General features: G+C 47.3%; 56 protein-coding genes. 46 read left to right on the forward strand and 10 right to left on the reverse strand.

The features are described 5' to 3' along the window. Window positions 1-78 precede the first annotated feature (78 nt). The 9 genes from B3K91_RS09120 to B3K91_RS09160 all read right to left on the reverse strand — a co-directional run bounded on the left by B3K91_RS09120 (window position 79) and on the right by B3K91_RS09160 (window position 9934). Window positions 79-1542: a recombinase family protein gene (locus tag B3K91_RS09120; protein WP_292594787.1), complete on the reverse strand. Its 1464-nt coding sequence runs from the start codon at window positions 1540-1542 to the stop codon at window positions 79-81. Window positions 1543-1890: 348 nt separating this feature from the next. Continuing rightward, window positions 1891-3795, reverse strand: a complete 1905-nt coding sequence (locus B3K91_RS09125) for a hypothetical protein (protein ID WP_292594789.1) — start codon at window positions 3793-3795, stop codon at window positions 1891-1893. 18 nt (window positions 3796-3813) lie between these two features. Continuing rightward, window positions 3814-4080: a hypothetical protein gene (locus B3K91_RS09130; RefSeq protein WP_292594791.1), complete on the reverse strand. Its 267-nt coding sequence runs from the start codon at window positions 4078-4080 to the stop codon at window positions 3814-3816. A 274-nt stretch (window positions 4081-4354) separates the two neighbouring features. Next, window positions 4355-5332 (reverse strand): hypothetical protein, encoded by a 978-nt coding sequence (locus B3K91_RS09135; RefSeq protein WP_292594793.1) that lies wholly within the window; start codon window positions 5330-5332, stop codon window positions 4355-4357. 486 nt (window positions 5333-5818) lie between these two features. Continuing rightward, the gene (locus B3K91_RS09140) at window positions 5819-6469 is read right to left on the reverse strand and encodes a hypothetical protein (RefSeq protein WP_292594795.1); all 651 of its coding nucleotides are present in this window, start codon (window positions 6467-6469) and stop codon (window positions 5819-5821) included. A gap of 423 nt (window positions 6470-6892) precedes the next feature. Further along, window positions 6893-7660: a hypothetical protein gene (locus tag B3K91_RS09145; protein ID WP_292594797.1), complete on the reverse strand. Its 768-nt coding sequence runs from the start codon at window positions 7658-7660 to the stop codon at window positions 6893-6895. Between the two features lie 8 nt (window positions 7661-7668). Continuing rightward, the gene (locus B3K91_RS09150; RefSeq protein ID WP_292594799.1) at window positions 7669-8160 is read right to left on the reverse strand and encodes a hypothetical protein; all 492 of its coding nucleotides are present in this window, start codon (window positions 8158-8160) and stop codon (window positions 7669-7671) included. A 271-nt stretch (window positions 8161-8431) separates the two neighbouring features. Beyond that, window positions 8432-8992, reverse strand: coding sequence for an AbiV family abortive infection protein (locus B3K91_RS09155; RefSeq protein WP_292594801.1), 561 nt, complete (start codon window positions 8990-8992; stop codon window positions 8432-8434). A 273-nt stretch (window positions 8993-9265) separates the two neighbouring features. Then, entirely contained in the window at window positions 9266-9934 is a 669-nt protein-coding gene (locus B3K91_RS09160) for a LexA family protein (protein WP_292594803.1), read from the reverse strand. A gap of 140 nt (window positions 9935-10074) precedes the next feature. Between B3K91_RS09160 and B3K91_RS09165 the strand changes: the two genes are divergently transcribed. After that, window positions 10075-10305: a helix-turn-helix transcriptional regulator gene (locus B3K91_RS09165; RefSeq protein ID WP_292594805.1), complete on the forward strand. Its 231-nt coding sequence runs from the start codon at window positions 10075-10077 to the stop codon at window positions 10303-10305. Between the two features lie 288 nt (window positions 10306-10593). Here the strand turns inward: B3K91_RS09165 and B3K91_RS09170 are convergent, their stop codons facing one another. Next, complete coding sequence (locus B3K91_RS09170; RefSeq protein ID WP_292594807.1) at window positions 10594-11019, reverse strand: hypothetical protein; 426 nt, start codon at window positions 11017-11019, stop codon at window positions 10594-10596. Window positions 11020-11382: 363 nt separating this feature from the next. Between B3K91_RS09170 and B3K91_RS09175 the strand changes: the two genes are divergently transcribed. The 45 genes from B3K91_RS09175 (at window position 11383) to B3K91_RS09390 (ending at window position 44951) form a co-directional block, all read left to right on the forward strand. Continuing rightward, window positions 11383-11553: a hypothetical protein gene (locus B3K91_RS09175; RefSeq protein ID WP_292594809.1), complete on the forward strand. Its 171-nt coding sequence runs from the start codon at window positions 11383-11385 to the stop codon at window positions 11551-11553. Continuing rightward, window positions 11507-11995 carry a hypothetical protein gene (locus B3K91_RS09180; protein ID WP_292594811.1) on the forward strand — a complete coding sequence of 163 codons (489 nt, stop codon included), beginning with the start codon at window positions 11507-11509 and terminating at the stop codon, window positions 11993-11995. Before B3K91_RS09175 ends, B3K91_RS09180 begins: the two co-directional genes overlap by 47 nt. A 4-nt stretch (window positions 11996-11999) precedes the next feature. Then, complete coding sequence (locus tag B3K91_RS09185; RefSeq protein ID WP_292594813.1) at window positions 12000-12197, forward strand: hypothetical protein; 198 nt, start codon at window positions 12000-12002, stop codon at window positions 12195-12197. A 78-nt stretch (window positions 12198-12275) separates the two neighbouring features. Further along, window positions 12276-13226 carry a YqaJ viral recombinase family protein gene (locus tag B3K91_RS09190; protein ID WP_292594815.1) on the forward strand — a complete coding sequence of 317 codons (951 nt, stop codon included), beginning with the start codon at window positions 12276-12278 and terminating at the stop codon, window positions 13224-13226. Between the two features lie 13 nt (window positions 13227-13239). Continuing rightward, window positions 13240-14154, forward strand: a complete 915-nt coding sequence (locus B3K91_RS09195; protein WP_292594817.1) for a recombinase RecT — start codon at window positions 13240-13242, stop codon at window positions 14152-14154. 49 nt (window positions 14155-14203) lie between these two features. Beyond that, window positions 14204-15034: a hypothetical protein gene (locus B3K91_RS09200; RefSeq protein WP_292594819.1), complete on the forward strand. Its 831-nt coding sequence runs from the start codon at window positions 14204-14206 to the stop codon at window positions 15032-15034. A gap of 121 nt (window positions 15035-15155) precedes the next feature. Continuing rightward, window positions 15156-15743 carry an ATP-binding protein gene (locus tag B3K91_RS09205; RefSeq protein WP_292594821.1) on the forward strand — a complete coding sequence of 196 codons (588 nt, stop codon included), beginning with the start codon at window positions 15156-15158 and terminating at the stop codon, window positions 15741-15743. 2 nt (window positions 15744-15745) lie between these two features. Then, complete coding sequence (locus tag B3K91_RS09210; RefSeq protein ID WP_292594823.1) at window positions 15746-15937, forward strand: hypothetical protein; 192 nt, start codon at window positions 15746-15748, stop codon at window positions 15935-15937. After that, window positions 15938-16105, forward strand: coding sequence for a hypothetical protein (locus B3K91_RS09215; RefSeq protein ID WP_292594824.1), 168 nt, complete (start codon window positions 15938-15940; stop codon window positions 16103-16105). Between the two features lie 77 nt (window positions 16106-16182). Next, window positions 16183-16455 carry a hypothetical protein gene (locus tag B3K91_RS09220; RefSeq protein ID WP_292594826.1) on the forward strand — a complete coding sequence of 91 codons (273 nt, stop codon included), beginning with the start codon at window positions 16183-16185 and terminating at the stop codon, window positions 16453-16455. After that, window positions 16455-16658, forward strand: a complete 204-nt coding sequence (locus B3K91_RS09225; RefSeq protein WP_292594828.1) for a hypothetical protein — start codon at window positions 16455-16457, stop codon at window positions 16656-16658. The genes B3K91_RS09220 and B3K91_RS09225 overlap by 1 nt, the downstream gene beginning before the upstream one ends. Next, complete coding sequence (locus B3K91_RS13695) at window positions 16636-16791, forward strand: hypothetical protein (RefSeq protein WP_414674585.1); 156 nt, start codon at window positions 16636-16638, stop codon at window positions 16789-16791. The genes B3K91_RS09225 and B3K91_RS13695 overlap by 23 nt, the downstream gene beginning before the upstream one ends. Beyond that, window positions 16757-16996, forward strand: a complete 240-nt coding sequence (locus B3K91_RS09230) for a hypothetical protein (protein WP_292594829.1) — start codon at window positions 16757-16759, stop codon at window positions 16994-16996. The genes B3K91_RS13695 and B3K91_RS09230 overlap by 35 nt, the downstream gene beginning before the upstream one ends. An 11-nt stretch (window positions 16997-17007) precedes the next feature. Continuing rightward, entirely contained in the window at window positions 17008-17178 is a 171-nt protein-coding gene (locus tag B3K91_RS09235; protein ID WP_292594831.1) for a hypothetical protein, read from the forward strand. Then, entirely contained in the window at window positions 17162-17407 is a 246-nt protein-coding gene (locus B3K91_RS09240) for a hypothetical protein (RefSeq protein WP_292594833.1), read from the forward strand. The genes B3K91_RS09235 and B3K91_RS09240 overlap by 17 nt, the downstream gene beginning before the upstream one ends. 84 nt (window positions 17408-17491) lie before the next feature. Continuing rightward, entirely contained in the window at window positions 17492-17737 is a 246-nt protein-coding gene (locus tag B3K91_RS09245) for a hypothetical protein (RefSeq protein ID WP_292594835.1), read from the forward strand. 34 nt (window positions 17738-17771) lie between these two features. Continuing rightward, the gene (locus B3K91_RS09250; RefSeq protein WP_292594837.1) at window positions 17772-18269 is read left to right on the forward strand and encodes a hypothetical protein; all 498 of its coding nucleotides are present in this window, start codon (window positions 17772-17774) and stop codon (window positions 18267-18269) included. 320 nt (window positions 18270-18589) lie between these two features. Next, window positions 18590-19009 carry a hypothetical protein gene (locus tag B3K91_RS09255; protein WP_292594840.1) on the forward strand — a complete coding sequence of 140 codons (420 nt, stop codon included), beginning with the start codon at window positions 18590-18592 and terminating at the stop codon, window positions 19007-19009. After that, window positions 19006-20253, forward strand: coding sequence for a phage terminase large subunit (locus tag B3K91_RS09260; protein ID WP_292594842.1), 1248 nt, complete (start codon window positions 19006-19008; stop codon window positions 20251-20253). Before B3K91_RS09255 ends, B3K91_RS09260 begins: the two co-directional genes overlap by 4 nt. A 7-nt stretch (window positions 20254-20260) precedes the next feature. Then, a complete protein-coding gene (locus B3K91_RS09265) occupies window positions 20261-21424 on the forward strand; it encodes a phage portal protein family protein (protein WP_292594844.1) in 1164 nt (387 codons plus the stop codon). 2 nt (window positions 21425-21426) lie between these two features. After that, on the forward strand, window positions 21427-23013 hold the full coding sequence (locus B3K91_RS09270; RefSeq protein WP_292594846.1) for a minor capsid protein: 1587 nt from the start codon (window positions 21427-21429) through the stop codon (window positions 23011-23013). Beyond that, window positions 23013-23186 carry a hypothetical protein gene (locus B3K91_RS09275; protein WP_292594848.1) on the forward strand — a complete coding sequence of 58 codons (174 nt, stop codon included), beginning with the start codon at window positions 23013-23015 and terminating at the stop codon, window positions 23184-23186. Before B3K91_RS09270 ends, B3K91_RS09275 begins: the two co-directional genes overlap by 1 nt. 58 nt (window positions 23187-23244) lie before the next feature. After that, window positions 23245-23400, forward strand: coding sequence for a hypothetical protein (locus tag B3K91_RS09280; RefSeq protein ID WP_292594851.1), 156 nt, complete (start codon window positions 23245-23247; stop codon window positions 23398-23400). Window positions 23401-23410: 10 nt separating this feature from the next. Then, a complete protein-coding gene (locus B3K91_RS09285) occupies window positions 23411-24268 on the forward strand; it encodes a phage protease (protein ID WP_292594853.1) in 858 nt (285 codons plus the stop codon). A gap of 16 nt (window positions 24269-24284) precedes the next feature. Then, complete coding sequence (locus B3K91_RS09290) at window positions 24285-24860, forward strand: hypothetical protein (protein WP_292594855.1); 576 nt, start codon at window positions 24285-24287, stop codon at window positions 24858-24860. Window positions 24861-24875: 15 nt separating this feature from the next. After that, window positions 24876-25892: a major capsid protein gene (locus B3K91_RS09295; RefSeq protein ID WP_292594857.1), complete on the forward strand. Its 1017-nt coding sequence runs from the start codon at window positions 24876-24878 to the stop codon at window positions 25890-25892. A gap of 13 nt (window positions 25893-25905) precedes the next feature. Then, complete coding sequence (locus tag B3K91_RS09300; protein ID WP_292594859.1) at window positions 25906-26268, forward strand: hypothetical protein; 363 nt, start codon at window positions 25906-25908, stop codon at window positions 26266-26268. A 3-nt stretch (window positions 26269-26271) separates the two neighbouring features. Next, complete coding sequence (locus B3K91_RS09305; RefSeq protein WP_292594861.1) at window positions 26272-26724, forward strand: phage virion morphogenesis protein; 453 nt, start codon at window positions 26272-26274, stop codon at window positions 26722-26724. Continuing rightward, entirely contained in the window at window positions 26721-27185 is a 465-nt protein-coding gene (locus B3K91_RS09310) for a hypothetical protein (RefSeq protein ID WP_292594863.1), read from the forward strand. Before B3K91_RS09305 ends, B3K91_RS09310 begins: the two co-directional genes overlap by 4 nt. A gap of 14 nt (window positions 27186-27199) precedes the next feature. After that, entirely contained in the window at window positions 27200-28006 is an 807-nt protein-coding gene (locus B3K91_RS09315) for a phage tail tube protein (protein ID WP_292594866.1), read from the forward strand. Window positions 28007-28017: 11 nt separating this feature from the next. Next, a complete protein-coding gene (locus B3K91_RS09320; RefSeq protein ID WP_292594869.1) occupies window positions 28018-28416 on the forward strand; it encodes a hypothetical protein in 399 nt (132 codons plus the stop codon). A gap of 111 nt (window positions 28417-28527) precedes the next feature. Next, complete coding sequence (locus B3K91_RS09325; RefSeq protein ID WP_292594872.1) at window positions 28528-32595, forward strand: phage tail tape measure protein; 4068 nt, start codon at window positions 28528-28530, stop codon at window positions 32593-32595. Further along, window positions 32595-33983 (forward strand): hypothetical protein, encoded by a 1389-nt coding sequence (locus B3K91_RS09330; protein ID WP_292594875.1) that lies wholly within the window; start codon window positions 32595-32597, stop codon window positions 33981-33983. The genes B3K91_RS09325 and B3K91_RS09330 overlap by 1 nt, the downstream gene beginning before the upstream one ends. Beyond that, window positions 33983-37048 (forward strand): hypothetical protein, encoded by a 3066-nt coding sequence (locus B3K91_RS09335; protein WP_292594878.1) that lies wholly within the window; start codon window positions 33983-33985, stop codon window positions 37046-37048. The genes B3K91_RS09330 and B3K91_RS09335 overlap by 1 nt, the downstream gene beginning before the upstream one ends. A gap of 2 nt (window positions 37049-37050) precedes the next feature. Next, window positions 37051-38451, forward strand: coding sequence for a hypothetical protein (locus B3K91_RS09340; RefSeq protein WP_292594881.1), 1401 nt, complete (start codon window positions 37051-37053; stop codon window positions 38449-38451). 1 nt (window position 38452) lies between these two features. Further along, window positions 38453-38806 carry a hypothetical protein gene (locus B3K91_RS09345; RefSeq protein ID WP_292594883.1) on the forward strand — a complete coding sequence of 118 codons (354 nt, stop codon included), beginning with the start codon at window positions 38453-38455 and terminating at the stop codon, window positions 38804-38806. A 35-nt stretch (window positions 38807-38841) separates the two neighbouring features. Continuing rightward, window positions 38842-40056 carry a hypothetical protein gene (locus tag B3K91_RS09350; RefSeq protein WP_292594886.1) on the forward strand — a complete coding sequence of 405 codons (1215 nt, stop codon included), beginning with the start codon at window positions 38842-38844 and terminating at the stop codon, window positions 40054-40056. Then, window positions 40053-40481 carry a hypothetical protein gene (locus B3K91_RS09355; RefSeq protein ID WP_292594889.1) on the forward strand — a complete coding sequence of 143 codons (429 nt, stop codon included), beginning with the start codon at window positions 40053-40055 and terminating at the stop codon, window positions 40479-40481. Before B3K91_RS09350 ends, B3K91_RS09355 begins: the two co-directional genes overlap by 4 nt. Next, window positions 40468-41721 (forward strand): hypothetical protein, encoded by a 1254-nt coding sequence (locus tag B3K91_RS09360; protein ID WP_292594892.1) that lies wholly within the window; start codon window positions 40468-40470, stop codon window positions 41719-41721. The genes B3K91_RS09355 and B3K91_RS09360 overlap by 14 nt, the downstream gene beginning before the upstream one ends. Window positions 41722-41755: 34 nt before the next feature. Beyond that, complete coding sequence (gene avd, locus B3K91_RS09365) at window positions 41756-42091, forward strand: diversity-generating retroelement protein Avd (protein WP_292594896.1); 336 nt, start codon at window positions 41756-41758, stop codon at window positions 42089-42091. A gap of 1 nt (window position 42092) precedes the next feature. Then, window positions 42093-43400, forward strand: coding sequence for a reverse transcriptase/maturase family protein (locus B3K91_RS09370; RefSeq protein WP_292594898.1), 1308 nt, complete (start codon window positions 42093-42095; stop codon window positions 43398-43400). Next, window positions 43397-43627 carry a hypothetical protein gene (locus B3K91_RS09375; RefSeq protein WP_292594900.1) on the forward strand — a complete coding sequence of 77 codons (231 nt, stop codon included), beginning with the start codon at window positions 43397-43399 and terminating at the stop codon, window positions 43625-43627. The genes B3K91_RS09370 and B3K91_RS09375 overlap by 4 nt, the downstream gene beginning before the upstream one ends. Window positions 43628-43643: 16 nt before the next feature. Next, on the forward strand, window positions 43644-44012 hold the full coding sequence (locus B3K91_RS09380; protein ID WP_292594903.1) for a hypothetical protein: 369 nt from the start codon (window positions 43644-43646) through the stop codon (window positions 44010-44012). 4 nt (window positions 44013-44016) lie between these two features. Next, a complete protein-coding gene (locus B3K91_RS09385; RefSeq protein ID WP_292594905.1) occupies window positions 44017-44442 on the forward strand; it encodes a lytic transglycosylase domain-containing protein in 426 nt (141 codons plus the stop codon). A gap of 2 nt (window positions 44443-44444) precedes the next feature. Beyond that, entirely contained in the window at window positions 44445-44951 is a 507-nt protein-coding gene (locus B3K91_RS09390) for a hypothetical protein (RefSeq protein WP_292594907.1), read from the forward strand. The last annotated feature ends 376 nt before the right edge of the window (window positions 44952-45327 follow it).

Consider the following 45327-nt stretch of genomic DNA (forward strand, 5'->3'; position numbering starts at 1 on the left):
CTTAGGGTGGCAGCCCCACGGGTAAGACAACCTCTCCGTGAAAGGACGGATATGACGGACTGTTTGTCCATGCGCATTTCAAGAGTTGCTTTCGGTGACTCTTATGTAGCCATCCGGGAACACGTCTACTCTCTCAATTAGATTGTGAATCGTCTCGTCCAATCTATAGCAGTCTCCGGAATCCAGATTGTTCTTTATGGTATCCCATTTATCTTTCAGTTCCTGAGCGGTCACAAAGTGTTGCTTGTCTGGGTTCTCCAGATAATTGAGTTCATTCTGAATTGATTCTCTCTTTTCCTTTATTCTGGCGGACTCTTCCTTCAACAGAAGCATTTCCACACCGTTCTTGATTGCCTCAACGAGGTTTGCCTCCTGAGACTGGACTTCAAAGAGCTTCTTTTTCAAGTACTCGATTCTCTTTCCCCTGATCTTATCTTCTCTGGCAGCTCTCTTGTTCATCTCCCTGGCTATCTCTTCATAGTCAGCGTTGTCCATGTCGCCGAACATTTCATGGCGAATATAGTCAATAACGAACTTCTCGACTTTGCTCTTGGCAATGCCCACATATCTCACGGGTTTGTGGTTTTTCCATGCACTGCATACGTAACTGGTCTTCTTCGAACCGTTACCTACGAGTGAAGCGCCGCAATCGCCGCATTTGATGATCCCTGTAAGAAGGTAGAAATGTACTCTAGGCGACCAGGAGCGTTTAGAGAATCGCTCATGAACTTTATCCCACAGTTCTCTGGAGATGATCGCATCGATCGCATTTTCAAGGACTAGGGCATCCTTCCTATTGATGTGATGATATCTCTTTGATCCCTTTCCGTAGACAATTGAACCTATGTACTTCTCGTTGTGCAAGATGTCCCAAATTGCAGTCTTAGACCATGGCTTTCCTTTGCGGTTGACGATTTTCCTGTCAGTGAAGAATTCGCAGATGAAATTTATGCTCTTTCCCTGGGCGTAGAGGGCAAATATCTCGTGTACTACGGGAGCTTCTTTTTCATCTACACCCAGCACCTTCCTAGTCTTTCCTTCTTTGTCTTTGACCTCGATTGTCTTCAACCCATATGGAGGATTACCGCCCATCCAGTAACCCATGCTGGCGTAGTTCTTCATCCTGACTTTCGTCTTCTCGACTATTCTGTCTCTTTCCGCACCTGAGAGAATGAGTTTCATTCCCCTGTAGACCTTGCCCATATATGTGGAAGTATCGACAAGATCTCTCACGGCTATTACCCTGACTCCAGTCTTCTCTTCAAGGTCCTGTATGAAGACTTCTCCTCTGGCGCCAGCCCTGGAGAACCTGTCGAAGTCGTCGACGAGTATATACTCGAACTCTCTTCTATTAGCATGATCGATCAGTTCATCGAGTTGTTCTCTTCTGTTGACTTTTCCTGTTTCCTTATCTGCGAAGTACGCCACAATCTCAATTTCGTTGCTCTCGGCGTATCTGTCGCATTCTTCGAATTGACCTACAAGGCTGAGATCAGATTGATGAAGTGTTGATACTCTTGCGTAAGCAGCGGCCTTTCTCAATGCAAACACCTCCTAGCTATATCATAGGATTAATCGAGATGTTCGATGGAATGCTTGGAAGTAGACTATGTCCTACCTATTATGGCGAAGCAGAACTATCTCACTTTCGGTCTGGGTAGGCTTCGAGCTTTATCAAAAGCGTCAAAGAAGATAGAAGCAGCACTAGATTTAACCTCTTTTGATGAGGTCCGTGTTCCTTTAGGAGTAGTTGTGGAACTCTTCCTAACTGAATGAGCTTTCTTCATGAAGAAGTACCCCCTTTCTTGCCTTCTCGTGTGTAATAATAGCATAAATTAGCCGAAAACCGAACCCATTACTAAGGTGCAACAAAGGGTCATAATCCTTGACTCATTGGAAATACATTGTCATCGCTATAGTGATAAGGATTACCAAATTTACGATTAATATCGTCCACTTCCAGCCCCTGAGGAGCGTATGCGCAAGGCTCCAGTGGTCAAGGAAGAGCAAAGGGATAATTGTTCCTAGAAGAGGGATTATTGTTGCTGAAAGAAAGGAAATCGTTGTTGCTGAAGAACCTGGGGAGACTTTAGGAATAATCTTCATAAAGAGATCATTGGATATGATCTCTCTTAGATAATTAAATAATCCAAGCTGAGAGAGCATGGAAATTAGAACTAATATGCTCGAAGATAAAAGAATCGCGAAGTAGCAAACAATTGTCCCCGATAGCTTGTATTTCATTGATATGGTTTTTGTGCTTGTTACAGAGACTAGATTCAGGTAGAAACCTTTCGGACTGCAAATGGCAGGTGCTGTAGTAGAGTATTTCCTTGTGTTTCTATGGATTACTTTGTTTGAGCTAATACGACGTCCAAAGAATCCCTCATCAGAGTGCTTGTCTTTCATGGAGTAAGCCGAGTCAACAGTGGCTATGTGCACATGGACGCTCTGGGCAGAAGCAAGACTTATTGTATGTGTTACAACATTACTTCTAGACATTGCCATTCTTGACGTGAAATGGGTTTTTACGAGCGCCCGAAAGACGTTTGTTGGAACAGCACCAAGAACCAGAAAACTCCTATTGACATTCTCCGATAGAGAGACCAGTTCTAGGTATCTGGGTTTGCAACTTTCAATTCCTGATAGTTTTGAAGAGTCGTCTGTTGAACTCTCAGAACTACTAGGCAAAACATTACTAATTGTATCGAGTATGCTAGTGAGTTCTCCTGAAATCAGTGATTCATATTCTGCGCACATTTCTAGGAATTTCAACACATTGTCACTAGATAGAACCTCAGCAGAATCTCTACCGTAATTGCTTTTCAAGTAGAGATAGTCTCTTAATGAGTGGACAGGAAAGGAAAACGCCGAGTAAGACTTCTCAATGAACTCCTCATGAATGGTACCAGCACATGCCCCAAGGTACTCAATCAGCTCATGACCGCACTGATTGACAAGCGAAGAATTGGATTCCCAACATGCTTCAGATGAAGAGGATCCTTCACGCAAAGTCTCGAACTTCTCCTTGATACTGTTTCTGTTTGTCCTGATCAACTTTAGATAATCTCTAAGAGAAGCATCGGTGCTCTTCTCAATGGCTTGTGTCAGTTTGAAGAGCTCGGTTTGATTTAGATAAGGCCTTACCTCATCAAAGAAGTCATTGTAGAGTATTTTTTCGCGAGGAAGTTCCATTCTCTTTCCACCATCAGATGCCATCAGAGCTGCCAAAAAAAGCTCAATGTCATCTGTGCCAAATTTGTTATGCAATCTGGCAATCAAACGTGATTCCTCAAGGAATATCTTGCTCATTGCTCTGGCCTCAGTGAACCGTTGTAGAATGAATTGCTGGTCTCCAAATGATTGAGAAATGTTGAGAGAGAACATCAGCGGTTTCGCAAATGTGAACAAGGGTATATACACGCTCTTTGGTTCATCCTTGATACAATCACAATCTAAAAAGTCGAACTTGTAACATGGATTTCTGTATTGGACAGAAAGAGTAATCTTTTCAACACTCTCGGTGTAGGGCTCAAATTTATATACTGCTCTCTCTCTCCAAGAGAGATCATCAAGTGAAATCTTGAGACACTTCAAGCAGACCACTCTCTCTCTATCTCCCCCGTTCAGGTCGTCACAAAATGAGCGGTATATGCACTTCTGCTTGACAGAGTCTGCGCTTATTCTGTTTCGGTCAGATTGTCCACCTTGAATGCCACCCTTGAGTGTCTCGCCAGAGGTTCCACTAAATCTGCAGGGCTCATTCTGTTCAAGTGTGTTTTCTTCTCCATTCATTATGTAAGTCCCCTTTCATCAGATGTCCACATAACACCCCTTCCCCTTCATACATCCCCCAAACGCATACGCCACTGACTTCGGATCCATCCCCGGCAAATAGAAGACGGTCGTGAGTTCTTCAACGTCCTGTCCATGTTCTTTCCAGATGATTTCGGTGATCTTCATGAGTTGATCTCTGGATGGAGAATAATCTAGCAGTTGGACCTTAACATTTCTCCTCCGCATACCTATTCCAAAATCCCTGACGCTCAGGATCTCGTAGGCTATCTCCCCGCTTTTCAATGCTATCCCCCTGAATGTTATTACTACACGTCTGTCATTTTACATCAGTTAACATTCAGAACAATACCCACTAATTAACTCGACTTATTAGTACTGGAGAGTTGTCAAGTCCTCAAGATGGCTACAGTTATTATCACTATGTTTGTATCGAAAGATTAAGTGATATGATTAAACAAAACCTGTGAAGTTCAGCAAAGCAATGGGAGGTGGAACATGAAAGGATTTGACGAACTTAGGTATATCCGCCCAACTCTAGTCATATTCGTTTTTGTTGTTACCGTTCTTCTAATGCTGCTTCCATTAACCTCTGAATGTTGAGTCTTTGTAGTAGATTCACAGTAATTGGTCGCATTTCATCCCAGAAGATTTGTGACTCAAGAAAATCCGCGGCCTTTTTACTTGTCAAAGCAGCAAATACCCTTTTAGCTTCATCTTCAGAGGCGAATGGGAGATAATAGACCGTATCATCAAAGAAAACAGGTTTGCTCAACAATGGACCTACAAGCCTGAAATACAGGCTCTTATAGAGACTGGAAATTGCGATTTTCCAAGGCGCAAATGCATAGTCTCCAACACCAAATACGGAGAAACGGGGTTTAGATAGGTAAACTCTGCTCTTTCTTTTGTCAAGAATTTGTGAATGAGAGACTAGGTATTCCCATGTTTTGGGTGCTCTATCATGTATCGTTGATGTATCCTCACCTATTCTTTTTTGAGTTACAATAACTCTTCGGTCTCTATTTTCAGTCTTTCCTCTTGCCAAATCAGAACCCTTCTTAAGAGGATAGATATATTCATCCTCGATCTCAACAATCTCATCAAATCCGTTATACATAACACCGTTTCGAACTGTCAACTCCAGAACTTTCGCAGCATCATGCTTTATGCCTGATCGCCATTTGAATGGGGAGGCCAATATTGAATTGTTGAGATATTCGGTCGATCTATATCTTTCTACATCCTTAATTATTCGTTGATCTTCGTATTTTGAAGTAGATGCGGGGAGATTATTCTCTAGCTTATCGAAGACATCGAGCAAATTGGAACTTTGGTCTTTGCCGAATTCAACCAAAAAAAGACAAGCGCTTACGTTAGCATTGAAATGTTTCTTAGCATCAATGCTGTAAATGGCTGCATACTTAACATCAAGATTGTTCCTCCATGCGTGCAACATTGCTTTTCTTGCAGTAGATGTCTTGCACAACATTGCTAGAGTTCCTTCTGATGAGTTCAAAGCATCCAGCAGTTTCATGATCATCCAAAGTGAAATATCGAAATTGCTCTTTCCAAGAAGAGAATCGAAACCTCGCGTATTACCATATTCTCCTTTGGACGGGAGATTGGAACCATTAATTGACCCAATTTTTGAGTTCGTTACCCAAGGAGGATTGCCGACCACCAGAACGGGTGTCTCCAATTCCGTGATAACCTCTTTCCAATCAGTAGAAAAAAAGTCGCCTTTCTTAATGTCTACTCTATCTTGATAGACAGTGTTGATGGTTCTTCTTGCGTGTTTCACATAGTCTTCATTAATGTCATAACCTAATACTGATCTGCAATTTGGAAAGCAATTGACCGCCGCCTCCAAGAATGAACCCAATCCGCAGTTTGGTTCTAAAATACTGCCAAAGTCTTCACGGCGTGATTTAATCTTTTCACAAATAGTATTTGCAAGCTTAGAGGATGTCTGAAAATCTCCAAATTCAATCTTTCTTTGACTAGTTGCCACCTGACCACCTCACAAGATTCTATGAATTCCTTGCACATTTCCTGCCTCACTTATAACTCTAGCGTACTGCAGTCTCCATTGAAGGGCGTTTGATATTGTTAGATATCCAATCTCTGGAGGATTCGTAAGGATCCTTTCCCCAAGTTTCTTAGCTTGTATATCATCAACTGGGAGATTGACGTTGAACATTAACGACATTAGGTCCTCCAGGTTCCCATTGTTCTCTAGAATAGATGTTATCTGCTTTGTAAGCTGAAAATCGGCAGTTCTTTGCTTCTCCACATATATCACATGCAATATGTCAAGCTTTCCGACTTTTCTAACACCGATATCTTCTTTTCGATAGACGAAAACCAGAAGATCATATCCAAGGCCGTAAATCTTCTGCTCGGCATTATCAAAAGGACAAGACGATTGAGGTTGAACAACACTAGTCACTTTGATGTCCACCTCAAGCTCGGGTAGATCAATCCCTTTTGCTGAGTTCCCGATTTTCACTTGATAATTGGCTTTTAGATGATCTTTGAAACGCTTTTCAAAGAAAGTTCCGACTGCCTTTCCATCAGTTTTTCCGTACAAGAGAACTTCTTCACGGCCCGTCTGAATCTTTGCATATTCCTTTGCCTCAGAAAAGAGATCATGTCTTGTAAGCTCTTTCATAATAATACCTCCTAAAATGAGTTATGAGAATAAGACTTTGATTGCAACGAATTTGACGGTTCATTGTAAAAACAAACACTGAATTGTACTAGTTTGCAGACCAGGCGATCCATATCAGACTATCTCACATTATCACTCCGTCACTCTTTTTCGTGGGACGATGTAGGCAATCAACAGTAAACAAGATATTCTCAGGAGGAACTTCAAACTTGATTAGCTAGTAAGTCATCTTTGTCGTTGCTACGTCCTTCACTCTTAGTCTCTCAATCCAACTGTGGTTCGCAAAACGGAAAGTCTAAAGCACGCTTTTTGAAAACCATTAAGAGAATACTAACAAAACCACGCAAAAAAGCATCCTTGTTATCCACTTAACTGCACTGTGCTAGTAAACAGTCATAAATCACCAAATACCTTGCAGTATTGCTAGTTTTCCTGAAAAGAAACACATGTACCAAGATGAAAAACACAGTGTAGTTCAGCTTCCTGTTTTTCAATGGAAAATGTCTGAAATGGGGATATGTGTTGCTTGGTGAATGCAATTAGCAAAGCGAATTTCTCCTTTTCTGTTCGCTTATCATTACTCATCACTAGCACACATCGTTTATCTAATGGGTGCTCAACCAGTGCTACTGCTTCTGACTCGACTTCTGTTATGATCTCTTGTGCAATTTCACCCCAGTAAAGGTTTCCTTTAATATGTGGACAATCATTACTGCTAAAGGCGTTGCCACAAATACTACATTCTGATTTAAGGATGACCATTTCTACACTACCGAAAAACCTGTATGGGTACAAACCCTCGTATCCAGTTAACAGGTCTACAATCTGAGGCACCTCACATCTGTTCTCAATAGCTGTATGTTGACCCACAAGAAAAGCGGAGTCTAAACAGCTCTGTAGGACATTCCATGTTTTTTCGTATTCCTCACTGAAAAGCAATTTGAAGTACTCCGATAGCTGGCAGAACATCCTAAAATAAGTTCTTGCGATCAATTGAGCATTTGCTAGTTCCTCTATCTTGTGTTCAACTGCATATTCCTTGATTCGATCAAGAAGAGCTTCAGCTTCCTGGAACCCTTCGTAAGGTCTACTGAAGTTGTATGATTGAAGCTCAAGCTTCTTGTCATGCAATGCACTAGCAATTTGCTTAACTTCCGCAAGATATGAATACTCAAAAAAGCGTTTCAGCATACTCAGCCTTATAGGTTATCCAGGTCAATATTGTCAAACTTTTCTCTGAATGTTTTTGCATCACCGTTATACCTCAGCTCCTTTGATTCTTCACCGTTTTTTACAATGATGGAAAGATTTACCTTGCATTCTTCTTTTTCTCGTCCCCTAATCCTTCTAAGAATATAACTGGTAACAAGCCCCACAACAATCGGAAGTAGGACTTTCTCCGCAATCCAAATTGTCGGCATCCATATGTCAAATGAACGACGTTCAAAAACTATTATCCTGTTACTATCTGCTAGAATGTCCAGATTAACCCCATCATCTAGTGACTTACAAAATTTTAGGAAATCTAAGGATTCCTGCGCGAAATAGTATTTCGAATGTTCATGGGGTTCAGGCAGTATTAGAATATCCTTTGTGATCAACTTATTTCTTGTTTCTTCAGAAACAGAGTAATCTGCGAAGTATTCTTCGAAAGGATACTTTGACGCTTCAAGAGAAACATCAGATTTCATCGTGATACTCCCTCCTTGATAGTTTATTAATGTCGACGTACAGATACTTCTCACAGCAAGAAAGCTATATGCTCGGTTTGCTATCGCTTCTTCACTATAGTCGAGTATCAGAGCATCTTCCCTCAGATCTCGTAATTCTCTCGTGAAAGTCGCTTCGCTTCAACGCTAAGTTAAGAGATGATCTATCACCAAATCTTCTCCTCAACGACGATTTCATAACCTCCGACAGCAATATAGAAGGTACCTTCATTGATTTAGTTCTCATGTGTACCTAGACTGGTATTTCCTTGAGAGCTTCCTTGAAAGTAGCCGCGTTCTCTCCTATAAACCTGTCAATTTCTTGTATGATTTCCTTGAATTCTTCTGGACCAGTGCCTAGAATATCACCCTGAATTTCACCGAAAATCTCTCCCGCAAAGCACACCATTATGAATGCAGTAGTTTTCGAGACTCTTTCATCAGGAGTATGAAATCCTCTCTTTCCCTTTTCAATATAGAGACCCGCATTTCGTATTTTGAAAATCCTTCCTTTCTTGAACCACTTCCCAAATCGTTTCTCTATATTTCCATATATTCTCGTAACTCTAAGGTTGACAAATAGAGCCCACGAGACTGCTTCCAAATACTTCGCCTGATGATCTCTGAAGGTTTTCTTGGGAACTCCGCCAGTGACTTCTTGAGCCTCGTGTTCCTTTATCATCACTGCCTTACCAGTTTCTTCTATTAGTGTAGCAGCAAAAAACGCTGCCAAAGGATAGTCTTGATCACTATAGAATTTCAGGCACAATCTCCAGTACTTATGCAGAGTATAGTATATTTTGCTTTTTGGCACTCTTTGAGCCCCCTTTATCACTAAAGACTTTCAGAATTGGATTAAGGAATAGATCGCGAGTTTTCCGGCTTCAGTCAAAACAGATTGAATTACACAAGAGAGAAAGCGAGTATCCCTTAGATTATTTTCTGCATCTCCCTATAAATGAGTAGAAAAACTTTTGACGCGAAGACAACAAGAGAGAGCAGCAAAAGCAGAAGCACAAAGACTTCCTTCACACTAACACCATTCCAATCGTATTTACTGCTTCGTTGGCCCTAGAAGGAAAGTAAATCAAGAATCAGAAAACTTTCTCTTCAAACCAACAACTACTCCGATAATAGCACATTCGGCGTCCCATCTATCTTTATCTATTCTAATAGGCTTGTACTCAGGATTTTCAGAGGTAAGAATTACCATGTCAGATCTCTTCTGGAAGTATTTTATGACGCCTTCCTGGCCGTTTATTCTCACAACTACCATCTGGCCATTCCTGGCGACCGGCTGCTTTCGAACGAAAACGACATCACCGTCAAGCAGTTTCGGGAACATGCTGAAGCCTGTCACAGTGAGAGCGAAATCTGCCGCGTCCGCCTGATCAACTGAAGCGTATCCGACAATGTCTTCTTCCGCAGGCACTCCAGAGCCTGCAGCGACTTTCCCCAGGATCGGGATCTCTTTCTGAGGCTTCAGGCTAGAGGTGGATACTTCACCTGTAAGGTTGGCATTTGGAATATCAACAAGGCCAAGGAGATAATCTGCTGTAACACCCAGAACTGTAGCAAGTTTAGCAACCTGATCGCTTCTGGGAGCAGCTCTTCTTTTGCCGGATTCATATTCCGAGATAGTAGCTTGAGCTACACCGCTTAGCGCAGCAAGATCATCCTGGTTCAGATTTCTTTCTGTTCTGATCTTTCTGAGTCTCTCACCAAAGAGATCTACATCCATTATAAGCAGCTCCATATACATATCCCCCCGAAAGTATATCACAATTTCGATATTCTCTGTACCAATATCGTAATATCGATTTTACTTATCAGAAAACACTCCCAATATCGGAATTATGATAATATCGTAATACCGATATATGATGAGGTGACCAAATGACCAAACTTAAGAAACTCAGACTAGAAAAGAGAATGACTGTGACCCATCTGGCTAAGCTTACCGGCATTGCTCAGAGTTCAATCACTGAAATCGAAAACGGTAAGCACGAGCCAACCCTTTCAAAGGCCATTCTGCTTGCACGAGCATTCGAGATGCCCGTCGAGGACTTATTCGATCACATTTGTCGGTCATCTCAGAAGAAGAGTACATCGAAGGCAACTGTTTGAACGAAAAGGTCATTGATAATTGAATAACTAACCTTGTCGCAGGTGGGATCATCCGGCCGTAAAGCGGGAGGGGAAAGAGCGAGGAAACTGACTACACTTCAGGGGACATTAAACGATTCTCTTAACCACAAGTAATTAGGAGGATTTCTGGATAAAGCGCTTCATCGAGTCACAAAATCTGGATAGTATCCACGCTTTGAAAAGGCTAGTGCAATCATACCGTATGTCAGTCGAGGAATTAAGATTGAAGTATAAATTTTACTCAAGATCAAGCTTGATGAGTTTGTATTAGTCATCAATAAGTGAGTACTTAATTACCTTGGTTCTGATGCCGATTCTTGACTGAACTAGGCTGCCCAGAAACTCTGGTTCGAAAAAAATAACTTGTGCAGTGTATATACTTTCAGGAGGAATAATGAATTCTCGCTCTTTATACCATTCTTTGTCATAGTCCAAAAAGATACCAACGAGTAGTCTCATAGCACGATTGTTTTTGTTCTTAATATCAAAGCTTACTTCAATTCCATAGTCAAGCGCAACAGAAATCGATGTATATCTTACAGCAACAATCTCTGGCATTGCAACCCCAACGGCACCAAATATGTCTCCTATTGATATTCCAAACAATTGCCACACAAGCAGCAGAATGACGACTACAGTGATAATCACGATAATGATCTGAGTAATCGTAGAGGGTTTCTTCTCTTCTTCCATAGCGTACCTCCACAAGAAAAGCGACAAATAAAACCTCTTCGTACTACAGAACGCTTAGATTATATACCATGAACGATATGTTTCACCAATAGCAACAAACTATTGCAGATTTGTTCCCATACTCAGGCAGACTCGAAACCCTCTTTCATCTAGAACCTCCTTGACAGAACAGACCAGATGAAACAAAAAACTTCGCCGGTGGAGTGACGACCCATCGGCCTTTCTGAGTATGCGAACGAGTTAAAGAGTTCTTTGCAACTGCACCACTCACATGGCGTTGCCCTGGCGCCTATACGCCGGGGCTTTTTTTGCAAAGCGTATCGAAAACCCAAACTACACGAAAGGTAAATGAAGGAGGCAACTATGAACGAAGCGAGAGCTAGAAGGTTAGGAAAAGCATTGTATCCGATAGTCAAGGAAATGAAAGAAAAGGGTCTATGGGTCTCTGCAACGAAAGAGAAGACAGAAGAAGAGGGGAGGGATGCAGGTGCCAAAGAAGTTGTCGGTGCCTCTAAAGGAATTCCCGATAACTGACCAGGTCAACGAGAACTGGAACTCACAGGCGACTTCATATGACGGCATTCTCACGATCAACGAATTCAACGGACTCAAAGGCGAACACAGCGAGAAAGAACTCATGGAGTACATACAGAGAGAACGAATGAGGGCTAGCCAACGCAAGGACTATTACATGGCCGATGTGCTCTGCAGGGTCCTGGACTGGATGAAGACGATAGACGAATACCAGGATTCGAAGATCGAAAGGATTCACAAAGCCTTCAGGCGGATCAAGTTCGAGAACTGGCAGATGAACTCGAAGCTCCTCGCTCTGGACCCGCTGAGGTCGGAGAGGTACTACAAGAAGATCGACAGGCAGATCCCGCTGGGCCTTGAAGTCGATCGAGGAGTAAAGGTCTTCAGAGACGACTCAGGATGGACCCTGGGGAATCAATTTCAAACGAAGAAGGGAGGTTAGGAGAGTGGGAAGAAAGATCGAACCGCACGAGGTCGTATCACACGGACTCTATCTCTACAGAGGCAGCAACGCGCAGGTCGCCGAAGATATCTACCGCAAGGTCATCGAAGGAAAGATGAAAGCCGAATGGTACATGAACGGGGTCCTCTATCGCTGGAGCGGCCCGGGCAAGGAGAAAGTGATCAAGCTTGTTACCGCATGAGAAAGGCCGCTCTCGCAGGCGGCCCTCAGGAACTGAGAAAGAAATCTACAGAAATTATAGCACAAGGAGGTATCTGAAATGGAAGCAGTTCGCTTGGCGAGCACGAAGCGTATCAGCATTGAAGAGTGGAAGCGTGAAAGGATGAAAGGGATTGGAGGTTCTGACGTTGCCGCTGTCCTTGGAATAAGCAGATGGAAGAGCGCGATAAGAGTCTATCTCGAAAAGATCGGGGAAGCTCCTGAAGAGGAAGTCAATGAAGCGATGGAGATAGGAAAGAGAATCGAAGACTTCATCGCGGACCTATTCAAGGAAAAGACCGGTCTTCATGTAGTCAGATGCAACGCGATTCTTCAAAGCAGTGAATACCCATGGATGATTGCCAATGTAGACCGTGAAGTATATGACCCGGAAACCGACTCCTGGGGAATTCTCGAACTCAAAAACGTCTCTCAGTACATGCAGAAGGATTGGGAGGGAGAAGAGATCCCGACTGAGGCATACGTCCAGCTCCAGCACTATCTCATTGTGACTGGAAGGACCTGGGGCTACATCGCCGGCCTGATTGGCGGGAAGAGGTTCGAGTACAAGAGATTCGAATTGGATGAGGAGCTAGCGGACGAAATCATCCGTAGGGAAGAGACCTTCTGGAAGGAGAACGTGCTCAAGGGAATCCCGCCGTCTGCAGACGCTACCGAGGACTGCACAGAAGTCCTGAAAGTCCTCTTCCCTGAGTCAATGCGAAAGTCAATAGACCTTCCCCCGGAAGACGACCTGATCGTTGAAGAGCTAGAGACTCTCAAGGCCCAGAAGGAAGAGCTGGAGAAAGAGATCACGCTGCGTGAGAACAGACTTAAGGAACACCTTGGAGACGCAGAGGCGGGTTTCACAGGAAGGTTCTGGGTCTTCTGGAAGAGCTACTACTCAAAGAGGTTTGCTCAGTCGAGATTCAAAGAAGAAAGGCCAAACGACTATGAAGCTTATCTGGAAGATACGCATTCCAGAAGGTTCAGGTTCAAGAGAGCTGCGTGAAGGAGGTCTGCTGATGCCTAAAGCAAGTGAAATCACTTCTATGGTAAAGAAGGAAGATGAAAGAAGGAACCACAAGCCCGATCCCCTAGCGGGAATAGTCAAGAACCTCACTTCAATCAAAGGGGAAATTGCCAACGCCCTTCCGGATGCGGGAATAACTCCCGAAAGAATGATAAGAATAGTAGTCACTCTTCTCAGACAGAACAAGAGCCTCGCCGAAGCGGCCATGCAGAATCCCGCTTCTCTGTTGGGAGCAGTCATGATGGCGGCCCAGCTTGGCCTCGATCCCACAAATGGACTAGATCAGTGCGCCCTGGTCCCAAGGAAAGGGAAAGTTTGCTTTGACATCATGTACGAGGGCTTAGTAGAGCTCGGTTACAGGTCAGACAGGATGGAATCCATTGTAGCGCGAACCGTCTATGAGAAAGACACCTTCAGTCTGAAGTACGGACTCAACGAAGAGCTTGTCCATATCCCATACCTAGATGGAGATCCCGGCGAGTCGAAGGGCTACTACATGGTCGGCAAACTCAAGGGCGGCGGAAACATCATAGTCTACATGACCAAGGACCAGGTAAGGAAGATTAGAGACCGATATTCTGTAGCCTACAAAGCCGGCCTAAGTGGCAGCAGGAAAGACAGCCCCTGGTTCACAAACGAAGACCGGATGGGAGAGAAGACAGTCGTCAAGGCAGGCTTCAGGTGGATCCCTAAATCTCCTATTATCAGGACGGCTCTAGCACTGGATGAAACCGCTAGAGAGTGGAAACCAAGTGAGCAGGAAGAACCTGACATGTCCCTGGTAGAGGCCGAGAACATCTGGGACGTCGAGGGCGAAGAAGTGACCGAAGTAGTAGACGCTGAAGTCGTTAAGACAGGCAATGGCGACGGCAAAGCCCTGACCGGAAAGAAACCCTTAGAGGTTTGATCTCACAGCCCACCCTTTTTTGGGTGGGCCTTCCATTGAGGTGAATCACATGTCATACATAGATCTCGTTAATCGCTTCTGGACAATAGATTCTGAATTTAGTTTCTCCCATCTTGAAGTCCATTTATACTTCAAACTTTTGGAGATAAACAACAGACTCGGATGGAAGGAAAAATTCTCTGTTTCCAATGGGCGGTTGTGTGCTTTGATAGGTACTACTCAAAAGAACCTCATTAAGGCGCGACAGAGATTAATTGACAAGGAAGTCATCGGATACAAAAAAGGTACCACTCGGGAGGCAGGAGTCTATTACTTTCCTTATCATATGAAAAAGGAAACTAATTTGGAAAGTAATGTGAAAAAAGAAAGTAATTTGGAAAGTAATCTGGAAAGTAATCTGGGAAGTAATCCGGGGAATAATCTGGGGAACATTAATAAGACTAGACTAGATAAAGACAAAGATATTATATATATACCCGCGCCCGCGATAGAAAAAGTTATTCTCCTATGGAACCAATTCCAGATCTCCAAAATTCCTGACAACCGAGAGAAAACTGAAAACTCGATTCTAGATGCCTTGAGACGACACGGTGAAGAAAACCTGCTGAGGGCTATAAGGAACTACGCCGAGATAGTCGGAGGAAGAGAATACATTCTCAGCACTCGTTGGCAGCTTTCGACCTTCATGGAATCTCATGTCGAGAAGTTCCTGGATGAGGAAAGCGCGAAGGCTATGTACCGTATGAAAGGAGGGCCGGATGGAAGAAGTGAGAAAGACTCAAGGGACAGCTGGAAGGAACGCTTCAAGAACCCAGCAGGAACTCATACCGATGAGCGAGATCTTGAAGAGCTGCTCATTAAGTCAGAAACAGGCTCTTGAAGAGTGCCGCTCGAAATGCCCTGGTCCTCAGAAGTGTGGGACCGGCGGACTGATCGAATACGTTGAGAACGGTATTATGACCAGGGTCTTCTGTCCTGTCATGGAAAGGTACCTTAGTCAGGTGAAGATCCAGCAGAAGATCATGAACGCCCTTCCGAAGAACTTCTGGGACCGCACGTTCGCGACATTTCTTCCCAGGACTCCGGATCTCAAGGCCGCTCTCTTAGCCGCGAGAAAATACACAGGAAAGAAGGCCTGGAAGATAGGAGCAAATCTGGTCTTCCTTGGCGGCTACGGTACCGGAAAGACTCATCTGGCGGCCGCGATTGTGAGCGATGCAATATCCGAGGGAAGCACGGCCGCTTTCGTTACTTCAACGAGTCTCACGGGGAGCATCCAGGAGATCAGCAAGAAGTTCGAAGAGCTGAAGACTATCGAGCTGGTGGCCATAGACGATGTCGCTGTAGAACAGGAGAACAAGATAGTCATGCAGAAGATGTTCGAGCTTATAAACTACAGGTACGAAGCCGAGTTCGGCACGGTCATGACATCGAACCTGAACCCGAAGGAGTTCAAAGATCTCATGGGCGAGAGGATCTGGGACCGTCTTGCCGAGAGAGTCTTCATAGCCTACATACAAGACGCCGAGAGCTTCAGAAAGCAGAGGAGAGACGAGTACGTCGACTGGCTGAATGAGGAGGGGGAATGAACATGGTTCTAGTCTGGATCTACGTCGTGGGAGTCCTCATGACCGGCTTCCTGATTATGGTCACCGAGGAGCAGGAGAGGATATTTATCCCTCCTGAAGAGAAACTGCTTTCTTACATAGTCGGTTCGCTTCTCTGGCCGTATGTGATCATTCGGTGCCTGATCATGTGGATTAGAGGAAGGGGGCTCAAGTGAATGAAGAGCATCGATAGATACCTTAGGAGACAGAAAGAAAAGATAACTTCTCAAGAGAGGCAAGATAAGAAACTCCAGAAAAAGCAGGAAACAGACGCGAGAAGGGCCGACGAACTCTTCGGGCCAGAAGAAGAACGGGAGAAGGCGCAACAAGATGACTCGGTATGAACGCGCAGTGGTTCTGAAGAGAATAGACGGCCTCTGGAGAGAGGTATATGCGAAGAGGCTTATAAGGGAGGTAAAGAATGACCAAAGCGAGACTCGAATTCATAAGGTCGGTAGCTCTCAGGCATAAGCAGATCCGGGAAGGAGATAAACCAATCACTCCAGGCGAGACGGAGAATCTTGGATACATTATGGAAGGCGTCCTCTTTGAATGCATTGAGGAGATCGAAAAGATCCAGAAGGAAAATATCGAACTCCGCCAGACCCTTGAGGGCAACGGAATGATGATCCTGAAGGAGGAAAAGCCGGACTCATATAACGGCCGCCTGGACATTATCGAGGTCGATTACTGATGAGCTTGACTCAGAGAGCAGTTTACTCCTTCTTGCTCGAAAGACTTGACGAGCCCTCAGAAGACCTTGAGGTCATTGTCGAGGGCAGAAAACTCTGGCAAGCAGCCTTCAAGGCAAAGGAAAACGCCGCTCTGACATTCCCTGGCAGCGAGTGGCGGGTAAAGAGGTGGATGAGGACGAATGGTAAGAAGAATATGCCCTAACTGCGGTAAAGGACAGTTTAGCAGCGTCGAACAGGAAGACTGGACTTGCAGCAACTGCGGAGCTCGAATACCGAAAGAACTAAACGAGGTGATTAGAAGTGAAACAACTTACTCTGATCGGAATAACAGTTAGAGACGAATATGAGAATGAGATGCCGTACAAGGTTACATTGAAGGCTGCGATCTCTCACGGGAAGGGTTCGAGCAAACAGACCACAAACAGCGCTACTTCTCTCCAGATTCATCCAGGCCGCATAGACGAATTTGTTGGCGAGTTCAACGATCTCGTGCAGAAGTTCTCGAAGAAGGCTCTGCATGAAGACGGACTCGTCGAGTGAGATGGTTGAAGATGAAGTACAGAGTCATTCTCAAGAGGACAAACCAACAGGGAAAGGTTGAGGAGAAGAGACCGGTGATAGATGCCACGAGCCAGCATGAGGCAATGGAGATCGCCCTGAAGATCCCTGAAAACAGAGGCTTCTACGTATGGGGAGTGAAGGAAGATGAAAGTGAGAGTTAATCCCTCGGTGTTCAGGTACCACGTCGAGAGGGCAGGAAAGACGATAACGGCAATCGGCGGAGATTCAAACTCCGCAAGGGTCCTGTTCAATATCCTGACTGGCCAGACCTCATTCACGACAATGAAGATGATCAGGAAATTCGCGAAGAACATGGGAATAGAGCCGCATGAGCTTGTTCCTGACGAGAAGATGGAAAGGCTTGTAAGAGCGTTCGCGGAGGTGGAGTGATAGTGATTGTGATGGTACTGATCGCGCTGTTCATCCTTCTCATGGTAGGCTACGCACCGCTCATAATCTCAGGGAGGATCTCAGATGAAGAAGAAAGAAGAGAAAGCAAGGACGGAAACGGCAAAGGTGATCGGAATAGTTTATCCAACTTACTCCGTGATTAAGAGGCATGAAAAAAAGATAGACACGGAGATAGAAAAGCTCGGAAAAATGAAGACTTCAGTACCGGTCTCCATAATGTGGCTCTATCTTCGGGGACTGAAAGAGTTTATCGAATTGTATGAGCAGCTTGAAAGTGCTAACCAGACGAAGATCCTGGAAAAGATGTGAGGGCTCAGGCCCTCATTCTCCTTTGGAGGGAATTATGCTTCAGCATAGATGCGAGAGATTCGTAGCCGGCACTCATTCAGAAGAGGACCTTGTGATCATACTGCGGTCGTTGCAAACGATGTGGTCGAGGATCCTTGAAAGACCAGTTGTGCTTGGTCTTGAAAATGCCGAGATAGTTGTTGAATCACCTTGTGGGTCTCCTACCTTCCTTTCGAATATGAGTATGAAGGATGCTTTGAGAATTAAGAGGATTATTGGAATCGAAGAGAAAGAGATCTACTATCAGACTATCAAGCTGCTGGAGCTCATGTTTAGGAGACTTACAAAGCGTCAGATGGAAGCAATCTTCTGGCGATTGATTGATCATAGCAGGAAAGACCGAAGACCTCCAAGCAATAGAGAGCTCGCTTCCTTCCTTAACATTGACGAATCAGCGTTCAGAAGACATTTGAGGAGAGCGTGGGAGAAATTGGGACGTGATCCAGTGTATCTATCAAACTACGTTGCAATAAGTCTAGATACAGAGCAGTAGATTTGACTGAAAGTGCTACACTATTAATGTTCAACCGTACCTAGCTTCACACCCTGAGTCATTCACCCTTCTTCTTTGAAAGAAGTGGGCCGTATTGCGGCCCTCTTTTTTGGTTAGTCTTAGCGAGCTCTTGCTGCTAGAAATTTTGAGTAGGTCCGCAAAAAATGATATAATTCGTTAGAATTGTAGAAAGTGTCTTCTCATGGCTTCCAGAGGGAAGCCTTTTTGTTTATATGTGGAGGTCCTTCGGGGCCTCTTTTCTTATCCTGTTACGTAACATAACATAACATAACATATCATAACAAACTGGAGGTGATGACATGCCTAGACCTAACAAGGTTGAACAATACAAACTTGAGAAAGAAGTGCTCGACTGGTCTCGCCAGGGTATGTCATCCAGGGAAATCTCAGAAAAGATAGCTGAGGAAAAGAACCTAGATGTATCATATGGAGCAATAGCATCCTTTCTGAAGTCTGTAAGGGAAGAGAGAGCCGAGACTTCAAGGGCGATAGTCCAGGAACATATGCAGAAGACTCTCCCGAACGACCTTCAACTGGTAGACGAGATGAACAGCGAGCTCTCAAAGTGGTTCAGGGACAAGTCACTATCGAAAAGGGAGAGACTGAGGATATATGACAGCCTTCTCAGGGGAATAGAAATGAAGCTGAAGAACTCCGGCGCCGGCGAGAACAGCACAGAAGACTTCCTGAAAGCTCTCAAAGAGCGCTGGGGGATATGAAGAAAGAGAAGTTCCTCTCTGACATCGGGTTTGTGCCTCACAACGGTGGCCAAGAAGAGGCCTTCATGTCAGAGGCGAGATTTAAGATCTTATGCAACGGAAGGCGCTGGGGGAAGTCGTTATACGCAGCTGTGGAAGCTATCAACTATCTTTTCAGGGAGAAGAAGAGAGTCTGGGTCGTGGGACCGACTTACGACCTCTCAAGGAAAGTCTTCAGAGAGATCTATCGTTACGTGAGACCCAGGAGAAGGATCTGGCACCCTGACGGACACTGTACAGACTCGAAGTCCGAGATGCGGATCCTCACGAACTGGGGAACGGAGATACTCGGGAAGTCCGCCGATAACCCAGATTCACTCATAGGTGAAGGTTTGGATCTACTAATAATAGACGAAGCGGCCAGGATAAAAGAAGTCATATGGGACGAGAATCTGAGACCGACACTGACAGACAGACAAGGCAAGGCGATAATCATCTCCACTCCCAAAGGCCGGAACTGGTTCTACAGGTTATGGACCAGGGGTAAAGACCCTCAATTCCCTCTATATAAGTCATGGCAGCATCCCACATCGGACAACCCTCATATTGCACCGGAAGAGATTGAAGAAGCGAGAATGACGCTTCCTGACAGGGCATTCAGGCAGGAATATCTTGCAGAGTTTCTTGAAGACACCGGCGGTGTGTTTAGGAACGTGAGGAGACTAATTCGAGGAACGCTCAGAGATCCCAAGCCAGGGGAGAGGTTCTTCATCGGCGTGGACCTTGCCAAATACATGGACTTCACCGTAATTACCGTCCTGGACGAGAGAGGAGATCTCGTCTACTTTGCCAGGTTCAACCAGATAGACTGGAACCTCCAGAAAGAGAGGATCAGATACATAAGCAAGCGGTACCCGGGGAAGGTCGTGCTTGACAGCACAGGAGTGGGGGATCCCATCTATGACGAGCTTAGAAGGGACGGCCTGAACGTAGAAGGATTCAGGTTCACGGCCTCATCGAAAGAGCAGCTTATAAACAACCTATCAATGCTAATAGAACAGGGGAAGCTCCACTATGAAGACATTCCCGAACTTATTAACGAGCTCGAGATCTTCGAGTACCAGATAACACCTTCGAGAAACCTCAAGATGAGCGCGCCCGAAGGCTACCATGACGACTGTGTCATTTCACTTGCCCTCGCTGCCTGGGGTCTGCACAGTCTTTTCAGCAAGCCGGTCTTCTTCACGAGGTCAGATAAATACTGAGGTGGTAATGATGGGCATTTTCAACATATTCAGCAAGAAGAGCGAACCCAAGCCCGTTATGGGACAGGTGGGAATCGTGGACACTTCCTCATCTGGATCGACAGGTCAATCGCTCAACTCTCAGACGATTACAGACATGAAAAGAGACGAGACGATAGCGGCTGGCCTTAGATTCATCTCGAGTTCGACGATCTCAAAGATAGGAAGCTACTCAAATCCTGACAGCGATGTCGCGCAGTTCGTCAGCGGCGTGATCGAAAATCTCGAGATCTCGCTCCCGACTTTCTTGAAGAAGATGCTCGAGGACATGCTAGCCTACGGTTGGGCAGGCGCCGAGATCGTCTGGCAGAGTTCGGACGGAAAGCTGTGGATTGAAAAGATTGTGCCTTACGCGCCAAGTCAGATGTCATTCTACCCGGAAGAGGCGCCAGAATACGTGAAGCTTACGACTTCCAAAGGCGAGTTCCAGATCCCTATGTCGAAGATGTTTGTCATCAGAAATGGCGAAGGCCTCTATGGCGAGTCGATTCTCAACACCTGCTATCGCGCCTGGGACTTCAAAAGAAAGCTGTTCAAGATCTGGGCGATCGGACTGGACAAGTACGCCCTTCCCATCATCCACGGAAAGACTGAGAACGTCTCAATGGTAGACGCCAACGGAAACCCGACAACTTCGGTTGAAGCGCTGAACGAGATCTTGAGCAACTTCTATTCAAAGACGGCCGTCTCGACCGACAAGAACACCGAAATAGCCTTGCTCGAGGCGAACTCGAAGGACCTGTCCGACCAGTTCAGGGCCGCGATTGAGTATGCAAACACTCTCATCTACCGTAATCTAGGGTTACCGCAACTCCTTCTCACCAACGAATACGGAGGAGCTTACGCCCTGGGGAAGGTGCATATCGACATGGTCCAGAGCTCTACACAGTCAATGGCAGAGGTGATCTCCGACTCCTTCCTGGATCACGTTATTGCCAAGCTGATTGACTACAACTTCCCCTCTGTTGAGAGTTACGGGGAGCTGGCCATCATTCGTGAGCAAACACTTGAAGAGAGAAAGGCTCTGGCGGTGTTCGTTGAGACGATAGGCCGGGCCGGGATAATGGACAACCTTTCAGACGCTGACAGAAGGTGGGCAAGAGCGCTTCTTGGTATGCCTGAAGAGGAATAACCATGAACGTCGCTACATTTCTCAAGATTCACAAGAAGGCCGAGAGCAGGATCTTGAGAGCGATCAGCATCCCTTCTGGAAAAGAAGCGTACAGGGGAAAGAAGATCTCAATAGACCACACGGCGATCATGAATGCCCTAGAAGCCGTATTTCTTCTGTCAAAGGCCTTGTCCATATATGACTTGAAGCGGAGAGAAAAGAGGAAAAGAAACATCAGGCAATACAGCGAAGACGACCTTCTTTCGGATATCTTGAAAGCGATAGACTTCAGAGAATATGAGAACATAGCGAAGCGACCGGTTAGGGAGATAAGAGAAGATCCTCTGTCATATTTGAAGCCTTCACCTTTTGTCAACGAGTTCTTGAAAGAATACACGTTCACCCTCTCAGAGCCTTTTGAAAGACACTCCAGGGAGATCGAAGAGACGGTCCGAAGTGGGATGTACGAGGGTAAGGCCTATCTCGATATAGCGGAGGACCTTGAGAAGGTTATGGGCGGCTACTTGAACAGGGCCGACGTAATCGCAACAACCGAGAGTACAAGGGCATTTTCCCTGGGGATACTGGACGCGGGAATCGAATCACCCGTAACAGACGGCTTTCAGTTTATCGCAGTAATGGACAACCATACTACAGAGATCTGCTCGCAGAGAGATCACATGGTCATTCCCAAAGACGACGCGGATCTCCTGGCGGAAAACACTCCGCCGCTTCACCCTCGCTGCAGAAGCACCCTTGTTCCTCACACGATCTACGATCCTAAGAGGAAGGCGCTCACAAGAGAAGAGATGGAAAGGATACATAACGAGTATCCCGAAGCGATTCCTGTAAACAGACAGGTTGACAGAGACGTTGTCAAAGCCCTTATAAGCAGTAGAAAGATGACTCCCACCTTCCTGGTCACCGAAGACATCAAGAGGATCGTGGAGAAGGCCAAGGAGCTCTCTCCTGAAGAATATGCAAGACAGGTCCTGGAGGTAGAATGTGATTACCGGGGAATAGACGAGAGCCTTGCCGAAAAAATAAACGAGGTCCTCGAAGAACTGAAGGAAAAGTACCCGCAGATCTGGGAGCAGTTCGGAGGAGTCACCTCAACTCAACATTCAAGAGCGTCGTGGACGGAGTTCTTTCAGAGTAAGTACCCTGACGCTTCTCCATCGCAGATAGCGGACGTGGTAGGCAGACAGCTGAGATCGGTCAAGCCCAATGTGATCGCTTACACCGCTCCGGGGTTCAAGAAGATCGTTGTCAAAAGCTCCTTCTGGAAGAACGCGAGTGAGTTTCAGGAGACATTGCGGGACCAGTTTGAAAAAGGGTGGCTGTGCACTAATACGCCCAGGGGTTCCATAGCTCATGAGTTTGGACACAAGGTGAAGTACTTCCTGGATGACGCGGGAAAGAAGAGAGAGTTCACTTCATGGGTCACGAGAATGAGAGAAGAGAAGGGAATCACTCTTGGAGACGTATCGAGATATGCCAGAGATTGTGGACATGATGAAGCTTTCGCAGAGCTCTTCGCGGGATATACTACCGGGAGAAAGGAAGAGGTCTTCGTGTTATTCGGCGAATGGTTGAAGGGGGTGTTATAGTGCAGTTTCAAATACCCGATTGGTGGGATGAATGGGTTGTGATCGATGAAGAAAAGCTCATGAAGGGTGAAGACGGTTGGTCTCTCAAAGAGGGGGCACCGGCAAGAGCAAAGAGAGAATTCAAGGCGACTATTGAGATGATAAAGATGTCACAATCTCCGCACAAAGACTAGAATGTGAAGAAGACAATGCTCAGGAGGCGAAAGCCTCCTTTTCTTTTGGAGGCTAGTGATGTATGTGATTATCGACGATGAACAAGATAAGGGTTACTTCCAAATCATTGACAAAGAAAGACTTAAGAATTCAGATCTCCTCATTGTCCCGTTCGGCTTCCCGACGATCACGCAGGCCTTCAAGTGGCTGAACAGCAACTACCTAATCTGTTGAGGTGAAAAGAATGATAGAGAAATATCTTGCAGAAATCGCTAAGACTGGCGGCTTCTGGTATCGCCTCCTGCCATACATAGAATTCGAGGATCCCAGATACGGAAAGGTCTCACTCTCGAAAGAACTGGCTCAGAAGATCGAGGCAAACTTCAAGAACGGGATCCCGGCGTATGAGCTCTCACTGGACATAGAACACGGGAAAAGTCCGAACCATCCGGGTGCTTATGGAAAGATCTCTAAGGTGGAGGCCAGAGAGGACGGCCTCTGGGTCTACTCAGAACCGGACGAAGAGGGTGTGGAGCTAATAAAGCGAAAGAAGTTCAAATACATGAGCGCAACTTACGCTGAGAAATACATGGACAAGAAGACGGGTAAAGACGCGGGGCCGGTCCTCAGGGGAGCTGCCCTCACTAACATGCCGGCGGTACCGGATATGGAGCAGATAGTCTACTTTTCAGAATTTGAGAAAGAGGAGGAAGAAGAAATGGACTTCAAAGATCTCTATGAAAAGTCCCAGAAGGAACTTACAGATCTTCGAGCAGAAAGGGACAAGAAAGAGAAGGAACTCTCAGAAACCCTCGCTTCGGTGAACAAGGAACTCTCGGAAACCAAGACAAAGCTCGAGGCCCTTGAGAAAGAGAAGAAGGAAGCCGAAGAGAAGCACTTCTCTGAGAAAGTAAGCAACTGGGCAAAGGGCTGGACCGACAAGGGAGTCAAGCCGGCCGTCCTCGAGAAGATCAANNTCGATGACATTCTCGAGAACACTGAGAAAGTCCCGCTTGGCCAGAGCGGTTCGCAAACTGGCGGTGAAGACGAGCTCAAGAAAATTGCCGACGGAATAGCCGGCAGAGTGAACAAACAATCGTAAAAGGGAGTGAAAAGGAATGCCTGAAGGGATAAGTTATCAGGACAGCAGTTTCAAAAAGGTAGTCTCTCTGGTTCATCCCGATGTCAGACAGAGCTTCAATGTCTTGGGCGGAGTCGGCGGATCGAAGATCGAAGCGGGGACTATCTTTGGAAAGATAACCAGCGGGGAAGACGCGGGAAAAGTAAGGCCTCTGGGTCTTACCTACATAACTCAGACCGAAGCAGAGGCAGCCAGCACTTTTCAAGTGGCGGACGCTTCTGTGCTCAAAGTGGGAGACTCGATAAAGATCACGGCCGATGGTGATGCTTTGACTATCACCGCGGTCGATACGGAGAACAACACCTTCTCAATCGCCACTGAGGACGCTTTGACAGCGACCGAGAACGACGAAGTGATTGTCCAGGACGGTTCTGATGAGGCCTTCGCGGTTTCGGTCGAGCCGATCAATGTCGCTAGCGCCACCCAGCCAGTCTCCCTGCTAATCCACGGAGCCGTGTACGAGGAAGCGATCACCAACCTTCTTCTCGCGACACAGCTAGCCAGCGCGAAGAGTGAGCTTTTCGCCAGGCTCTGGTTCATCGAATCATACTAATAAGGAGTGAACAGAATGGCAACTATACTAGATGTCTTTCACTACAGGACATTGACCGAAGCCATAAAACAGATTAAACCGGTCCCGAGGCTTCTTGTGGACCTGCTCCTCAAGAGCTCGAGGTCAAATCCGGCCAAGTACGCCGCGACGAAGACCATTGAGTTCGATATCAAGAGAGTGGGTCCGATCCTTCCGAGATTCGTGAAGAGGACGAGCCCGGCGCCGGCCAGAAACCTCAAGAACTACACCCACGTGACACTTGAGCCACCCACGGTGAAGTTCTACGACGACATAACCTACGACGAGATCTGGACTATGAGGGATGCTGGAGAACCGCTCACCCAGGTCCAGATGGATCATCTCAGCAACTGGATAGCAGACACTCAGAAGGAGCAGAGAGAGTCTATAACTGCAGCCTGGGAGTGGATGCTCGCCCAGATCCTCTTGACGGGAAAGGTCACCTATTCGGGAACCGATACGAAGTTCGATTACGACTTCAAGATGGACTCGGGCTTCATGGGAGAATCTTCCGACTGGTCAGATTCGACTTCGAAGGCTCCTCTCACGGATCTCAGAGAATGGAGAGTCGAGATGGCAAAAGAGACGGGAGTCATGCCTACACTTGCATTCGTCACACCCGACGTTGCCAAGGTTCTCATAGAGAATTCTGCTCTCGAGAAACTTATGGACAACAGAAGGATCGAAGCAGGAAATCTTACCTATGACTTCCCGTTCATAGGGAACATCCAGGGCCTGAACATCTATGAGTTCAATGAAACCATAGTGAATGAAGCCGGTTCAGAAGTCGATCTCCACGGAGACGATGATCTCTGCATTCTCACCTCTCCAGAACTCTTCAAGCCCTTCTACGCCGCTTCATTCAGCGAGAACGGGCCGGTCCTGGGAGAGATCTACGCTTACTCGGAGAACATCGTGAATCCCGGAGGGAAGAGAGTCTTCGCCGAGAGCCATGGCCTCCCTGTGATACTTCATTCAAAGGGTGTCATAAAAGCTGCAATTACAGTGGCCTAAGGGCTGATGCCTTATGATCGACGTTGATGCTTTTGTCCTAAGCTTTCCCGAAAGTATAAGGGCAAAGATAGTCGATGATGTCTTAGAAGCGGTCGAGGGTTTCCTCTCTGGAGGGGAGACCCTTTCTTCTTCTATCGAGGCATCTGACAAGGTCAAGGAAAAACTAGCGATTCTTTATGCAAAAGCCCAAACCTATGAGAAGCTTTCAATGCTGGAACTCGCTCAGAACACTTTTGCACAGTATTCTCAGCTTGTAGCCCAGGTCCAGGCAGAGAGAAGGCTGAATATACAGGTGCCTTCTTCAGTTCCAGGTCCGGGCTTCTCGATGAATACCGCTCAGCGGTTGTTCAAAGATGAAGACATAGAGAAGTGGTGATCTATGCGAATCGAAGTCAGGACCGAAGAACTCGACAGGCTCTTGAATCAATATCAGAAAAAGCTCGGTGACCTAACACCAGTGATGAGGGACAGCGCCAACGTGATGCACTCCTCTGTCCAGAGAAACTTTGAAGAAGGCGGGAGACCTGACAAGTGGCCGGATCTTGCCGAAAGCACGAAGAGGTACAAGGCCAAGCATAAAGGTACACCTTACCCCATGCTCGTATTCTCTGTGAATGTCCCTTCATCCAGAGGTGGAAGAGGCTATCGCACCAAGAAGCTGAGACAGAGCATTCATCCTCAGTGGGGAAGAGACTACGCGAAAGTCGCCACAAATGTTGACTACGCCGTCTATCACCAGGAAGGTTACGGAGTACCCGAAAGGCCTTTCATGGTCTGGCAAGCACAAGATATGCGAAACATAGAAGATCTCTTCGGGAGGTATCTGAAATGACTGAAGAGCAGCTGATACACGTTAGAGAGACGATTCTAGATTCCTTAGAACAGTTTCTGATTGACAACGGCCTAAAGGAAGTGCTGCAGGTGCCTCATATAGAATTCGTCCGTCACGCTCCGAAGCTCGATGTCTGGGATCACTTTCCCGCTGTAGTGATTTCTCCATCGAGTTCTCAGCCTCTGGAAGGAGTGGGCGTGAGAAACCTGCGCGAATTCCTCGTTGAGATCACCGCACTCTTCAAGTCCGAATGGTTCGACTGGGAAATACAGAGGCAGCAGCTCAGGTTTTCCGGCTTCATGCACGCGAAGTGCGGCTCTGTAAGGTTCCCTGTGATCGACGGCGACGTCACGAGATACTACCTGTGTACTTTTGAAGACGAAAGCTATCTAGACTATTCTGAATTGCCTGACTACCAGGTCAAAGCGGTGGGTGTCAGGCTGAAGTTCAGGATACAGTAAAGGAGTGAATGACCATGGCTCTTACCGGAGCTGATGTATATGCAAGGATCATAAAAGGCGAGACAACGTATGACTGCGGTCTTGTCTCGGACGCAAAACCGGCCATAAAGACTAGCACTCTCCAGAGGACCGGGATAGGCAACGTAAAGAGGGCAAGAATCAACGCACATGACTACGAGGCCTCCTGGAGCGGAGACGTGCCGGATGGAGTACTCCTGGCCGCCCTTCTCAACAAGGACAACGTCTTTGACGTACAGGTTCACGACATTGAACTCATCGACGCTGTTGTCAAATCGTTAAGACTTGCTTTCGATGAAAGAAACCCTCTGACATACGCTGTTGATTTCGTTGGAGAAGACATGGCCAGCATCACGGCCCTCACAGAAGCAGATATTGACCACGTCAAAGGTTTCTTCGTCATGTCGGATGCCACGATAAACTTCAGCGGGTCCAGCAACACCGTGGTCAAGTCTGACATAGCAGCATCCAGAGAAGTTGAAGCGGTAAGGGGAGCTTCTCTCGATCCTCAGGACTTCTCAAAAGGGCCGTTCATATTTGAGGGAACGATCACTGTGTCACCGTCGACTTCGTTTGCAGATGTTCTAAAGGGGAAGTGGCTTCCTACTGACACTCCATTCACGTTCTCGGCGGCATTCTCAGCGCAGTTCTACGATGAGGAAGGAGATCCGATAGCTGCTCCAACAACCGTTTCTATCTCCTGCAGTGGAATGGTCGCTAGCGAGACCTCAGTGAACGTCGGATCTACCGGGCCCATTGAGATCCCGATCAAGATGAGCATCGAAGCCGTAACTGTTTCATAAGGAGGAAGCCTATGCCAAAAGCAAACCATGAAATCATTACGCCTCTATACAGAAGGACGGTAAAGATTGGTGGGTGCAACATCACATTCAGACCCCTCCCAGGCTCGAAAGTGTATCTCTTGAGTCCTGCTCTTAAGCTTGCTCCTAAGCTCGATAAGGGCGGACTAGACCTCACTTCGGAAGAAATCGACGCTGCTCTTGAACTCTGTGAAACTGTGATCGATAGATGGGACTTCGCTCCAGAGGGAAATGAACCTCTCGAAATTTCAAAGGAAAACATAGGTCTCTTCCCCTTTGCCGACCTGATGCTCATCTTTGGAAACGCGATCAGAATGGCATTCCCGAAGGGCGATCTCAGCGATTTTCGGAAAGGCTCCGAAAAGGAGCCAAAGACGACTACGAAATCCTGATCTGGAAAATCTTCGCGCAATCATCCTGGCTGATAGGGAGTCTTCCCTGGGGCTGGGAGACTCCTCTAATCACGATTATCAAATTATGCAAAGCTCAAGGAGAGATACTGTATGGCGGCAAAAGCTGAAGTCTCAATAGTCCTCAGGGCTATGAACTATGCTTCCGATGAATTGAATAGGGTAAAGCAGCAGACGCAGGGTCTCAGAGAAGTAGGAGCTCAGCTTCAGCAGACAGGCCTCACAATGATGGGCTGGGGAACTGCCATCGCCGCTCCCTTCGGTCTCGCACTGAAGCAGTTTATGGGCTTTGAAGAAGAGATGAGAAACGTCAATGCCGTCATGCAGGGTACCGAAGAGGACTTTCAGATCTTGTCGAAGTCAATAAATGAAGTCGCAATGAACTCGTCCTTCATGACGAGCGAGATCGCATCGGCCGCTTATGCTTTAGCTTCAGCAGGAAAGAAGAGAGTCGAGATAGAAGCCATGATAGGACCTGTCTCGAACCTGGCAGAAGCAATGCACTCTGAACTGAGACCGACTGCGGAGCTTGTAACCGACACACTCGACCAGTTTGGCATGACTGCAGAAGAGACTGCCAGGGTAGTCGATATCTTCGCGACTTCGGTAGGCAGCTCTCCGGAGACCCTGGAAAGGCTCGCTTACGGAATGAGATACGCTGGTTCAACTGCGGCCGGATTCGACTATTCTCTCGAAGAGACAGTCGCAGCCCTCATGGCCTTTGAGACTGCGGGTATCCACGGTGAACAGGCCGGAACGACTTTCAGAAACGCCCTGGCAAGACTCGCAGCACCAACCAGTCAGGTTACTGAAGCTCTACAGAAGTACGGACTCACAATTGATCAGGTGAATCCGGCCCAACACTCGTTTGTCGAGATCCTCGAGACGATGAGAACGGCCGGAGTCGATACAACCGGAGCTTACGAGATCTTCGGCACAGAGATCGGTGGTCGAATGGCCGCTGCGATAGCAACTGGTGCCGAGAAGATCAAAGAGTTCACTACAACGCTGGAGGATTCAGCGGGAGCGGCCGAACGAATGAAGGAGGAGCAGTTGAGCTCTCTGGCCGGACAGATAAAACTCCTGAAGTCTTCTCTCGAATCGCTGGGGAATTCCTTTGCCACGCTGTTCAGAGACGAAGTGGCCAATGCTGTCAGTTGGATCAGAGACCTGGCGAACTGGCTCAACAATCTTGATGAAGGCACGAAGAAGCTGATCGTCAACGTAGCCAAGTGGGGTTCGATTCTTCTCATAGGAGCGGGAGCTGTCAACTTCCTTACGGGAACCGTGATGAAAACAATTGCCTCGTTCAAGAACTGGGGAGCGATTCTCGGAAGTTTGATCAAGCTGATTTCAGGAAAGACAGCAGCGGCAGGAGTGGCGGGGCAGGCGCTTACTACTCTATCAGGGACTGCAGCAAAGACAGGCGCTTCGCTAGCCGGTATCGGTTCCTCTGTAGGTGGACTGGGTGCGAAACTGCTGGCTTTCGCGACCGGACCGGTGGGAATAACGATCGCGGCTATCGCAGGTATAACTGCCGGGTCAATCGCCCTGTACAAGGTAATGGACGACCTCTCAAAGGACTGGTTCTCGTCTGAGCTTGAGAAGGCACTGAACCAGACTAGAGAAGCTGCAGACGGGGCAGTAGAGACTATGGAAGAAGTCTCGAGGAGATTCTCTAGTCTTTCATCTACGGCTGAGAGTGAGAGCAGCAGACTGGCCGGAACCATCTCCGGCACTTTCATGCAACTACAAGAAGCGGTTCAAGGCTTTGATGTCATTAACTCGACTGTCGCTGTGAAGTCCGCGATGAACATGCAGAAGATTGCAGAAGAGGCCGGCTACACAGGGAACGCTTTCAGAGATCTGGCTAAAGAATTCTCTGAAAGTCTTACGCTCTCAAGCGATGAAGTCGTTGAGAAGCTCAGAAAAGTCATGGATGAAGTCGACTCGGTCGCTCTGGATACCGAAGCAACGAACAAAAGGATTACGACAGCTGTTGAAGAGGCCAACCAATCGATGATAAACAGCACCAGGGAGACACAGTCTGTTCTTGCTAACCTTTCCGGGTCATACGATGAGGCAGCTCAGTCAGTCATTGAAGCTGCAAATCAACAGGTAAAGGCGATTGATCTCGTGCAGCTTCAGGCCGTGGGTTCAACAGAAGCTTTTGTCACAATGATGGAGAGGCAGAAGTCAGCTGCAACGGACGCATCAAATGAGGTAGGACTTGCGCTTGCTCGAGTAGCGCTAGCAATGGCAGACCAGGGAAAGCTATCAAAGGATCACGTTTCGGGAATTAACGAACTTCTCCATGAATACAGCAGGCTATCTGATGAACTGGAAACAGTCTCGGACCGCTTCGGAGCAAACTCCTCACAGGCCACGTCCCTGAAAAGCAGCCTTAATACTCTCAAAGAAGAAATCGCTGAACTGGGCTGGTCCGCCGGCGAGAGCGCAGTTAAGTTCGGTAACGTCAATGAAGTCCTCCAGGAGACCGCGAAGGAAGTCGAGAAGACCGGCGGCAATATAAATGACTTTCTGTTTGGTACAGAGAATAAAGTGGCAACACAAGAGGCTGTCTTTGAGAGGGTGAGAGATCAGTTCAAAGGAACAGAGAAGGACTCGATCGCTCTCGTCAACGCTTTCCAGAAGCTCACAAACCCCGCCAAGATGTTCGGCAATGAAGTCGATTTCGTAGGAGTTGCACTGGCAGACTTCGGAGTCGAGCTCTTGAGGAACAATGTGCTTGCCACGCACCAGACCGAATGGCTCTCCACTCTCGCGGATTCAATTGCTCAGACCAGGAATGAGTACAGCGAAGCGGTCAAGCAATATGGGGAGAACTCAGAAGAAGCGACCAAACTCAAAGAAGCTCTCCAAGAACTGGAGGTCATCTATGGAAGGCAAGGAAAGGCCGCGGCTCAGTCGGTCTTCGATACTTATGGTTTCGGCGAGACTCTAGTATACCTTAGAGAAAATCTCGGCCTTACCGGTGAAGCCTTGGCCAAGATGTTAGGGATAGCGGACTCCAAGGTCCTCAGTTCCGATGCCGCCGCAATAAATGAGCAGTGGAAGAAAGTCAACGAAGGATCCAGCTTCGCGTCGGCCGCCTTGAAATCGATACAAGAAGAATCCAAGGCGACATCTACAAAACTAAGCGAGATGGCGGATTCAACTACCGAGACCTTTGAGAAGCAGAAGAAATCTATCGTCTCCCTGCGTGAAGAACTCGACACACTGAAGACCAAGCAGGTCGAATACCTCGACGCCCTGGCGAAGGCAGAGGCCGAGGGCGACACTAAGGCTATCGAGAATTACAGGAACAGACTGGAGGAGACCGCTAACGCGGCCGGGTCTCTGGCGGAGAAGATTCAAACGCAGACGGATGAGATGTCCCAGTTCTACAAGATCTTCGAGGAAAATGCCGGAAAGACCGGCGAGTTTGGTGATGCGCTGAAGGAGATCGAACCGGAACTTCAATCCTTTGCGTCTTCGCTGAATGAGATAGAGGTCGAATTTGACGAGACCTGGTCGAACATAATCTCGGCATCGAAGAACGGAGCAGATGCGGTTATAGCAGAATTCAGACGAGCCAGCGATGAGATAGTTGGACACTCTATCGTGCCTGAGATGAAGACAGAGATAATCCGTGAAATGGTAGAGCTTGCCACCGGGATGAGAGACGAGGCCTCGAGAGGTGCCGCTAACTCAATGGCGTCGTTCGCGGATCTTTCTGACGGTCTGAGGGATTATCTCTCACTCATGCAGAGAGAGGCTTCTTCTTTCTCAATGGACAGCATAACAACGGTCGCGGCCGAATTTCCGGAATACTTCTCGAATCTCTCACATGAAGCGGCCAAAGCCGTGGGGAACATGAAGGAGTTCTACGACCTTCGATGGCTAGACGACGTTTACAGGGGTACTACTGATAAGACTAGAGATATGTCACACACATTCGGACAATTGCAGAGTCAGCTCAGAGATCTTTCCGGCGAACTCGGAGACTTCATTCCTTCGGGTGCTGATCTAAGTGTTCCGAAGATCGAAAGGAAGAAGGAGTATCACATCTTCCTTGATATCAAAAAGGAAGAGTACGCGGACAAAGACGAGCTTATCCGGAGAATCGCCAGAGAACTAGAACTGGCAGGTGAGATCTGATGAGCTTTATCGAGAATAGATACGTAGTTGAAGTGAGAACGAGTAGCGGCTACCTCCTTGTCGATTCCGTGCAAGGCAGTGAAAGAGCCGGTCTTTCCCCGTTCACCGGCTCTTTTCGCTGTCGACTTACCGATCCTTCACTTATCTCGAAGGGACAGACGGTGACTCTGGAACTCTGGCATAATTCGAGACTCGACGGAGGTTCATTTGTGGAGACGATCGCCGAGGTAGAGATCGAGAGAGTCAGGAAGACTACAAATGCCATGAGCCACGTCACTATCGAAGCTGAATTCAAAGACAAGCTGGCCAGGTATCTCGAGCAAGAGACTGACATCCTCATATTCTCTCTCGATCCCGGTCTTACGCCGGCGGGAATGGCACAGGCGATATATCTCGGGACTCCATATGAAGCAGACGTGTCCGTGATTACCGCTGAAGAAAGCGATATACGCGCGAGAGACTTTCAGTTCAGTGGTTCTTTGAGAGAAGCGACGATCAAACTCGAGAGGATCCTGGGTGCAAGGACGCTTGTAGACCACTCGTCAAAGACTGTGAGGTTCATTCCCGACTACTATGACTCTTCTTCAATAGACCTCGATGGTGTCATGGAGAAGACCGAGATTGAGGCCGGAGACGTTTCCTCAGGAGTAAAGCTCACCGGATTTCTGAATACGATTCCATTAGAAAAGGGACTTGTAAGACACTATAACCTTCGAGCCGAGTCCTGGTCAGTGATTCTGACGAAGGAGCTGTACACAACACCAAGTGACCAGCAGCGCGTGAAGTACACCGGCAAGTGCAGGACAAACGTAAGAATTGACGAGATAGACAGAATCAAGTCCATAAGCGCAATAACGTATGGTTTTGACTATTTCTCTCTTGATCACCTATACACCGAAGAAGAATACGACCTTCTCGAAGAAGAACCCTCCGGTGATCCGATTCACAAGATGTACCTGGTCTGGAGTCCAGAATCAAACGAAGTCTCAATTTACCGAACGATCATTCTTGACTATGTAGCCGGCTCCTCTTGGGATTGGGGAGAAGCGAGGACATTGTGGAAGATGAAGAAGTTCTGTGAGAAGTACGTCGGGCTTTACCTAAGAGGAAACGTGTTCAAGTTCCCTGTCGAGCTGCAGGTGGGACCTGAACCGAGAGAGCATTACAGCACGAACGAACCGGCTTCTGCAGTCGCGGCCTTGAGGCTTGCGAATCTTCTGTATGCGAAGAAGAGTTATCAGAAAGAGACGAAGCTAGAAGTGACGCCGTCTAAATATGTAAGACCGGGTGGAAGAGCGACACTTGATGGACGTTCATATGTGATCGACGGAATCTCGTTCTCCTCTCACCCGTATGAGGTAAGCCTTTCCCTTCTGGAGGCGATCTGATGAGAAAGAACGACATAGAGAACATCGCGAGGATCCTGAGAAAGAAAGCGTTGGTGAGGACTGGCACGATCGTAGGATTCGAGAATGACGGCAAGGTGGTACAAGTTCGATTCCACGATACGAAGCTCCCTGAAGGACAGTTCGAGAGAAAACTCGTCTGTGAAGGGATAATCGAAGGAAGCACTTTCACCCTGATACAGCCAAATTTTAGGAGGCCCGTCTCAGATCTCGTCGATGTGGAGAAAGAGGTCGGGGCGGGCAGTTTCAAGGGTCTCACGCTGCCGCTCGTAGGGTTCGAGACATACCCTGAGGGTTCAGAAAACCCGGACTGCATAATCGGACTCTTCGAACTCCCTGGAGGTTCCATTTACAAAGAAGTTCTTACGGAAGCGAGCCATGACATCCTCATTCCTGGGTACGGCACCTTTCCGAGCCAGAAAGTGATAGGGGAGGACGAAATCAGGCGAATAGAACTGCTGCCGTGGTTCGGTCCTCATCGCTTTGGTGATCTCTACAAAATTGCATCTGTTAATAATAAGAGCATGGACCACCTGACTAAAGAGGGATTGCATAAAATTGGGCCGGCCTTCCTGGATAAAGTGAGATCTCTTATAACCGTCTCGGATCATTATATGGAACCGGACATGGAAGTGTCGGAAATAGAGAATTGCATTTATGAGATAACCATGATCCAAGACATTTTCAACCTGCCGAATACTGACAGACATCTGATTTATGATTCAGACAATACTGTCTTGTTCTGTGAGGGAATTAGCCTGTTTGAGTATTTCAAACGCACATGGAATTACAACAGTACATACGAGATGTATTCGCAGACATCGCAACCAGTCGGGCAAACCGGTGATCAATCGTCTGCGAACCAGTATTACACCCATTCTCGGAGGGCAATTGTTAGGCCCGGCGAAATGTACATGTTGCAGGCTCTGGCACAACCTTGGATAAGAGATTCCTTTTACTTTGCCCCTAATCCGCTTATGTTACCGTATGAGGAGAGTGATTTCCTCTTTCACGGAGCGTTTCAAATAAGCAAAATCACATACGATCTCTCTGTGAATACAGTGAAGCTCGAGGGAACCACTGTGTGGCTGGAGAGTCCGTCTCATTCTCCCGGTCCATATCCGGTCAGTGAATTCACTCTGGAGTTTGTGAACGATCCTATGCTCGTGGCCGCCCTTCCGAAATTGAGCAAAGACGGCCGGTATTTTGGCATTGAAAGATATCTGACGGCGGAGGAATACGAGAACAATGGGTTCACGGCTTACCCAGTGTTCGTCCCCGAATCGAAACCGGCGAACGCGAACATATCGATGAAGTACGTCAATAGCTGCGTGCGATACTATGACCCGGAAGTCGGTGCTTTCCAAAGATTAGTCCTTGGCATCTCTGAACCGGTTACTCTTCTGGATGAAGAGATGGATTTTGCCAGTCAGGAGATGCAGGTTCTCATAGCAGAAGGTCGTTTCAGGCCTTATTACGTGGTCGATATACCTGAAAGGCTTGAAAACTTCAAAGTCGATAACTTTCTCGTACATAACTGGGAACGCGACAGCGTGAGATTCGGTCCCTCAATCGTTCCTCATGTTGAAGAAGTGAAAACGGGATTGACGCATTCTTTTCTGGATCAGGAGACTTTCCGGAAAGAAGGGAAAGCTGCAAAGACAGAAATCGAGCTGAAGCTCTCAAATATTGACTTGCCAGCGCAAAACAAATTCATCATTCCATCACAGCTAAGAACCTTCAATGAAACAGCCGGCGTGAAGACCCCGTTTTTCACGAAAAACCTGAATGAAGTCGTGGACATCGAGGCCTACAGCGCTTTTCTCGGAAAGCTAGGAATTGGATTCATCAGTTGGGGCCTTGACTTTCGGGTCTTCACCTCTTATGGCATGTTTGGAATGAATGACAAACACTATACAAAACAGATTTGCAGGAACCAGGTGAAGGACATCTTTTTCGCTGGCACTGTTGTTGAGGGTAAACCGTATAGACTTGCCGACTTCGATTTCACGGACTCGAATATTCTTATGGATTATAGCTATGGTGAAAGGAATCTTGAGGACTATAACTATGATCCAGCGAATGGGGGGCTAGCTGAACCAGTTGACACGTTCAAAATCACTAAGCCTAGATATGATACGGGTGCGAACGCAACATATCGATGGGATCCTGATGATATAGCAGTGAGTATAGAGCGCGTGGATGTATACAAGATAACCGGCGCATCCTATGACCCCTGGACAGGATATTGGAACTGGATGTGGGAAGAGCTCCCGTGTCGATCGATTCCCGGTGCCGAGATACAGAAAGTAGAGCCGTATCCAAACATAATGGTTCCTATTCTAGCAGGTGAAATGACTGAAATAGGAGGCAGGTGGCATCTCCCGAGGCTTCATATCTACTACAAACGTGTAAAGGCTGGCGCAGGGCTTTCGTCCGTACCATACTTTTATTTCCGTTTTAGATCTCCGATAGAAGCTTTAGCTGAGCTTGATTTGAAAGAAGCGGTTAAGGTCTTGTATCCAGGTTCATTTGACCTTTTCAATCCAGGAGATACGGTAGGGCCAAACATTAACAACAAGCTGGTGCCGATCATTGAACCGATCTATGGATCGATTGTTTTCCCGGAAACTTCCGACGAACTCATGAACTCTATACGGGGAGACATGACAGGGATAGTGGGAGCATCAAGCATAGTAGGATACTTTGTGAAAGGTAGGAATCTGCAACTCAGTGAATACCTTTCTATGGACGGCCCATATGGTCACGAAGAAGCTTTCTTCATCCCTATGGAAGAGTCGCCTGACCATACTTTTACATACGGCCGTGGGAATTCTTGGCCTCAAACTGGAGAGTTTCCCATATCGGAGGAGATGGTCCAGAAATATGATGCGGTCTATTCTGAGTATTCGTTCCTCCCAGCGAACTTGAAGATAACAAGGGTCAGGCTGGACCGGGCAAAACTGATGTTCAACAAGCTAATACTGAACGACGATCTCACCTCCAATGTTATTAACCCTGCCAAATTTGGGGTAAAGGAGGAGTAGAAATGCCAAAAGTATATCCCTCATACAAAATTGCAATAAACAATCCCGAAATGCTTGATCTAAACGGACTCAGAATGCCTTTCAAAATACCCAGAAGCTTATGGGGAGACGGCCCATGGGATCCGAACATATTGGATATGTTCGATATAGACTATGGCAAGGTACTCAAATGGGGCGATCTTCCGGATCTCATGGGGCTGGTGCTTTTCGAGATCTCTAGTCCAGCTGAAGTGTATGTCTACGTAAACGAATACGCTGGTTCCACACCGGAGCAATTTTTCTCGAACTGGCATGAAATGCAAGGAGAAAACTACGCGCAAGCTGAGTCGGTCGCTTGGTTCTTAGATGGTGAAGCTATCATTTCCGAATCGGACAACACAGTTGGCAATCACGTCCTGATCATTGCCAATGGGGGTTATGCGCCGCCAACTCACGTACTATTTGTGAACAGAAATTACAGCACTGGTCAAACGGAGATGATTCTCTACGACTCTGCTGGCGGAATTCTAGTTAATTCGGTTCGAGAAGCAATAGACCAAAAGCTGAAATTCAGTCTCGACAGCGGGCGGGTCTATATCTACGCATACCTCGAAAATCAATGGGTTAGCATTGCAGACTTTGAAATGCCACTTCTGGAAGCCGAAGACTATTGGGCTACTGTCTTGATTGCTGGCACCGACCTTTACGGAAAGATTTATGATGAGATAAAGGAAAGACCAGATAGCCTCACATACGAGTGGTACGACTATCATACCCAGGAGCATTATGAGTGGGCTTCGGGAGAGGCGCCATGGGACACTTTGGATCCTTCAATCGATGGTATAGAGGCTCCGGAGAAAGCAATTTCCGGGGAGACTTTCCGTGTGGAAGCCGCCACGACGGATGTGGAGAGTCTGGAATTTGTCTTTGGTGGAGTATCTTATCCGGGGGTGAACGAAAACGAGGGAGTCTTTTCGGCTGAGGTCGAAGCTCCGTCGGTCACGGAAAAAACCAGTCTAGTTCTTTATGCTCAATGCGGCAATGTGATCAAAGAGGCATCTATATTAATTTATCCAGCTCTACCGGTGCCGACTCGTGTGAGATTTCTACAAAACGGTTCCGAGATCTCGATCCTGACAATGGAGACCGGGCAAAAAGCGTTCGTTGATGTGCTTGTGGAATCCAGCGATGGGGAAACATGGTCAAAGATTGACGGAACATTGACTGCAAGCATTGTTTCTTTCGACGGTGAGAGCTTCGAAGAAATGGCCGTGAGCAACGTTGAGGATGACAAGATTTTGGTGGAGGCAGATCTTCCGGTAGGGGTCTATTATCTCCAAGTGACTACCACATTTGATTCTCCCGTCCATTTGGAACGAGTACAAAGACTGAAGCTCAAAATCATTGTGGACAGGAGGGAGTAGGATGAATGTCCGGATAAGGTACAAATACGGTGATGGACAAATAGATGTCTTTTCTGTTCAAGCCCTTGACACGTTCTTCGTGGATGCAGTTGTGGAAGGGTTTGACTTGGTAACCGGATCCTGGATAGCAGTAGAGCCGGCTCTAGTCGAGGCAAGACTCGAAAGATACGATGATGAAACAGGGGTCTTCGATCAGATTTCAGACAGTCAGGTTTTCGTTCATCCCGACGGCTTTTTCCGGCTCCTTCAGAAGTGCGACGCTCCTCCCGGGACGTATTATTTGAAGACTACTGCTACATTTGGAAACATTACGCAAATTGAGAGACTGAAGATAAAAGCAAAGGTAATCATCTAGCCGCCCGAGAGGGCGGTTAGCTTTGGAGGTATAACATGAAGAACACAAGAGGATATGATGTACGAAGGGTTATTGGGCTTCCTGAAGATGATGACAGAGTCGATGTGAAAATCGGGGACATAGGGGATGTGGCCAGCGAAGAGACTCTGGGATCGATTCTCCAGAAGCTCGTTGACGTAATAACCGATAACGACGAGATCCGCGCAAAGATCGTCGGTGATGTGACAATCGAGAGTGTCGAAGTAGATAGAGTGCAACTCATTGATACCAATGGCAACAAACTGGTTTTCACCGAAGACGGCGAAATTAACTTCATCGCCGCGGACGGGAAGATCGCGACTCTCGGAACCACAACAGACGAGGCAACTGCCGAAACAGTCATTGGGCTGTTGAAGTCCTTGAAGGCAAAGGACTATGCGACCGAGACCAAACTCGAGGCCGTCAGAGACCTACTTGAAACGATTTCTGGGCTAGATTTCTCGACAGAAACCACCCTCCAGAGTGTTGAGACTCTCATGGACACTATCTCAAAACTCGACTTTGCAACAGAGACGACTCTTGAAGCCGCGAGAGCTTTACTTGAGGCTATTAAAGGTACAGACGGTATCAAAAAGATAGTTGACAAAGTGGATACTAAGGTCGCTGATGGCGATAATGTAGCGCTCGGCGCAACGACCGATGTGGATACAGTCACAACCGTCATAGGTCTTCTGAAAAAGTTGCAGTCAATACTCGAAGCAGGAATCGGAGTAACAGAGAGTTCGCCGCTCACGAGTATAGCTGCAACTGTTGCAAATGGCGATGACGTAGCTCTAGGCAGCACCAGTGACACGGACGCGAACACGACTGTGATAGGCAGACTTCAGAAGCTCATAGTGGATCTCTCTGCCCTCTCCGCTACAAAGACTCTCGCGGATCTCGAGACCGCCATCGAGGGTGTGACCGATTCCATAGTATCTATGCAGTACGGAGGGCTTCCCGTCTCCGAGATGCGAACTGATGTGGTTTCTACTTCCAGCACCCCGGCCGAGGCCAAAGGTGGGGCGACAGCATGGAGCGGTCAGAGAATCGTTCACATTTTGAACCAGGGCAGCGTGAACATTGAGGTACTCACAGACGACGAAGCGACATACGGTCAGATCGTATTCCCCGGTAACGTCTATCAGGATGTCGTGGATGGGGTGATCTACGTTATGTCAGCCTCCGCAGGTAGCGCGAGAGTGACTGAAAAGAGGTATGTGTCATCATGATTAAAGTATCTGCGGTTCATCTTGAAGGCAATGTCTATGAGCTAGCCATTAAGGATGTCAACAAAGTCCTGGACAGAAGAAAGGTAATAGCTAAAAAAGAGGAAGAGGCGCTAGAATATGGTCAGATCTACCTGTCGGACTTTTGCGAACGAACAAAAACGAGTCGGGAGAGCGTCGGGCTTTCCGCAAAAAGCGCCCAGCCTTTGGGACTCGTCAACGGGAAACCGTACTACGAGATCCTCGAAGACGGCACCCCTGTCTTTGAGTGGAGAGACGGGAGACCTGTAGTCGCGTTCGTGGAATACGCCGCGTTCGGATTTGAAGGCACCTCTCCGATCGTGGGATATGAAAAAGACAATCCGATCTATATGGTTCGAAGTACCGAGCCTCCCAAAGAGGTGGTGGCGAAAGATGAGAAGATATAAACCTCTTTCACGCCAGCGGTTCGGAGATCTAAGATCGCTGGCAAGAGAAGTGGATATGAAATCATTCGAATATACATTTCCAACAGACGACGGTTCTTCCTCAGTGGCGGTATATATTCCTAGGTTTACTATTCCTAAAGGAGTGGGGTGGGAGAGCGGCGATTTCCCTGGCGGCGACCTCCATCTCGGCGGCTTCTGGTTCGACAAGTATCAGTGCAGTCACAAATCAGCCACAGACTCTTCTCGAGGCGTTGCGGTGGGGGCGACTATCTCGCCCGGGTCCACAACGGATGTTGCAGTTTCCCAGCAAGGGAAGGTGGTGTGGACTGACATAGACTGGAACAACGCGAAAGTGGCGATCGAAAACAGATATACGAACGGCAGACAATGGCACATGGTAACCATGCGTGAATGGTCTACCATCTGCTTTCTGGCGCGATGGCTCGTAGGGGATAAGCTGAGAGGGAACAACTCCTCGGGCAGAGACTACCGAGATCCCGATAGCGCTGAATACTATGGCGAATTCGACCCGGTTCAAGCGGGCAGGGTACTGGCCGGGACAGGACCAGATTCTTGGTTCCATAACGGGAAAAAGAACGGGATCTGGGGGATCGTAGGAAACGTGTACCAGTGGAACGACTTCCTGATCACCGACAGTGTGTGGGACAATAACGGTACTCCTGTGTGTGTTATTCCGACTGGGTGTGTGGCATATTTGGACGGCGCGATCGGAACAGACGACCCGGTGACGATCACATACAAAAACCTGCTGAACGGTCCCGGAGCGGACGGTTTTGCGGTGGGCAGAATAATCCAGATCGACGTGGAAATCATGACCATTAGTGGTATTGGAGAGAACACCATTACAGTCTCTAGGGGAACATCTGGTTCTTCGGTGGTCGCCCACAGTGACTCTGCCGCGGTGACGATGCCCGGAACAGGAATGGTTTTGACTTCGCCAACATCAAGTCCCTACTACTACGCGTGGTTCAAGAAGCTCCGAACCGACTACCCTGATTTGGCGCTTCCTTCAGATGTATCGGCCTCTGGCGAATGGCTTGATCGGGCCTACTGGCGGCTATACGGCACCCGCGCGGCCCTCCGGGGCGGGTACTGGAGCAGCGGGTCTACCGCTCGGTCTGGTCTCATCTTGTCCCTCAACTCCGAGCCTGCGAGCCGGAACTACTACATTGGTCTGCGCGCCGCTTTGGCGGATGAAGATCTGGAATCTGGGTCCTGAAGATCTGATGGGCGAGCGATAGCGAGGCAATAGCATGGAACCGCTGAAGATAAAACAGAAGATCGAAGATATGATCACATACGCATATATCGTACTGGCACAATTCCCGAAAAGCGAGAAGCACACTCTGGCCGCCGAGATAAAGAGATCTATGTTCAGGCTACTCGAGTTAGTGATCGCCTGCAACAAAAAGTACTTCAAGAAGACTACCATGCAAGAACTCGACGTGGAACTGGATGTTCTGAGAAGTTATGTGCGGTTGGCGGTTAATTTGAAATTTGTGCCATTGAAGAAATACGAGATATGGGCTGGTTACCTTACCGAAATTGGAAAAATGATCGGCGGGTGGATGAAGTCCATAAGGGTCTGAATTGTTTCTGCGCGCGGCCCTCCGGGGCGGGAACTGGAACAACGGGTCTAACGCTCGGTCTGGTCTCATCTTGAACCTCAACAACGAGCCTACGAACCGGAACAACAACATTGGTCTGCGCGCCGCTTTGATAATCGCCAGAAGAAGAATGCTTAAGGGCATTCTTCCAGAGCAAATGCCAAAGGAATTCAGATCCTCGCTTATAGCGAAATACGAGAAACACCGGCGGAGAGCTAGTAGCGAACCAACGTTCTCCGCCGTTTCTATGGAGGTCTATGTGAAAAGAATCAACAACATATTCGAGAAAGTCTATAGTTTTGAAAATATCTATCTTGCTTACATAAAGGCAAGGAAGAACAAGAGATACCGAGAAGATGTGCTCACATTCACTGATAACCTCGAAGCAAATCTTATCACAATCCAGAACGAACTTATCTGGAAGATGTACTCTCCGGGGAGATATAGAGAATTCATCGTATATGAACCAAAGAAGCGAATCATCCAGGCACCTAGCTTCAAAGACAGGGTTGTTCATCACGCGTTATGCAATGTCATCGAGCCGATCTTCGACGCGCGGTTTATATACGACAGTTATGCGTGCAGAAAGGGGAAGGGAACTCATGCGGGCGTTGAAAGAATTATTTACTTCTTAAGGAAGCTGGCGCGGTCTTTACCCAGAACATATTGCCTTAAAGCGGATATCTCAAGCTATTTTCCTTCGATCGACCATACTGTTCTAAAGACGCTTCTTAGGAAGAAGGTCTCTTGTGAAGACACGCTATGGTTCATAGATACAATCATTGATGGTACTTCATGCGGATCTGCCAGAGGGATCCCGATAGGCGCTTTGACGAGTCAACTATTTGCAAACATTTACCTTAATGAATTGGATACTTTTGTCAAATATGATCTTCGTGCGAAACACTACGTAAGATATGTAGACGACTTCATAATCCTGAGCGATAGCAAGGAAGAACTCTGGGAACATTTAGGAGAGATCGAGATCTTCCTGCAAGACAAACTGAAACTATCACTCAATCATAAGACAGGGATATTCCCCGCAACGCTCGGCATTGACTTTCTTGGCTATCACATCTGGAAAGACAAACTTCTGTTGAGAAAGGCGAATATCCGGAGAAGCAAGCGAAGGCTTCGAAAGCTAAGGATTCTTTACGAAGAAGGGGCAGCGAGCTTTCAGAAACTCCGTTCATCAGTGGCGTCTTGGCAGGGACAATGTAAGTTCTCAAAATCGTACTCGGCCATGCAGAGAGTAATTGATTTTGCTGGCCTTTCGGAGGTGTTTAGGTGAAAGACAAGATTGCTCATGCGTTGTTGGGGTGGATAATTTCCCTTGCTCTTGGTGGCCTATTTCAAAACGTCGTGATCGGCTTTGTGTTCGGATGTATGACGGGAGCCGCTAAAGAGGCTATCTGGGACAAATGGTGGAAAAAGGGGACTCCAGAGTTTCTAGACTTCTTAGCAACGTGTGCAGGCGCAATGCTTGGGCTGATTATGTTGCTGCCCGCGAGATTCTAGTTCTGGAGGTGGAAACATGGGGGACAAACATCAGACGGAATGCTATTTCATTCAGAATAGGCAAAGCTTTGAGAAGCAAATCATACAGAAAGTCACGGAATCAACCAACCAGCAGATAACAGAAATGAACAAAGCTCAAGACGAAAGGATTGATGAAAGGCTGGACAGAGTCGAAGCGAACATAAAAGACTTCATGCAGAACGGTTTCTACAAGAAATTCATGCAAGACGTCTGGGAAATGAACCAGAAGCTTATCCATAAGGCGATGGAAAACTCATTTGGAATCAAAGCCAAGAGAATAGAGCTCTGGAAAGCCATTGGGCTTGCATTGCTTGGAGCGTTCGGAATCAAACTGCTTGATTTGATAGCCACAATTGTGAGGTGATGTGATGATAACTCTTGAAGACATAAGAGTTTGGATGAAGCAGAGGGAAACCTCACCATCAATTGAACCTGAGCTTCTCTTCGCAATCGCTTATATTGAATCTTCGCTCAATCCTGAGGCGGTCTCGAGGAAAGGAGCTCAAGGCTTGTTTCAGTTCATGCCGATTACTCAGCAGGATCTTCGCGAGAGGTTCGGTTATCCTTTCAATCCATTTTGCCCCGTATGTTCAACAGTTGCGGCGAGCATTTATCTTTCCTGGTTGCTCTCAAAATTCCCGAACGACATGAACCTTGTCCTGATCGCCTGGAACTGGGGTTACGGAAACGCGAGGGACTTCATCCAGGGAAAGAAACCGAAACTGCCGAAAGAAACAGAGGACTTCGTGAAGAAGGTCCTTGACAAATACAGAGAGATCAAGAAGGAGGAATGAATATGGAATGGCTTTACATTATCCCACCCGTGGCCATAGTCGCGCTTGTGATAGTAGTGCTATGGAAAGGCTGGAAGAAGACATTTGAAACAATTCTCTTCATTGCGAGACCGGCAACCGATATTGCGGAGAAACTCGTTCCAGACAACGGTTCTCTCCTGGACCGACTTACTAAATGGGCAAAGATCGCGGTAGTAAACCTCGAGCTCCAGTATAAGACCGCTAAAGAAGCGACTGAAAAGGGGACGGCCGAGCGAGATGAACTCAACAAGAAGATTGAGGATCAGGCGATCGCACTTATGGAAGAGTGGGCAGAGGTAGATCAGAAAGAGGTCCCTGATCATGTAGAAAACGCCGCACGCGCTGTCGTCCGCTATGAGGTCGAGACTTTCCTGAAGAAACTGCAGCAAGAACCAAGTGCTGTTCTGCTTGTCACGGAAGAGGAGATCAAGGAAACACCGACTCTGGCGATGCCAGACCCTTTAGAATCTACCCAGCCTACGGAGTGAATTTCGATCTTAATTCCCTGAAGTTAAGGCCTGAGAACGTCTATCTGTGGAGAGTGATCGAAAAGAAACCCCTTTCTCTTAACATCGGAGGTAACAAGACCTTGGCTGTTTTCACCCTCGGATTCAAAACTAAGATTCCACTCATCGTTCATTCAGGTTTGTCGAAGAAATGGGAGTCACTTTTCAAGGCAGAATTCCCGGGGGTTTTCATCGGTTTTGAAATTCGATTCTAGAAGAACATTGATATTGCGTGTCGCGCTTTTCAGAGGACTTTCACTCGTATTCCACAAAACAACCGGAGCGATACCACTTCTGATGATATCGCTCCGTTATCCGTTATAGTTTGGAATAGCCTGGCAGCCCCACGGGGAATCGA

Source organism: Mesotoga sp. UBA5847, assembly GCF_002432735.1.
GTDB lineage: Bacteria > Thermotogota > Thermotogae > Petrotogales > Kosmotogaceae > Mesotoga.

Excerpts from the sequence above, each read along its gene's own strand:
- B3K91_RS09125 (WP_292594789.1), bottom strand. The coding sequence starts at position 3,795 with ATGAATGGAGAAGAAAACACACTTGAACAGAATGAGCCCTGCAGATTT.
- B3K91_RS09135 (WP_292594793.1), bottom strand. The coding sequence starts at position 5,332 with ATGAAACTGCTGGATGCTTTGAACTCATCAGAAGGAACTCTAGCAATG.
- B3K91_RS09140 (WP_292594795.1), bottom strand. The coding sequence starts at position 6,469 with ATGAAAGAGCTTACAAGACATGATCTCTTTTCTGAGGCAAAGGAATAT.
- B3K91_RS09145 (WP_292594797.1), bottom strand. The coding sequence starts at position 7,660 with ATGCTGAAACGCTTTTTTGAGTATTCATATCTTGCGGAAGTTAAGCAA.
- B3K91_RS09150 (WP_292594799.1), bottom strand. The coding sequence starts at position 8,160 with ATGAAATCTGATGTTTCTCTTGAAGCGTCAAAGTATCCTTTCGAAGAA.
- B3K91_RS09160 (WP_292594803.1), bottom strand. The coding sequence starts at position 9,934 with ATGGAGCTGCTTATAATGGATGTAGATCTCTTTGGTGAGAGACTCAGA.
- B3K91_RS09165 (WP_292594805.1), top strand. The coding sequence starts at position 10,075 with ATGACCAAACTTAAGAAACTCAGACTAGAAAAGAGAATGACTGTGACC.
- B3K91_RS09170 (WP_292594807.1), bottom strand. The coding sequence starts at position 11,019 with ATGGAAGAAGAGAAGAAACCCTCTACGATTACTCAGATCATTATCGTG.
- B3K91_RS09175 (WP_292594809.1), top strand. The coding sequence starts at position 11,383 with ATGAACGAAGCGAGAGCTAGAAGGTTAGGAAAAGCATTGTATCCGATA.
- B3K91_RS09190 (WP_292594815.1), top strand. The coding sequence starts at position 12,276 with ATGGAAGCAGTTCGCTTGGCGAGCACGAAGCGTATCAGCATTGAAGAG.
- B3K91_RS09195 (WP_292594817.1), top strand. The coding sequence starts at position 13,240 with ATGCCTAAAGCAAGTGAAATCACTTCTATGGTAAAGAAGGAAGATGAA.
- B3K91_RS09200 (WP_292594819.1), top strand. The coding sequence starts at position 14,204 with ATGTCATACATAGATCTCGTTAATCGCTTCTGGACAATAGATTCTGAA.
- B3K91_RS09210 (WP_292594823.1), top strand. The coding sequence starts at position 15,746 with ATGGTTCTAGTCTGGATCTACGTCGTGGGAGTCCTCATGACCGGCTTC.
- B3K91_RS09215 (WP_292594824.1), top strand. The coding sequence starts at position 15,938 with ATGAAGAGCATCGATAGATACCTTAGGAGACAGAAAGAAAAGATAACT.
- B3K91_RS09220 (WP_292594826.1), top strand. The coding sequence starts at position 16,183 with ATGACCAAAGCGAGACTCGAATTCATAAGGTCGGTAGCTCTCAGGCAT.
- B3K91_RS09225 (WP_292594828.1), top strand. The coding sequence starts at position 16,455 with ATGAGCTTGACTCAGAGAGCAGTTTACTCCTTCTTGCTCGAAAGACTT.
- B3K91_RS13695 (WP_414674585.1), top strand. The coding sequence starts at position 16,636 with ATGGTAAGAAGAATATGCCCTAACTGCGGTAAAGGACAGTTTAGCAGC.
- B3K91_RS09235 (WP_292594831.1), top strand. The coding sequence starts at position 17,008 with ATGAAGTACAGAGTCATTCTCAAGAGGACAAACCAACAGGGAAAGGTT.
- B3K91_RS09240 (WP_292594833.1), top strand. The coding sequence starts at position 17,162 with ATGAAAGTGAGAGTTAATCCCTCGGTGTTCAGGTACCACGTCGAGAGG.
- B3K91_RS09245 (WP_292594835.1), top strand. The coding sequence starts at position 17,492 with ATGAAGAAGAAAGAAGAGAAAGCAAGGACGGAAACGGCAAAGGTGATC.
- B3K91_RS09250 (WP_292594837.1), top strand. The coding sequence starts at position 17,772 with ATGCTTCAGCATAGATGCGAGAGATTCGTAGCCGGCACTCATTCAGAA.
- B3K91_RS09255 (WP_292594840.1), top strand. The coding sequence starts at position 18,590 with ATGCCTAGACCTAACAAGGTTGAACAATACAAACTTGAGAAAGAAGTG.
- B3K91_RS09260 (WP_292594842.1), top strand. The coding sequence starts at position 19,006 with ATGAAGAAAGAGAAGTTCCTCTCTGACATCGGGTTTGTGCCTCACAAC.
- B3K91_RS09265 (WP_292594844.1), top strand. The coding sequence starts at position 20,261 with ATGATGGGCATTTTCAACATATTCAGCAAGAAGAGCGAACCCAAGCCC.
- B3K91_RS09270 (WP_292594846.1), top strand. The coding sequence starts at position 21,427 with ATGAACGTCGCTACATTTCTCAAGATTCACAAGAAGGCCGAGAGCAGG.
- B3K91_RS09280 (WP_292594851.1), top strand. The coding sequence starts at position 23,245 with ATGTATGTGATTATCGACGATGAACAAGATAAGGGTTACTTCCAAATC.
- B3K91_RS09290 (WP_292594855.1), top strand. The coding sequence starts at position 24,285 with ATGCCTGAAGGGATAAGTTATCAGGACAGCAGTTTCAAAAAGGTAGTC.
- B3K91_RS09295 (WP_292594857.1), top strand. The coding sequence starts at position 24,876 with ATGGCAACTATACTAGATGTCTTTCACTACAGGACATTGACCGAAGCC.
- B3K91_RS09300 (WP_292594859.1), top strand. The coding sequence starts at position 25,906 with ATGATCGACGTTGATGCTTTTGTCCTAAGCTTTCCCGAAAGTATAAGG.
- B3K91_RS09305 (WP_292594861.1), top strand. The coding sequence starts at position 26,272 with ATGCGAATCGAAGTCAGGACCGAAGAACTCGACAGGCTCTTGAATCAA.
- B3K91_RS09310 (WP_292594863.1), top strand. The coding sequence starts at position 26,721 with ATGACTGAAGAGCAGCTGATACACGTTAGAGAGACGATTCTAGATTCC.
- B3K91_RS09315 (WP_292594866.1), top strand. The coding sequence starts at position 27,200 with ATGGCTCTTACCGGAGCTGATGTATATGCAAGGATCATAAAAGGCGAG.
- B3K91_RS09320 (WP_292594869.1), top strand. The coding sequence starts at position 28,018 with ATGCCAAAAGCAAACCATGAAATCATTACGCCTCTATACAGAAGGACG.
- B3K91_RS09325 (WP_292594872.1), top strand. The coding sequence starts at position 28,528 with ATGGCGGCAAAAGCTGAAGTCTCAATAGTCCTCAGGGCTATGAACTAT.
- B3K91_RS09330 (WP_292594875.1), top strand. The coding sequence starts at position 32,595 with ATGAGCTTTATCGAGAATAGATACGTAGTTGAAGTGAGAACGAGTAGC.
- B3K91_RS09335 (WP_292594878.1), top strand. The coding sequence starts at position 33,983 with ATGAGAAAGAACGACATAGAGAACATCGCGAGGATCCTGAGAAAGAAA.
- B3K91_RS09340 (WP_292594881.1), top strand. The coding sequence starts at position 37,051 with ATGCCAAAAGTATATCCCTCATACAAAATTGCAATAAACAATCCCGAA.
- B3K91_RS09345 (WP_292594883.1), top strand. The coding sequence starts at position 38,453 with ATGAATGTCCGGATAAGGTACAAATACGGTGATGGACAAATAGATGTC.
- B3K91_RS09350 (WP_292594886.1), top strand. The coding sequence starts at position 38,842 with ATGAAGAACACAAGAGGATATGATGTACGAAGGGTTATTGGGCTTCCT.
- B3K91_RS09355 (WP_292594889.1), top strand. The coding sequence starts at position 40,053 with ATGATTAAAGTATCTGCGGTTCATCTTGAAGGCAATGTCTATGAGCTA.
- B3K91_RS09360 (WP_292594892.1), top strand. The coding sequence starts at position 40,468 with ATGAGAAGATATAAACCTCTTTCACGCCAGCGGTTCGGAGATCTAAGA.
- avd (WP_292594896.1), top strand. The coding sequence starts at position 41,756 with ATGGAACCGCTGAAGATAAAACAGAAGATCGAAGATATGATCACATAC.
- B3K91_RS09380 (WP_292594903.1), top strand. The coding sequence starts at position 43,644 with ATGGGGGACAAACATCAGACGGAATGCTATTTCATTCAGAATAGGCAA.
- B3K91_RS09385 (WP_292594905.1), top strand. The coding sequence starts at position 44,017 with ATGATAACTCTTGAAGACATAAGAGTTTGGATGAAGCAGAGGGAAACC.
- B3K91_RS09390 (WP_292594907.1), top strand. The coding sequence starts at position 44,445 with ATGGAATGGCTTTACATTATCCCACCCGTGGCCATAGTCGCGCTTGTG.